Here is a 55,722-nt window from a genome sequence, read left to right as displayed (position 1 = left end):
TACGCGCCTCTATGGATACGGCAAAGACGGGCTTACGATCGAGGGCTACGCGGGGCACACGCGAAAATACATCGATTCGATCTTCTATGACCGGTATCGCCCGTTTGAGGCATCCAAAGAGTGGCCGGAGATCGAAGATCAGGGCAAGCTCTTGTCCACTATGGAGTCCTACCTATCACAGTATGAAGTCCCGCAGCTCACTTACGAAACGGAGACGGTCAATCTCGGACCGGTTGAGGTCGGCGACACGATTACCGTCCTCGACGCGGTGCTCGGCTACGACGTGTCGGCCCGGCTGCAGGAATATGAGCGGTACCCGTTTCAGCCGGAGCAACGTCCACGCCTTGTCATCGCGAACTTCCGCGAGCGAAATCGTGACGACTACCTGATCGAGATGCGGCGCCGGCAAAAAGAGACAGCAGACGCGCTCGCCCGCCGCGCCGCGCAGATCGAAAAGGAGCAAACGGAGTTGGAACAAGCCCAGGACGATTATCAGCAGTACGTCGAGGGGGCGTTCCAGGATGGCGTTATTTCGGCCGCAGAGGCGAAGGCGATCGCCGAGCACAAGCGGACGCTGGGGCAGGAAAAGAGCGATGTCGATTCTGAGTACACGAACGTCATGGGGAACGGGTACCTAACGGATGCCGCGGTCCGGGCTTCGCTCCAGAATGCAAAAACGGCATATGATAGTGCCTTTTCCGCGCTCAATACGGCAATCGACAACGCGATCGCAGATGGGAAGACAACGCCGGCCGAGAGCACGGCGGTCAAAACGGCGTTCGCGACTCTGGCAACGCGTCTTGCGACGCTTCGAGCGGCATTTCAGGCGGCAATGCAATCCATCACCCAGAAGGCTGAGGGTAATGCCAAGTCATACGCGGATGAACTGAATGCCCGGGTGCAGACGCAGCTCAGTGAACTGAGTCAGGCGCAAAACGATTTTGAAACGTATCTCGATGGTGCATTTAGTGACGGCCTGATCAGTACCGCCGAATCGAAGGCTATCGCCGAGCACAAGCTCTCCCTCGCGAAGGAAAAGGCCGACGTCGACATCGAGTACCAGACCATCTACAACAACCTGTACCTGACCAACACGACGCTTAAAGGAGCACTCGGGACAGCTAAGACCAACTATGACAAAGCCTACGCGGCGCTGATCGCCGCAATCGATACCGTCATCGCCGACAAGCGAGTCACGCCGGCCGAGCGGGCCAACGTTGATGCGAAGTTTGCGGACCTGACGAACAAACTCGCGACGCTGAGGCAGGCCATGCAGGATTGCGTCAAATCGATCGGGCAAGCAGGGCTTGATGCGGTCGCCGGCTTCGGGATCGCGCTCGGGTGTATCATCTCGATCGAGAATCGAAGCCAGGTCAAGATGTTGACGACGCTCACGTCCTCGGCAGCTTCCGGAGCGACGACGCTCAATGTGGGCAACGGCACGGTGGACGCATGGCCATCGAGCGGTACCGCCTATATTTGGTCGGCGTCCTTCGGCGAACCTCGGGCCATATCTTACTCCGGCAAGACGGCGACGTCTTTGACGGGCATTACTGGCATAACGAGCTCGTACTCCTCGGGGACGAGTGTCTACCTCTGGAACCTGCCGACAGGCGATATTGTCGTCTCCGCGGGTACCGCGATTATGCCGGATGGCCGTTACCTTCAGATTCCCGCCGCACGCTTCAACGGGCAGACTCTTGGGACCAATCCGGGCGACTACGATGGATGGGAGTTCCGACATCTCTGGATCGACGTGAACGGCAACGTGCAGCTGGCGGCGGCTGGAACGTCAGGCGGTTGGAACCTGTATCCGCCGAATCCACCGGCTGGTAGCCTCCGGATCGGCTATATGCTTGTTGGCTACGGTATGGAGGACCCGGACGGATCGCTCAACAGCACGAAGGATTATGCGACCGACAAGTATCCGAATTTTAAAGAGAGGATCTACCACGACTACCGCTATCGGGACCAGCGGGCTATCACGGCCGTCGATAACGATGTGGCATACGGCGGCGTTCCGAATGGCGCTCAGACGCTCTCCGTGAGCGTCTCGGGGAAGCAATATCAGACCTACTACATCCCGATCGGCATGGGCAAGCGGAGCGTCAAGCTGGCGATCTCCCTGGACGACGGATCCGGATATGACGCTTATACGTACGGCGCGGACTTGACGATCGGCCGCAAGGCAGCGAACAACGCGGACGGCAAGGGCCGGTCGGTGTGGGGGACTTACGTGGATTCGTCCGGCAGCAGCGGGATGGTCAATGGGCAACGAAACGCCTCGCCGTACGGCGTCCACATCCTCACGCCGAGGGTATGGGGTAAGACTTACACGATGCTGTATGACGCCGACCTCATGCCGGACCCGGCGGACGCGAGCCGGATCGCGCTGAAGCTGACGTTTTACAATTACAGCGCCTCGACCACTGAGAGCTTCGACCTCAGCCTCCGTTGGCATGCGCTTTGAGCATAGATGCCCTTCGGGGCTATTTTTTGTGGGGTGGTGGGCGTGTTGCCGGATGAAACGAACGAGATTTTGCAGAGATTGACGCGAGTGGAGACGAAGCTTGACATGATGAACAGCGCCCGCGATGTCGCGCTAGAGGGCCTCGACAAAGCTAAGTCGGCGCATCATCGAATCGATGAACTGCGCGAGGAATTGTCCGCATACAAACAAACGGTCAAGTGGTTGATCGCAACGACGATCAGCTTCGCAGGCGTGGCTATTTCAGCTCTCGGATTCTTAATCAAGGTGGTGTCTGGATAATATGGATGGACAACTCTTCACCTGGGATGCTCTTACTGCTATGGGCGGGGCGTCCCTTCTGACGTTCTTCGTCGTGCAATACACGAAGTCGTTGCTTGATCGTCTCGTGCCGCGGTTGCCGACCGATCTCTTCGCGGTGATCGTCGCGTTCGCGGTCCTGACGTTGGCGCAGCTGGCGCTGGGGGCGGACGGGGGCAATTGGCGGGTCTATGGCCTCGCCTTCGCAAATGCGTTCCTGGTGGCGGCGGCTGCTGGGCAGATCAACAACAAGGCCGCCAACCCGCCGGGCGGCAAGGGAGGAGGTAACGAAGGTGCCTAATTATACGAAGTACAGCAAAGACGCCTTTATCGCGCTAATTGCCCCGACCGTCATGCAGGTTCATCGCGAAGGCGGCCGGCTGCTGCCCTCTGTCCGGATCGCACAGAGTTGGCTGGAAACAGGCGGAAAAGTCCCTGAATGGTTTAATCTCGGTGGCTACAAGGTCGGTAGCGGAAAGCCTACGGCTTATTGGGATGGTTCCAGCGTATCGACAGAGACCAAAGAGGTCTACAACGGCGTCACGGTCAATACGACGGCCAATTGGCGGGCATACAAGTCGATTTATCATTACTTCAAAGATCAGGACTTATTGTTCGATCGATCCCGTTACGACCGCGTTCGGGCTGCGAAGACCCCGAAGGAGCAATGCACAGCACTTAAAGCGTGTGGGTATGCCACCGATCCTGGTTACGCGGGCAAGCTGATGTCCGTAATTACAGCCAACGGACTAACCAAATATGATGCGCCGGTTGCAACCGGCGGGGAGGACACACCGATGACGAATGAAGAGAAAAAAGCTTTTGACAAGCTGCGAGAAGACGTGGCGGCAATCAAGCTTTCGATGGAGGCCGTGACAAAGCTTGTCCCGGCCCCGGTGTGGTTCACGAAGGAATTCGGAAGCGGCGACCTCGGTGGTCTTGTCAGCAATCCGAATTTCACGGAGGAGGGATGGCGGACGTTGGCCGTCGCATTGAGAGCATTCAAGAAACATTGAAGCAACCCTTAATTTTACTGTCGAATAGTGTTGATTATCAGTCTTTTATTTCCTAAATTTCCCTTGTAAGATTGAGTCACTACTTTAGAGGAGGGGCTTTTTTGAAGAAAATCACAATGGTATTTATTGCTGCTATGGTCTTGCTGCTAGGGGTAAATGTAGTTCCTCAGAAGAGCTTTGCAGCGGTGGATTTCAGCGGTGGACTACTTGATAAATTAAAAGCTGCTCAAGGACTTAATACTGTTATTATTAGAACTCAATTAACAGATAATGATGAGACTACCTCCATATCCTTATCAGCAGATGGATCTTCTGATTTCAATCATCTAATAAGGGTGCCCTTAGTACGTGTAGACGTGGCTTCAATAACAGGTTACCGCCTAAAAGCAGCCACGGGTGTCCAACTGGAATTTTGTGATCACACCGGAAAGGTAATTTCAACCATATCTAATCCTGATGTTAATGGTAACTTATCCGCCGTAAGCAACCTGAATGGGGTTGCTTATGTCCAGATTCATAATGTGCAAAGTACGGCTAGAGATGTTTTTGAAATTAACCTTTATGGGACACTCGATCATAATACCCCGAGCGATCTCGTGGCTATAAAGGGAGAGAACAAGGTTACTCTTTCATGGAAAGAAGATGTCGCTAGCTATATGAAATTTAGAGTTAAACGAGCAACGGAATCGGGAGGGCCTTATATTACTTTAGCTGAAGATCTTACAAGTAAAAGTTATATTGACACACAAGTAACTGAAGGAAAGACTTACTACTACGTGATAACTTCTTATTACTTGGACAGAGAGAGTCTTCCTTCTAATGAAGTTAAAATCACTTTCGATACTTCACCTTCTGTATTGTTAACGTTGTATATTTCCGGTGGATTGATTAAGGAATATGATCTTTCTGCTGTTGAATTACGGGACTTTCTTGACTGGTACGATGCTAAGGATGCCGGAACAGGTCCTGCGAAGTACGCATTCACCAAGAGCTGGAACAAAGGCCCCTTTAAGGCGCGTACCGAATATGTAATTTTCGATAAGATCCTTACCTTTGATGTTGACGAATACGATCCGGTTCAATAGTTAATCAGCCCGGGAGCTTCGGCTCTCGGTTTTTTTGTCGTTCAAATGCCACCTATTCCTGAATAGTATTTATATGTTGCATCAAATTATGCAATAAAAAAATATCAATCTAACGACAAATTTCGACAACATATGACATTGCATTGGTGTATTATGGATTTGAAGAGGTAAAAAATAGGAACATGAGTTCCTGTTTGTTTCCATTTTCCTAAGTTGCACCAGAATATCCTTTCCAATTCGGGGTAATGATTTTTAATGTACCGATTGTAAAAGGAAGGTGAGACCGTGGGAGAAATTATTCACTTTAACAGAAGGGTGAGGCCTATGATCACCATTCACGATGTAGCAAGAGCGTTTCTTAATATGGAGTCAATGTCCCCTAAGAAGCTTCAGAAGCTTTGCTTCTATGCTTATTCTTGGTACCGTTATTATTTCAATAAACCGCTATTCGAGAACAAATTCCAGGCATGGGTTCATGGCCCGGTGGATCCCGGGTTGTATCATGCTTATAAGGAATACGGGTGGGCACTTATTCCTAGAGAGACCACTGTTCCTGATTCAATCACTGACGATACAGAGATATATGAGTTTTTAGAGTCTGTGTTTGAATCATACGGTCATCTGGATGCTGATGAATTAGAGGCATTGACTCACGATCAGATTCCTTGGAAACGAGCTAGAAATGGACTCCAGCCATACCAAGCGTCGAATGCCCCGATCAGCGATCAAGATATTATAGAACAGGCCCAGGTGGAATTGGAAGATGCCAACTCCTAAAGAGGAACGTCGTAGCTACATAATCCCGAAACCAGGGGCCCCTTCTTCTAAAGGAATGGGGTCCCTGATTTCAGAAACGGCAAAAAAAACGATAAAAAAATATGCTGAGGAGAATGTCATTTTTTCTTGGCAATTTTTCGATCGTGGCCATGAGTATTTTAATTGTGGGAATGCTGATCAGGGCTGGCTTTTAAATTGCCTAGATACTATGAAAAAAGTTTCTGGTATGAAGGTCGTTGAATTCAAGGTACATCATCAAAAACCGTTAAGAGTGCACCCTCATGATTGGAATGTTGTAAGCGCAAAGTTCCCTTTGAATGAGGAACTCTTCAAACAAATAGAGCATGATGCCTACCAATTTGCTATTTCTACTGCAAGGGGTAGAGTGCACGGATTTCTAATTGATAATGTTTTCTACATAGTATGGTTAGATCCAGATCATAATTTATATCCTTCGAAAAAGCATGGCGGTATAGTAAAGTGTGACCCGCCTGACGACTGTTATGATTGTTATAGTGCAGAATTACTAGCATTAGAAGAGGAGAGAGAAGAAATTTATTCAGAAATTGATAGATACGCATTGGAGTTAGAATTAAGGATGAATAAAAATGATTTTTATTAGAGCAGCAGCTACAAGCTAGCTGCTTTTTTGTTAGAACTTACCGGGGTATCCGGCTCTCCCCTAATGATACAATCAGTATATCAGGTTTGATATACGGATGGTGTATGACATGTTCCTTCCTCCAATGCTCCTCCAAAAACGTGAACAGCCCTTCGACGAAGAGCGGTTCATATTTGAACCCAAGATTGACGGCCATCGGCTCATCGTATCAGTCGTGGACGGCCACGTTCGGCTATACACGCGTCACCATAACGACGTGACTCGCCAGTACCCCGAGCTGCACGACGTGCCGGTTGCAGGCGGCGCAGACGTCGTTCTGGATGGTGAGGTCGCGGTCGTCCAGCCGAATACGGGCGCGGTGGACTTCGAAGCGGTCATGGAGCGGTTCCACATTCGGCGGCCGGGGAGGATCGCTCAGGCGGCAATCTCCCAGCCTGTCCAATTCTTCGTATTCGATATTCTGCACTATCGTGGCGCGGACCTCCGTGGGCTCCCTCTCAGTGAGCGAAAGGCAATCCTGAGAGAAGTCATCGGGAGCAACCAATATTTTTCGCATGTCCTGTCGATTCCCCGGGAAGGCCGAGCACTCTTCGAAGCGGTGAAGGAGAAACAGCTCGAGGGGATCGTAGCAAAGCGGGCTGATAGCCGTTATGTCGGCCGCCGGGATCCGGCATGGCAGAAGATCATAAACTACATGTACGCGGACGTGGCGATCTTCGGATACCGGCGAGGAGACTTCGGTTGGTTGGTCCAGCATGAGGGGCGTCCAGCTGGGATCATCGAGCTCGCGGTACCGGCTTCACACAAGCAGGCGTTTTACAGGGTAACGAGCGGCCTCATCGCTGGAGAGGACCGAAACTTTGTGTATCTTGAGCCGAGGATTAAAGCCCATGTGAGATTCAGGAATTGGACGAAGCGTGGGTTGCTGCGTTCCCCGGAGTTCGTTCGGTTTATCTTGTGATGGTACAACCTTCCATCGTAATGTAAAAATATGTCGAATATAAGACTGTTTCTTCTCCTAGATGTTGGATACAATCAAGGCATTAGGGAGAGGAGTTGTTATTATGAAAAAGGGTAATAAGAGATTTTGGACTACATTAATGTGCTTGGTTGCGCTAACTACACTCACTTCGGCAATTCCTGTTTCTGCTCAAATTTCTGAGGGACGGGCAGTTTACTTTTCCATTCCGATGAATTTACCCTGTCAAGATAATTTTGTTATTCAAATGGCATTAAACGTAACTAATTTAAGTGGGCAGTCTGTGCCGACGACTGTAAATTTGTATTCTGTCGATGGAACGCCCATGATAATTGAAGGCAATGACCAGGCAGGATATGCATCTGACATTACACCTGGAACTGCGTTCGACCTTGATGCAAATGCAACACGTCAATACCATATCACATTACAAAATAACAGCGACAACCCAGAGTTTCATTCCTGCTCAAATAAAGTGTTCTCTGGAAAAATTGAGCTTGCAAACAACAGTGGTCTAGTTGTTGCTAGTGGCTCCATCTGGACATATCATCACAATCGCACAACTAATGAGACATATAATACTTCATCGCTCCCTATTAACATCAATGACGGCAAACCGTTCTAATTCATCAACAAGCTGGGTCTTCGGGCTCGGCTATTTTTGCCTCTTGAATAAGAACGCATGTTCTGAGTATACTGAGAACAAATGTTCTTATTTTGGAGGCGAGGAGCATGATCGACAAATACGTTGGCCAGCTTATCAACATCATTTATGTTGATCGCCATGGGCGGATTACTCAACGAAGGATCACCGTTTATTCCGTTGGCGGTGGCCAGGTCCGAGCGTACGACCACACAAGGCAAGGGATGCGAACATTCCATGTGGAGGGCATTCTGGCGCAGGAGCCGGTGAACAGCTATGCCTCGTGAACGAGAACGGACCATTTTCCTCGTCGACGGCCAATCCTTTTACGCGTCAGTTGAGAAGGCTGCTCGCCCAGAGCTCAAGAGCAAGCCGATAGCGGTCGGCGATCCCGCACGAAAGTCAGGGATCATTCTTGCTGCCTGCCCGATCGCTAAGTCGCGCGGGGTGACGACCGCGGAGCGAGTCGGCGAGGCACTGGCTAAGTGCCCGGATCTGGTTGTTATACGGCCGAGGATGCAACGTTACATCACTATATCGTTATTGATCACGCAAATATTCGAGAGTTTTACCGACCTGGTCGAGCCATACTCGATTGATGAGCAGTTCCTCGACGTGACAGGTTCACTATCTCTGTTCGGAAGTCCTGACGAGATTGCCCGGCAGATCCAAGCTCAAGTCCTCGCCTCAACTGGTGTTTGGTCGCGCGTTGGTATCGGACCGACGAAAATACTTGCCAAAACGGCAACGGATAACTTTGCGAAAAAACGGCCTGACGGGATCTACAGACTAGGCCCCGAGAACATCGAAAAAGATTTATGGTCGCTGCCGATCCATCAGATGTTTATGGTGGCCTCGAGGATGACGCGGCATTTTATACGTATGGGACTACCGACAATCGGCGATGTGGCGCGCCTGGATCTAGGTGAATTCAAGCGTCGAATGCGTCGCGAGATGGGAAAACAATCGGATATCCAGGCAGAGTACTACTGGCAGACGGCCCGCGGGATCGATCCGAGCCCTGTTGTGCCTTCCATCCGGGGAGCGCTCAAATCCGTGAGCCACGGTAAGGCCTTGAGGGCAAGTCTTTACCGCAAACTTGAGGATATTGAGGTCGTGCTCCTTGAGCTTGTCGTGGAGGTCTGCCGGCGGGCCCGGCGTCTTGGGTATCAGGGGCGTGTGTTGACGGTGGGAGCTGTCGAAACGGATGGAGAAAGGGTATCCGGATTTAGCCGGCAAACGACACTCCCACAGCCCACATCCTTGACACATGAGGTAGCAGCTGCAGCGCAGCAACTATTCGAGAAATATTGGGGCGGATTGCCGGTTGCTCGATTGTATGTAGGGATCACGGAACTATCGAGTGACCAAACGTACCAATTAACGCTTTTCGATAACAGGCCGGCGGCGTACGCACTCGAACGTGCGACGGACATGATAAAAGACCGTTTCGGTGATGCTGCAATTATGAGAGCCTCATCCCTGCTCGAGGCTGGGGTGGCTCGTGAGAGGGCCGGGCAGATCGGAGGCCACTTTAAGTAATGAGTAAACTGAACGGGAACGAACGATGGAAGTCGAAGATGCTGCTCACGGAGCACCAGGAGCTTTATGAGCTACGGAATGGGGAGAGCGACATGACAGCAGTTCCAAAGCCGGGAAAAGGGAAAAGCGGGCCAAAGCGCCCTACGCGAGACGAGTTCGAACTTGAGGTGATCGGTGAGCGACTAGTGGAGGCAAAGCAGGAGGATTCCGAGGCCGTGCTGACCATATGGGGGCGGGATGAACCGGTGTACGGACTGATCGTGGAGATGGATTCGCGGACGAAACTGGTTCACGTGATGAAATACGGGGAAACGGTCAAGGTACCGTTCATGGATATTATGAAGGTAGGGAGCCCCGAGTGATCGGGGCGTTTTTCATTCTAACACTTCTAACGTTTTTTCTAACGCGAACCGGATCACAAGGGAAACTTAGGGAATACAAAACGTGAAAAACCTGATAATATAGGCCTTGCGGATACTAAGGGAAAGGTACGGAAAAGTACATCTACGCATTCGTAATGCGTAGGTCGGGGGTTCGAATCCCTTCATCAGCACCACTTAACTTCTCAAATGAAACGCGGATTCCGAGATGATCGGGACCGCGTTTTTTGCTTGATGGGGCCGATCTTCCAACAATGATCTAACCTTTAATCAGTTCAAACATTTTTTTATTTTTTTGGGGTCCAATTCGCTGCTCGGGGTCCTCTTTTTTTCTACGAAAGACCATTTCGCTGACAGACTACTTAGGATGTGGAGACATGGGAGTCTCACTGATGGTTGCAATCGGAATCGGAATTCGAGTCACATGGACCCTGGTTTATAGACCTCGCGCTGTAACGAACTCCAGCGATCTTATTTAGGGCCCTACGGGGGAAAAAGGGGCTTCCCGCACGAAATAGCGTCTATACGATTCGTTAGAACCGAAAATCCACGAGTTTGGGCGAAATAGCGTCTCCTCGATTCGTTAGCTGACTCCCCCCATCGAAAGGGTACAGACTATGCAAGCCAACTGCTTGTTATTGGCTTACTTCCTCGATTCCAACAAGGAAATGATCTTCCCCGCACCAAGTACCAGCAAGGCCGCAGCCAGGCTATAAGAGGCCGTCGTTAAGCCCGATACGAGAGCAAGCTCTTCGTTCACCTCGCTCGAGAGGGAATACTGATAACACCCCGCCACGACCCCGACTATGGCGATAACGCCCGATGCGACCGCGAACGCCGGGAACCATCGGCTCGGCTCTTGAGCGGAAGATACCCTCTCCGCTTGCTGCTGATGGCTCGCGCAATAGCCGTTCTCGAGCGCCTCCGAATCGCAGGAGTATATTTTGCACAGCTTTATCTCCGACATGTCTGCTCGCTCCGGATCGTCCCGATCGGCTCGGGGATTGGCTTCCATCCATCGTGTCTTCCTATTGTAGCATGGATATTCTTGGGCAGGACGACATCGACTCCAAGCAACATTTCCTTTAAATAGCGCGTCTTCTTGAGACAAAGGCGGTGGGAAGATGAGAAAAGTCGGATGGCTGATGGTGGCTGCGCTTCTTCTGTCGGCCTGTACGAATTCGGGCTCCGACCCGATGGCCCAAGCAGGACCGTCACAAGAGACGAAGGTCATGAGCCAAGCTTCGTTCGCTTATCCGTCCATTCATTGGAACGATACCCTGTACAGAGCGACGGAGGACAAAATCGATCAAGTCGGCGAACAACTCGGCGAAATCGCGTATCCATCGACCGATCATATCCAAGTTGCGGAACAGGATAAGGACCATCCGACTCCCGAGCCGGAGCGTACGGACGAGCCTTATTCGAACCTTTATGCAAAAGGGACCCAAATTTACTCCATCGCCGATACGGATCCATCCGATGCGGTAGCCGTCCGAATCGGCGATCGCGAATACGTAAAAGCCGTAGCCGCTTCGCGTCCCTAACCATCCGGCTGCCGCGGTTCATCCCGCCCGATTCAGGGTACAATAACCATGCGCCGGCCGTTCCGCTACGGAACGGCCCGATCCGACATGAGACGGGAGTGGATAGCGATGAAGCAGAGCGTGAAGAAGGTCGCCTTCCTGCTGGCCGACGGCTACGAAGACTCGGAGATGAAGAACCCCTACGACGCCATCGTCGAGAACGGCGACGATCCCGTTATCATTAGCCTCCGCAAGGAGGACGAGCTGAAGGGCAAGAAGGGGACGATTACGTATGTGTCCCACCTGGCCGCCTCGGAAGCGAACGCGTCCGATTACGAAGCGGTCATTATCCCGGGAGGCGGCTCTCCGGCCAAGCTGAGAGAGGACCCGGCGGTGCTCGAATTCGTCCGCAAGGCGCACGAGAGGGGCATTCCGATCGCCGCGATCTGCCACGGCCCGCAGGTGCTGGCCTCGGCCGGAGTGCTGCGCGGCAAGACGCTGACCGGCTATTCCGGCATCAAGGACGAGATCCAGGAGGCCGGAGGCGCGTTCGTCGACCGGGAGGTCGTCGTGGACGACAACCTCATTACGTCCCGGGGTCCGCAGGACGAGTCGGTCTTCATCAAGGAGACGATCGACAAGCTGGGCGTCTCCGCGTACTGACCGTGTGTCGCGGCGCTTCGGCCTCAAGCCGATCGTCGCCAGAGAAGGTTGATCTTCGGTTCGCGTTGGCGGACCGAAGATCAACCTTTTTTTTTGGAGACTGTTGCCGGCTGCCCCTGCGAACCTACCCCTTCGCGACGACCGCATCGCGTTTAACCCCGGCCTCAGCTGCCGCGAGGGGGCGCTCCCGCTGGAGCTTCTCGATCTCCTCCCACAGGATCGCTTCGAACGTGCGCCGCTGGATCTGCTCCAGTCTCCGGTAGGCCAGCGAATGGGTGACGCCGAAGTGGGCGGCGATCAGGTCGGCGGCCTCGCTCTGGCGGTCCGGAAGCCGGCAATGCTTCAGCATGGAATAGGGCATGGAAGCGTACAGGACGAACCGGTTCGCGTCGGCCTCCTGGCTCTCGAGGAACGCCCGCGGCATGAGCGTCTGGTTGCCGGCATGGCGCAGAATGTGGCACAGCTCGTGCAGGAAGTCCTCCCACTGCTCCGCCCGGCTCAGCCGCTTGTCGACGAGGATGGAGCGAAGACCCATCCACTCGAGCGCCTTGCTGCCCTGATTCAAGTAATGGACCCATACGTTGAGGCGCGAGGCGACCTCGTCGACCGTCAGCTGCTCCGGCGACCGGATCCCCGCTCTCCTCCACAGGTTCTCGATCCACTCCTCCATCGGAGTCGGTTTATAATATCGAAGCATGCGGACACCTCGCTTGTCGTGCGAATGTATGTTCGTATTTTATGCCAAAAAAACCGCCCTGACAAGGGCGTAAAGTCGGATGGACAAACGTAAAATTATTCCCCCTGGCGGTCTCCCGGCTTGCGGCCGCGTTCCTTCTCCCGGATAAACTCCCAGAATCTCCGCATTTCTTCTTTTCTCTCTTCGGGGGCGTTCAGATAATCCTTGAAGAATGTTCCGTGCGCGGGATCGCTGATAAAGCGTTCGAATTCGGCGTAATCCAGCGAAGGAGCGACCGGTCCCGGCTCGGGGGACGAATCCTCCGTCCGGCCCAGCAGATAGTCCGCCGTCGTCCGGTAATATTCCGCGAACCGCGCGAGCATCTCGGGGTCCGGCTTGCGGTCGTCCGATTCGTAGCGGGAGAGCTGAACGTTGCTGATGCCGAGCTCCCGGGCGGCGTCCATCTGCGTCTTGGCGAACCGTTCCCTCCGTTCCCGAAGGCGCATACCGAGTGTCATGGCCATCTTCCTTTTCATCCGAGACTAGTAGATCCATCATATCATAGTTTTCCGTTTTGGCAAAATAATATTCTGAACTCTCGCAAAAACGGGTTGACATTTACCGAAATGGTAATGTATGATCTTTCCACGGCAACCAATAGGGGGTCGAAAACGAGAGGAATGGACGGGTCGCTTCATCCTATCCGCCTCGTGTTTGCCAAATTGGCAAAACAACAAAACCAACCCATCACCTTGAGAAGGGGAGCGTGGAAAAAATGAAAAGAGAACTTAACGCCTATCGGCAAGTCGAGGACCTCGGCCCGGCGACGCTGGAAGTCTATATCGAGACGAGAAGAGGGCTGCTGCTCGCGGCGGACAAGCTGACCCGGCGCATGCGGGAGCTCGAGCCGATCCGGACGGTGGAGGAGATGGACCTGATTCTCCAGCTCGACCGGGACCGGAAGCTGATCGTCGAGATGATCTCGGATTGCTCGTACGTCATCGAGTGGCTGGAGACGGGCCGCAGGCCGGGCAACCGCAGAGGCATCGAGCGGCGAGCCGCTTACCAGAGGGAGATTCCGACCGATCCCGCCCGGCTGCCCGCCGTGGCTTACCGGGACGCGGACCCGGAGGAGCCGCCGGAGGCCGATTCCGAGATCAAGCATCTTCGCCTCATGGCCGCCCTTCGCGGGCTCACCGACCGGGAGAGGGAATGCTTCTCCCTGGCCCACGGGCAAGGCTGCTCCTACTCGGAGATCGCCGGGCTGCTGCATCTGAGCAAGTCGAGCGTCGGCACCTACGTCGTGCGGGCGCAGCGCAAGATCGCGGCGAACGTCGGCAGCGTCGTCGTATTGGTCGGGTGAAGCCGCGCGATGAGACGGCCGAAGGCACGGCATAGGCGAAGCGGGGAAAAACGGGAAGCAGCCTGCCGCGGATCCGGCAGGCTGCGAGACGGGGCCGGCGTTAAGCGTGAAGCTTCGCCAGCAGGTCCTGAAGCCGTTCGAGGTTCTGCTGGTTGCCTTCGATGCAGTACGATTTGACCTGATCGAAAACTTCCTTCGTCGCGAACTCCTGATGGAAGGTCAGCCGCGTACGGCCGCCTTCGTCCTCGAACGAGCCCGTCAGCTTGAACGGCGGGAAGTGCAAATGCTCGATGACGATCCGTTCGTTCGGCCGAACTTCTCGGAAGACATTGTGATTGTCGTAGTCCGTCCCGTCCGGGCCGTGCATGACGAACTTCCAATCTCCGTCCGGCTTCGGCTCGAACACCTCGAACGTGTTCCGGAAGCCGCGGGGGCCCCACCACTGAGCCAATTGATCGGGGTCGATCCAGGCCTCGAAAACTTGCTCCCGGCTCGCGTTCAGCAGAACGGCGGTCGATACATCCTTTTCTCCTACGGTCGTGTTCATTCTTCATTCCTCCTTCTAATTATTGAAGTTTTAAGCTTGCTTCTTAAGCGCTACGCCCAGCGTATCCAGCATCTCCTTCGTGCCCTGCTCGCGCTGCGCCGGGTTGTCGTGGCCGTCCAGATAGATTCCTTGCTCGGTGAAAATAAGGCGGGTGCCGCCCTCCTCCGGCTTCAGCTCGATCGTCGTGGTGGACACCGAGATTCTCGTCTCGCCCATGTCCAGCGTATACGTGTAGACGATCCGCTCGTTCGGGACGATGTCCTGGTAGACCGCGTCGAAGGTGAAGACCGGACCTTCCGGCGGACCGCCGCGGCTGTACTCCCTTCCTCCGACGCGGAATTCGAATTGCTCGGCCTTCTGGAACCAGCCGGCCTTGGCGGCCGGGTCGGACCAGGCGGCATACACTTTGTCGGCGGTCGCGTCGTATACTCGTTCGATGACGAAGGTGTCGTGCACGGAGCTGCGTTCGTTCATGGGAATTCCTCCTAATGGGGTTCGTTCGATTCGTTGTCGTTCGGTCGGTCCGGTCGGTTCGGTCGGTTCGGTTCGTTCGGAATCTCGCTCTGCAGAAGGAAGGACGCCAGCCGGTCCAGATGGCTCTCCCAGCTTGCCCGGCGTTCCAGGGCGAACTTCTCCCGGGTCTGCTTCATCGTCTCGAACAGCTGGGTGAACTCCTCGACGCCGAGCGGATCTCTCGTTCTCATGCGGGCCGCCACGTGCTCCAGCTCCCGCAGCAGCTTCTGCTGAAGCCGGATCGTCTCCCGCAAGCGCTCGATCTGAAGCTTCACTACCTCGAGCGGGGTGTTGCGCTCGCCGGCAAGGAACGACTTGATCTCCTCCAGCGAGAGCCCCATCTCCTTCAGGGCCTGAATCTGCTGCAGCCTCGCGATGTCCGGCTCGAGGTAGAGCCGGTGGCCGGACTCCGTCTGGTCGGACGGGGACAGGAGGCCGATCTGGTCGTAGAACCTCAGCGTTCGGATCGTCACGCCGGACAGCTTGGCGAGCTCTCCGACTTTCCAATGGCGCTTCATGACCAACTCCTTCCTGGATGCCAGCTGGCGATCAACCGGTAATTTCACTATAAAACATGACGTTACGTAAGGTTCAAGAGGTTTGTTCGGAAAAAATCAAAAAATCGAGCGAGGTACGGAGAGAGTCATCGGAGGGCCGAAGAGGGGAGACGGGCAGGCGCGGAACGAGGTCAGCCGGGGCGGGTCGCTTCCTCCAGCCGGCGCAGGTTCTCGAACGCTTCCTCGTTCGAGGTCCCGCACATCTCGAGGGAAGCCGGCAGGCTGCCGCAGACGGCGGGGCGTTCCGGCCGGCCGAACAAGCCGCAGCGGTTGTCGGCGGTTAGTTGAACGCAGCGGACGCCCGCCGGCTTGCCTTCGGGCATTCCGGGAATCGGCGAGGAGATCGAGACGACGATGCAGCATGCGGCGCAGCCGGGTCGGCATTCCATGGCGCGGGCCTCCTTTTCCTATTTATATAGAGAGTCTCTTACAAGAGTAGAAGATGGAGCGCGGCATTGCAAGCGGGGGCGGCATGGAAGAAATCTCTCGGATCTCGGCGAAAGTTGTCGTACGAACGCCACCTATAGATGAGAGGGCGAAGCGGTCCTCTCGCTAGACGGGTCAGGGAGGGGTAGAGCGAACATGGCACGGAAGGAAGGGACGAACCATGAGGAACGGAATCCGGCAGCGCCTGGCGGCGGAACTTCCCGAGATTAACGGGCGGGTGCTCGAATCGCACGAGGACGGCTCGTCGCTGGACAAACCCTACGTCGTGCTCGTGCAAGGGGCGGACGCGGGCATCAACGATTGGACGGGGTACGGCCGGATGTACGAAGTGTGGCCCTACCAGTCGCTCGCGGCGGGCTTCTCGTCGGTCGATTCGCTGAGCGCCGCGATCGTCCGTTCGCTGGACGGGCAGACGCTCTCCGACTCGGCGACGGGCGAAGTGTTCACGTGCAAGTACGAGGGGACGGTCGGCTCCGATCTGGAGGACGAAGCGCGCGACGCCCTGACGCGGGGCCTGCGCTTCTCGGTGGCGGCGGTCGAACCCGCCGAACGGGCCGAGACGGTGCCGGGCGACTCCTGGCTGGACGCTCTCGCGGCCTGGACGCGGACGCTGCTGGGCCCGGAGTGGCAGGCCTACGTCGGCAAGTGGCCGCCGGGCTATCTCGAGCCCGCCGTTCTGTGGCGCATCGTCGGCCTGGAGACGGCGGACGGCAACGCGGCTGCGGTGAAGATTCGCAAGCAGGTAACCGGGCACGTGCTCGGACGGACGCCGAACGAGCAGACGGACGCCACGGTCCGGATAGCGGAAGGGCTGAAGCGGGATGGGAAAATCGCGCTGAACGAGGCCCAGAAGCAGCATGTCACCGTTCAAGAGTGCGCGGCGATCACCGAGGCCGACGCGCTGCGGTCGGGGCAGCTGTCGGTGACGCTCATGCGCCGCTCCGCGAGGAAGCCGGCCGGTTCGTCGCCGGAGGACGCTCCGCTTATGCGGGAGGTCCGTTACGACTCTATCGGGTTATGAGGTGAAGTCGAATGGCCGAGAAGAGGAAGAAAGCACCGGCTGCGTCGGGAATGGCCGCCGGGAAGAAGGCGGCTGGCGCCGCGGCCGCGAAGTACGGCCGGGACGAGCTCGTCCGGCAGGCCCGGGCTCTGCTTAGGGTATCCGAGGATGCCGCGGCGGGCGCTCTGTCCGGCTTGGACCGGGAAGAGCTGACGGTGGCGGAAGCGAAGCAAGCGATTCAACAATTTCTGAGAAGAAGGGTGAGCTGAACTATGGCAGGAGGCAATTGGAGCACGACGGATATGCCGGTGTTGCCCGGCTTTTATATGGCGTTTCGCTCGGCGGCGGCGGCTGCCGTCCAACCGGGAACGAGGGGAGTCGTCGCCGTCCCGGTGCGGGCGCACTGGGGACCGGCGCGCGAATTCGTGGAGGTGACGGGCGAAGCCGCGATCGCGGAGGCGTTCTCGGACAGCGAGCTCGGCGGAGCGACCGCTTATTCGACGCTGAAGCTGGCTCTGCTGGGCGGCGCGAGCAAGGTGCTGGCGTACCGGCTGACGGACGGCACCGAGGCGGCCGCGGCGGCGACGCTTCAGGACGCGGCGGCGGATACGCCGGCCAGCGTGCTGAAGCTGACGGCGAAGCATCCCGGCGAACGCGGCAACGCGTTCAAGGTGACGGTCCAGCCGAACGCGTCGGACGCCGGCAAGAAGGACCTGAAGCTGTACGAAGGAACGGCGCTGCTGCGGACGTTCACGTTCGATAACGGCTCCGTGCAGGCGGCGGCGGACGCCGTGAACGGCGATTCCGCGAACAAGTGGATTGCGGCGGCGGTGCTGGCGGAAGGCAATGGCCAGCTGGCGGACGCGACCGGCATCGCCCTGGCCGGCGGCAAGTCCGGCATCGAAGGCGTCGACAACGCCGACTACGTCGCGGCGCTCGGGGCGCTCGAGACGCAGGAGTTCAACACGCTCGCGCTCGACGGCGTGACCGATCCGGCGCTTCTCGCCAGCGTGCTGAGCTGGGTGAAGCGGGTGCGCGGGGAAGGCAAAGGCGTCATCGCCGTGCTCGGCGGATCGTCCGCCGACGACAAGGCGTCCGACGCCGTCGCCAAGGCGACCGCGCGCAGCGCGGGCTTCAACAGCGAAGGCATCGTCAACGTCGGCGTCGGCGCGAAGCTGGCCGGCGTCGAATACAGCTCGGCGCAGCTGTCGGCTTACGCGGCCGGTCTCATCGCGGGCCAAGCGCTGAGCGAATCGACCACGTACGCTCCGGCTCCGTTCGAGGACGTCACCCGCCGCTGGACGCGCAGCGAGCAGGAGCAAGCGGTTCGCGGCGGCGTGTTTCTTTTCATCCATGACGGACGTCAGGTTAAAGCGCTGCGCGGCGTGAACAGCCTCGTGTCGCTCGGCCAGAACCAGAGCGCCCCGTGGAAGAAGATCCGCACGATCCGCGTCATGGACAGCATCAACTCCGATCTGCAGCGCACGGCGGAGGACAGCTACATCGGCAAGGTGAACAACACCGAGGAAGGCCGCCTGGCGCTGATCGGCGCATGCAACCAATACCTTCAGACGCTGGCCCAATCCGGCGTCATCGAGGCGACCGGCTTCGACGTCTACGAGGACAAGAGCATCCCGGCCGAGCCGGACCAGGTGTTCCTGAAGTGGGAAGCGAAGCTGACGGACGTCGTGGAACAAATTTTCGGCACGTTTATCGTGCGATAAGGGGGACAACGGAACATGATGGATCCGACTAGAGCCATTCTGGGTACGTATGGGCAGGTTTTTATCGACGGGGTATGGCAGACGAACATCAACCACCTGGAGGCTTCCGTCGAGGTGGAGAAGCGCGAGCTGAAGCTGGCGGGCTCCGAGTGGACTACGCACAAGCTGGGCGCGAAGAAGGGCACCGGCACGATGAGCGGCTACAAGGTGACGAGCGACATGATCGCCCGCGGCTTCGCCAAGTTCAACATCATCAACAAGCTGAGCGACCCGGAGGCGTACGGCTTCGAGCGCATCGAGCTGTACAACTGCGTGGCGGACAAGCTGCAGCTGGCGAACTGGACCGCCGGCGAAGAGGTCGCCGAAGAGACGACCTTCACCTTCGAGGGCTACAAGCTGCTCGATCCGATCAAATCGAACTAACCTGGGGGGCTTGACGACATGGCATTCGAAGAACTGACGGAAGAGCAGGTGCTGAAGCGTCTTCTGGACGCGGATACGGTACCGGAGAAAACGGTGCTGCTGGAGCGCCTAGGCGTCCCCGTCCGGGTGCGCGGGCTGACCGGCAAGCAGGTGTTCAGCATCCGCGAGCGCTGCACGGAACGCAAGGAGAAGCGCGGGCAGACGATCGAGCGGCTGGATGAGGAGCTGTTCAACGTGTCGTTGATCGCGGCCGCGACTGTCTCCCCGAACTGGGGCGACTCGCAGCTGCTGGCGAAGTTCTCGGCCAGCGGCGCGGAGGAAGTGATCAAGCGCATCCTGCTCGCCGGCGAGCTGTCGGCTCTTGGCGACGTCGTGCTCGATCTGTCCGGCTTCAACACGGAGCTCGAAGACGTAAAAAACTGATTCGAACCGGGGCGCTGGCCAGTATGCTCCACGCCATCTGGACGCGGCACCATCTGCGCCCCGGTCAGTTCTGGCGGCTGCCGCGGGGCGAGCAGCTGTTCCTGATGGCCAGCATGGAACTCGAGCTGGAGGCGGCGGCGGACTCGGCTGCCTCCTCCGGCTAGAAAGGAGGGATGCGATATGTCCGAGCAACCGATCGCGAGGATTGACCTCGTCATCGACGCCAACGGCTTGGCGAAGACGGGCCGGGCGCTGCAGACGATGGACCGCTATCTGGACAAGCTGCGCCGGCGGGCGGAGGCTCTCAGTCGCGTGAAGATCACGCCGATGATCCGGCTGAACGATTGCCTATGCGGGGCCATTAAGGCGATCCGCGCGAAGCTGACGATGCTTACGCGCGAGGTGTGGGAAGTGAAGGTGCGGGCGAAGTTCTCGCTCGACCGGAAGATGCTCGACAAGATCAAGGCCGCGGTGAAGGTCGGGGTCGAGGTCGACGTCAAGGTGAACGTCCTGGCGAGCGTGATGGCCAAGGTAGGCGTGGAGAAGTCCAAGGAAGCCGGCGGTAAGGACAAGGATAAGGATAAGTCTATTTGGGACTGGCTCGTCGATGAGCTGAAAGATTTCGGAAAAAGCGTCAAGGATACCTACAAGGACCGGCTTAAGGAAAAGACTGTTGGCGTTATCGATAAAGGCATCGAGAAGTTATCCGGCGTGAAGGGCCTTGGCTGGCTCAAAGTGTTGCTGCCCGAGAAAAAGGACGAAGCCGGTAAAAACAATGCGGCGGTCAAAGTCAAATGCGTCTGCCAGTGCAAGTGCGACGGTAAGGGATACGGTCGTTCGAATGATCGGGACAAAGGCAGGGGCAAACGGAGCAAAAGGAGCGGCAGAGGCAAATCCGGCGGGCGCGGAAGGTCTAGAGGCGGCTCGATAAAGTCTCTTTTTAGCGGTATGAGGAACTTTTTCAAGGGAGTCGGCTCGAAGTCGGTCAAAGGGCTCGTTAAGGTCGTCACGCTTGGCGGCGCCGTTATGGGAGCGAAGGATTGGCTGAAAAACAAGATGCCCGCGGGCGCGAGTAAAGTTATCGCCAAAGGCAAGGAAAAACTCGTAGCCGCCAAGGATTGGGCCAAAAACAAACTGAGCGCGGCTCGCGAAGGCGCGGGCAAGGTCATGGCCCGAGGCAAAGAGAAGCTCTCGGCAGCAAGGGACTGGGCGAAGGACAAGCTGGGCGCCGCACGTCAAGGCGCGGGCAAGCTGCTGGCCAGAGGCAAAGAGAAGTTGTTAGGCGCGAAGGACTGGGCGAAGGACAAGCTGGGCGCCGCACGTCAAGGCGCGGGCAAGCTGCTGGCCCGGGGCAAAGAGAAGCTGCTGGGCGCGAAGGACTGGGCGAAGGATAAGCTGGGCGCCGCACGTCAAGGCGCGGGCAAGATGTTAGCCCAAGGCAAAGAGAAGCTGCTGGGCGCGAAGGACTGGGCAAAGGATAAGTTGGATACGGCTCGTAAAGGAGCGGGAAGCTGGCTGAAGAAGCGGTGGTCTTCCGTCCAAGGTCTAGCGGGCAAAGCCGAGGAGTTCGGCGGGAAAGCCGTCTCCGCGGTCAAGAAGGTGCCGGTGAAGTCGATGGCCAAAGGGCTGCTGCGCGGCGCGGGCAAGCTTATCCGGCCATTATCTTTAGCCATGGGTGCCGCCGATATCGCCAAGGCCAAGCCTGGAGATGAGCGCAACAAAGCCATCGGCCGGGCCGTCGGCGGTGGAATCGGAGCGGCTGCGCTCGGTACGCTAGGAACTCTGATTATGCCCGGGGTCGGTACCGCTGCCGGAACGGCGCTGGGCGGCATGGCCGGAGAATGGATCGGAGAGAAAGTCGGCGGTGCGGTCAACGGCGTCAAGAAGAAGCTGAAGAAGTTCGTGCCTCCGTTCCTTAGAAAGAAACCGGCGCCGGAGCCTGTTCCGACGCCGACAGCCTCTATCGGACCGCAGCAAGCGGCCGGCAACCGACCGTCTCCTTTTCCAAACAAGCCTACACCTCCTCCCTCCATTAACATAAATATCCCGCCGGGAGCGGTGCAGCTCACCGTGCAGGAGCCGAACATCGACTACGACGCGATCGCGGTCGAGATCGGTTCGAGGCTCGCGGTCTCTATCAAGCAGACCGTCGAGAACCGGGCCTGACAGACCGGAGCGGGAAAGAGGTGATCGCAAATAGACATCTACCTGTTCGATTCGTCCGGGAGCAGATTTCATTTTCCGGTCAATCCGGAAGAGATCTCGATTAGTCGGGAGAAGCAGTACGAGACCGTCAACATTCTCTCGCTCGGCGAAGTGGACGCGGCCCAGAAGGAGAAGGTGAAGGAGATCTCGTTCTCCTCCTTCTTCCCGAAGACCGCTGACGCCCGCTATTGCCGTTATTTGAATGTCCCGGATCCGCAAGCGGCGATGAACCGGCTGACCGCGATGATGATGGATTCGCGGCCGTCGCGGCTGATCATCACCGATACGATAATCAATTCGCTCGTATACGTCTCGGCGAATCATTCGACGTTCCGAGGCGGCGAGCCCGGCGACGTCTACTTCGACGTCAGCTTCCGCACTTGGCGGGAGATGAAGGTGCGCAAGAGCGCTGCCGCAGCAGGGGCTTCCGCCGCGTCCGCAACGGTGCGGTCGGACACGAAGCCGGTGCCGAAGGTGTACACGGTTCAGGCCGGAGACACGCTGTCCTCGATCGCCAAGCGCGAGTTGGGCAGCAGCTCGGAGTGGAGCGCCATCTATGAGAAAAACAAATCGACGATCGGCCGGGACCCGAACAAAATCGTTCCCGGCCAGAAGCTGGTGATGCCATGAGCGACTACGAAGTGGTTCTGGCCGAAACCTATTATCTTCGCGACCTGGTCGAGGAGATTACGCTGGAAGATTCGCTCGATGAGATCGCCTACCGGGCCTCGATCCGTTTGACCGTCACGCCGGACTGTCCCGCCATCGCACCTGGCCAAACGCTTCGCATCTCCGGCGTCCCGTATGGGGGCAAGGGGATGAAGGAGCTGCTTAATCCGGGCGTCGTCTGGGAGTGCTCGAGCTCGAACAACGGGACGAAGCACCTTAGCGTGACGGCGTACGATCGGACGATCTATCTGGCGAAGTCGGAGGATGAGCGGCTCATGCAGGCAGGGCAGACGGCCTCGCAGCGGCTGAAGCTGTATGCCAAGGACTGGGAGATCAAGACCGGCACCGTCCCGGATACGCGAATCGCGCTGGCTAGGAGCATCAAGCGTTGCCAATCGATTTTCTCCATGATGCTCGAGGATTTGAAGGAGACGGCGGACAAAGGCGGGGACCTGTACCGGCCCCGGATGACGCCCGCCGGATTGGAACTGGCCAAGGTGGGAGGCAACTCCACGGTGTGGGAACTGGAGACGGTCGAGGAGGTCTCGCAGAACCGGACGCTGGAGGGCGCCGTGACGCAGGTCAAGGTGCTCGGCAACCAGAGCGACGACGAGAAGCTGTCGCCGGTGCTGGCGCTCGTGAAGGGCGAGACGGCCAAGTACGGGACCCTGCAGAAGGTGATCCAGGACTGCAAGATCGAGACGGTCGCCCAAGCCCAGAAAGCCGCCAAAAACGCGCTGCTGGGCATGCAGGAGACGTTCGCCGTAACGGCGCCGGACATCAACACGATCCGGGCGGGGGATAAGGTGCGGTTGAACGGTCTCGACCTGATCGTGACCCGCGCCACCCACCGGCTCGGTACGCCGGGCCACATGGAGTTGGAGCTCGCGGCGGAAGCCAAGGTGAGGAGGGATTTCTGTGCCTGATCCGTTCAAGACGCTGATGTCGACGCTGGAAAACCGCTTCAGCGGAATTGCCGCCCAAGCGGTCTCCGGGCTGCCGGCGGAGCTGGGGACGATTACGGCGGGGGGACTTAAGCTGGATTCGTTCAAGCACGACATTCCGGATTACGGCGTGGCCGAATGGCTCGTGAAGCTTCACGTGCCTTCGATGAAGCTCGTCGGGACGCTGACGTCTCCGGTGAAGGAAGACGGGACGGCGCTGCCTGGCGCGACAACTTCGCAGCGAACGAGATTCGACGTTGAAGAGGTCGAGATCGACGAGGTACGGATGAATTGGCAGGCCGGCGTGCGGCCGGGCGACCGCGTGCTGGCCATTCCGGTGAACGCCGGCAACCATGCCGTCGTCGTGTGCAAGGTGGTGGGCGCGGGTGGCTAATCTGTTCCCTACGGAAGAAGCGGCTGTTGAAGGGGCGGAGACGTTGGATACTTCCGTCTCGTTCGGACGGAGCTTCCGGTTCGACTGGGACGCCGGAGAGTTCGCGTTGACGCCCACCGGCCGAATCGCCGGAGCCGAAGGCGCGGGCGCTTGGCTCGAATGGTGCGCCAAGGCTCTGCAGACGGAGAGATACCGTTATCTGGTCTACTCCCGAGGATATGGGCAGGAGTTCGATTCGCTGATCGGATCCGGTCTGTCGCGGGCGGCTGTCGAGAGCGAGATCGCCCGCATCGCGACGGAGACTCTGATGGCCGATCCGAGAACGGCGTCGGTGGGCAGCTTCTCGTACGAGTGGGAGAGAGACCGGTGTTTATTTACATGCGAGGTAACCAGCGTCCGCGACGAGACGGGAACCTTGCAAGGAAGCGTGGTGAATGTGGGATGACGGCTTTGCCGGATTATTTGCAGGATCAGACGGAAGAAGCCATCATGGCGCGCATGCTTGGGCGAGTTCCGGCGGACGTGGATAAGTCCGAGGGTTCCTTCGTATGGGATGCGCTCGCGCCGTCGGCCTATGAGCTGTTCAACTCCGTGCTGTGGGCGCAGGAGGTATTGAGGCGGGGCTTCGCTTCGACGACGTTCGGCGCTTATCTGGATTTGCGGTGCGAAGAGCACGGGGTGACCAGGCGGCCAGCCGTCAAGGCGACGGGGACTCTGCAGGTAACGGGGAAACCGGGCGTCAAGGTGGTCAAAGGGACAAGGGTGGCGACGGCCGCCGACCCGATCACCAATACGCCTTCGATCGAGTTCGAGACGGTTGGCGACGTTACGGTGCCGGAAGGCGGCGTCGCGTCGGTGGCGATCGAGGCGGTGGAGGCTGGTACATCCGGCAACGTGGCGGCCGGGGCGGTGAATGTCGTGGTCTCGACGGTTCCGGGGATCTCGGCGATCCTGAATCCGGAAGCGCTCAGCGGCGGAGCAGCCGAGGAGGGAGACGCTTCGTTGCTGGAGCGGCTCATGCTGAAGATCCGAAGCCCAGGCACAAGCGGCAACAAGGCGGACTATTTGCAGTGGGCGCTGCAGGTTGACGGTATCGGCGGCGCGGTTGTCGAGCCTTTGTGGAATGGGCCGGGTACCGTAAAGGTTTACGTGATCGACTCGGACAAGCGGGCTCCGAATGCGGAACTGGTCCGCAAGGTGCAGAACTACATTTCGCCCGTCGACGCGATGGGCGAAGGGAAGGCCCCGATCGGAGCCGCCGTGACGGTGACAGCGGCGACCGAAGTGCCCATTGCGGTGTCTGCTCAGTTGACTCTGCGCAACGGGGCCGGCTTGGCGGACGTTCAGGCCAAGTTCGTCAGCGAGTTGACGGATTACTTGAAGCAACTGGCGTTCACGGACACGGACACGGTGGTTCGGTATACCCGGATCGCGTCTTTGCTGCTGGATATCCCCGAGATCGTCGACTTCGCGGATTTGACCGTGAACGGCGGAAGCGGGTACGTCGAACTGGCGCTGGGCGAAGTGGCCGTTATAGGGACGGTGAGCTTCCATGTCTGAGCCGGCGACGATGCAGAGCGAGCGGGGCAAGGAGATGCTGGGCTACTTGCCCCCGTATTACGCGACTTCCCGGGTCATGAAGTCTCTAATGGACGCGCAGGGAGGGGAGCTGGACCGGCTGCGATCCGCGTTGGACGAGATTCTGGACCAATTCTTCGTCAGCACGGCTTCTTGGGGGCTCGAGGCTTGGGAGCGGGAGTTCGATATCCCCACCGATTCCGGCAAACCGATCGAACAGCGAAGAAGCGCGGTGAAGTCCAAGATTCTGGGGACGGGCACGGTGACGTTCGATTTGATCCGCAGCGTCGCCGGGTCTTACCAGAATGGCACAGTGGAAATTGTGAATCAGCCAACGGAGTACCGGTTTACGGTCAAATTCGTCGATACTCTCGGGCTTCCGCCGAACTTGAACGATGTCCGGGCCGCCATCGAAGCGATCAAACCCGCTCACTTGGCGGTGGAATACGAGTTCCGGTATTTCACGATTGGCGAGGTTCAGAAGATGACGATTCAACAAATCCAAAGCCACCGGTTAACGGACTTCGCTCCATTCCTGGATGCGTAGAAAGGAGCAGCCATGTCCATCTTTACTTCGATTTGGAATTTGCTGAAGAAGAACCCGGCGACGGACGGCAACGAGATGTTTAATATCGAGACGATGCTGAACGACAACTGGGATAAAATCGACTCCGCCCTCGGCATGAAGGGTGTGAACGCGGACGTTCGAGCCGCTACGATCGCAAATATTGCTCTAAGCGGGTTGCAGACCGTAGACGGAGTCGCGCTTGCGGCGGGCGACCGTGTTCTGGTCAAGAACCAGGGCGTTGGGAGCGAGAACGGAATTTACGTGGTCGGTTCGGCAGGGTGGGGGCGTGCATCCGATGCAGACTCTGCCGGGAAGCTGGCCGCAGGGGTCTTCGTTCATGTGAAGGAAGGATCCGCGAACGCGGGAACGGGGTGGATTCTGACGACCTCCGGGCCGATTGAGCTCGGCGCGACGCCTCTGACCTTCGCGCAGAAGACGGGCAGCGGCTCGGCGACGGATACGGTTATTGGACCGCGGACAGCCGACCCGAATACGTCGGTTGCCTATGGTTTGAGCGGCTCGGTCACCCAGCTGTTCTCTTGGGTGTTTAAGTATTTCAAGGCGATCACCGGAAAAGCCAATCCGTTCGACGCTCCGGACATGTCGCTGGCCTCCGTAAAGGCCCATGTCGATGCCACCGCACCTCATAGCGGCCATGCCGTCATCGGGCGAAAGGTGAATACGTCCAGCGGCCTTCAAGGCGGCGGCGACCTTTCCGCAGACCGCACCATATCTATCGCGGAAGGGGGAGTCTCGGATACCCACGTTGGCACACGCACGATCGACGACACAGTTACGGCGACAGCCGGAGCCGACACCCCGACCCGCCTCTGGTCGAAGCTCGGGAATATGATCAAGGCGATCACTGGCAAGAGCAACTGGTACACACCTCCGGTGACTACGATCGAGGCGCTGAATGCAAATAAGTTGAATGCTTCAGCTGTATCTACTTCTGATTCATTTAATAGCGTAGCCGCTCGCGATGGAAATGGATATATAACGGCACGTGGGTTTACTTCAACGAATGCTACAGGGAACGCTCCTTTTACCGTTTCGTCGACAACGATTGTCCCAAATCTTAACGCGGACATGGTGGATGGTTATCATGGGTCTGATTTAGCACTGTCTTCACAATGGACAGCCATTGGCAGATGCGGTACATGGTCTCGAATTCTAGAAATAATGGAATCAGATATTACAGGGCATTCCTTTCTCCTAAACATTTCCGGTACTCGGTCTAACGTCGTTTTCGATACTACTTTGATGATCAATACGTCGCATTATTTCAGAGGCAATATAGTACAACTTAACAACAATAGCTACTCTGAATTCGATATTCGAGCTGTTATCAACAATAACGGTGGAGGGTACATTGAGATATTCGATGTAGCTAATAACGACGGATCGAGTGTGCTAATGAGGTATAGCGTATCGGTAACTCATCTAAAAAAAGGACCTACTATAACACCGATAACATCATTCACAGACGGTACAAACATACCGTCCGGATTGCAACTAGCCAACCAAATACACACTAAAATTGGGCCGACGATGGTCGCAAATGGTTTTATCGCTACTGCCAAACAAGGAGATTCTCCATTTGCTATAACATCTACGACGAAAGTCGATAACCTAAACGCCGATATGGTCGACGGGTTCCACGCAGACAAACATGTAACAGGAGATAGTGCGGCCGTCAGATTGCCCAACGGAGATCTGAATGCCCGAGTGTTCGGCTCAACAGCAAAGGAGGGTACTGCTCCGTTCGTAGTAAATTCCACAACAATGGTGCCCAAGCTTAACGTTGAGATGGTTGGTGGGAGACGTGCGAGTGATTTTGTCCTTCAGTCGATTATTCTAGGTGAGGGCGCTGATCTTAATAACGAAACGGCTGTAGGTGAATATTTCTGTCCAGCAAACGCATGGGCATCGACTCAGTCGAACCTACCTCCAGGCGTAGCTGAGGCGTATGCGCTAAAAGTTACTAAACATGCTGGAGTTAATCAGACGCTAACAACCTACTTTCATGCTCAGAGAGCGCTCCGTATGTTTACGAGAAACTTTTACAACGGGGTTTGGGGAGCATGGATTGAGATATTGACTACGGATAACGGAGTCAAGAAAGCGTCCGTTAGTAACCTAGGGATTTCTAGCACAGCGGAAACAACGATCGCTTCTTTTTTTCCACCAATTGACGGCAATTATGATATTAAAGTGTATTTACGAGTAAGTATTAATGCCAATGTGTCAATAAAAATTAGTTACAACGATAGCAACGGTCCGCAAATTACCTATCTGGTTAATAATCAAGCCATGACAGTGGGGAGTTATAGTTTATTACCCGTTTTCCTGTTCGCACAAAAGAGTTCGAACCAACCAGTTGTTATATCCGCTAAGTCATCAGTTGCAAACGCTGTATCCGTTTCTGCTTCCATTTTAGAAGTCTAAATATAACGGGTAAAAATGTTTCTAATGGGAAAAATATTAGTCGATCCATACGATGAAAGAGTGTGGGAGCATTTCACAAATCAATAAATCTAAGGCTACCAGTTACGGACTTCGTTCGCTCTGTTTCTGGATGCATAGAGAGGAGCAACTATGTCCATCTTCACTTCAGTCTGGAAATTGTTGAAGAAGAACCCGCAGACGGATGGCAACGAGATGTTCAACATCGAGACGATGTTGAACGACAATTGGGATAAAATCGACTCCGCTCTCGGCCAGAAGGCCTTAAATGCTGACGTCCGCGCCGCGACGATCGCGAGTATTACATTGAACGGATTGCAGACCATAGATGGAGTCGTGCTAGCGGCTGGTGACCGCGTTCTGGTTAAGAACCAGGCGGTTGGTAGCGAGAACGGGATATATCTGGCCGGTTCGGCGGGGTGGGCGCGTGCATCCGATGCGGATTCTGCCGGAAAATTGGCCGCGGGGGTCTTCGTTCATGTGAAGGAAGGGATAGTTAATGGAGGAACAGGGTGGATTCTTACCACCTCCGGGCCGATCGAGCTTGGTACGACATCCCTGGTTTTCGCCCAGAAGACTGGTAATGGTTCGGCGACGGACGCAGTTATAGGACCGCGTACTGCAGATCCGAATATCTCGGCTTCCTATAGTTTGAGTGGCTCGGTTACTCAACTATTCTCTTGGGTGCTCAAGTATTTTAAAGCCATTACCGGAAAAGCTAATCCGTTCGACGCTCCGGATATAACATTGTCCTCTGCCAAAGCTCATGTCGATGCGGCAGCCCCCCATAGCGGACATGCGGTTGTCGAGCGGAAAGTGAATACGTCTGGTGGCCTTCAGGGTGGAGGAGATCTCTCTGCAGACCGCACCTTGTCTATCGCAGAAGCGGGAGTCACCGATAACCACATCGGGACCCGACTAATCGACGATTCCATCGCTGCTGTAGCCGGAGCAGATACTCCAACCCGCCTCTGGAGCAAGCTAGCGAACATGATCAAGGCAATTACCGGAAAGGCAAACTGGTGGACTCCGCCAGTAACGACGATCGAAGCATTGAATACGAACAAACTTAACGCTTCGACGTACACAGCTTCCGATGTCTTAACGAAGCTCAAGACGGTGGACGGGAACGGGAGCGGACTTGATTCGGATACTGTGGACGGTTTTCACGCCGATAAAGCAACTAGTGCAGACACCGTTGTTGTTCGATCGCCGAGCGGAAATATTGAAGCAAATATAATTAACTCCAAGGTAGCGGATGGAACGGCCCCTCTTAGTGTCATTTCTAAAACTGTTGTCCCCAATCTTAATGCGGACATGGTGGATGGGTACCACCTTGATCAAGACGTAAGGACAACGGGAGAGCCGTCATTTAGGACAGTAACAATTACTCAGGGGGCACAAAGCCTTATAATCCGTCCGGGCAATCTTGACCATGCTTACATGGCGTTTAACCCACGCACCTCCTCACCGGGCACGAGAGGGGCATTCGTGGGGTTTGGATCTGCCGGAAGCTCCATTTTTACGATTCAAAATGAGGTTAGTAGTGGTGCAATTCAGTTAGCAGCACCTAATAATGGCTATGTTCAATCATTAGCGCCTTTCGTGATGAATAATATTATCCGGATGAATTCTATTAAAGATACCGCCAGTCAATGGTCCCAAGCGATCTACTTTTACACGACGGATGCTAACGCTACAAAGACTACCAATAACTACTTACAAGTCGACACAGCAAACGATCTGAAGTATGCGAAAGCAGGAGGAACGCCTCAGGTTGTCTGGCACGCTGGAAATGACGGCAGCGGAAGCGGATTAGATGCGGATACGATTGACGGAAGACATGCAAGCGAATTTTCACCAGCGCATTACCCCGAGAATTATAAAAATGGTTCCGAGCTTCCTTCTTCGTATCCGAATAAACAGACAACGACCTTTTTCGCGCGGATGGATACAGGTGGATCAGGATGGCCCTATCCGTACGGTACAGTACAGACAATAAAGGGTTTTACTAACATGTCTGCAGTACAGTTTATCTATCCCTATAATTCAGATTCGCCAATTTTATATCGCTATGGACTCTATAACAACGATGTTTGGTTACCATGGCGCGAGCTCGCCACATCAGAAACGGCCGCAATGAGGCGGGGATCTGTTAGCGAGTACAACATCGCCACTGCAAACACTGATACAGAGTGCCTTCGTGCAAATAGTGTTGCGGGCGGTAATTATGACGTGAGAGTTTATCTTCGAGTTACAGCGGCCGCAACCGTAAGTATCTGGCTCAACTATACGGACGCTGGTGGTACGGTGCAAACAACATACGTCGTCTCCAATTCATCCTTTTCAACAGGAAGTTACAGCATGTTGCCTTTGTTCGTAAATATGAAAAATGGACAAAATATGGCACTTCTAGTCAAATCATCAGTCGCTAATGCAGTAAAAGTATCAGCTTCATTCGTGGGGGTGTAACCGATGGGGCAAATTTTTATTCCCGGAACAGCTAATCCTGCTGATGTTCTCTCGGGCAGGTCGTTCAGTGCTGGAACAAATTATATCGCTTCTGGTACGATGCCCAACAACGGGGCTCTTGGTACTATTACACCAGGGACAACAGCAAAATCAATTGCGGCAGGTTATACGAGTGGTGGGAGTGTTGTTGGGGATTCCAATCTAGTTGCTTCTAATATTCGAAAAGGGATTTCTATATTCGGTGTGACTGGAAACGTTATTGCGGGAGCTCCATGGAGCGGTGGGACAGGCACTGCAACAACAACCACTTCAACGTTTTACTTGGAGAGCGGTTCGACTACTTCGCGTTATTCATTTACTGTAACAGGGCTCGCTTACACTCCAAAAGTGATTGTCGCTTATATTATTGATGACCTAATTGGGGTCCCTGCCTGTTGCTACAATGCAGACGCGTTCTCGGGTAACAGCGGTTATAAAGTTATGGGATTGGGCAACGGCCAAGTAATAAGGGTTGGGCAGGGGGCAGCAGATGTAACAAGTAATGGTTTTACGATACCAATTACGAAATCGGGAGCTTTGATATATTGGAACGCTTTCGCGGACGTTTAGGAGGAGATAATATGCGATTCGGAAGACGCATTTATTACGAAAAAGAAACTGGTAACGTGATTCATGATACCGGTGAGCGTTTTGGAGACGTCATTGAAACCACCCTGGAACAAGATTTCAGAGCGTATATCTCATTGGCAGAAAGAGTTCCGGAGACGGTAGGAATGCTTCAACTCGACTACGGTCAATACTCGCAGGATTTCATGGAGTGCAGCGGGTACCGGGTTGATGTAAGCGGCAATGAGCCGAAGCTTGTCTTCTCCTATCCCGATGGCACGGAAGAGTCCGAAGAACCCGTCTACCAACCGCCACTCTCGGAACAGGTTATGATTCTTAAGACGACGGTTGCCGAACAGCAGCAGACGATTGACGATTTGACGCTTGCGATCGCTGACATTCTCGGCACCTAAACAGTGGTTCCCATGTGGGGCCACTTTTCTTTTAACCTAGCGAGGAGGATGAGTCTTATGTCTATGGCGACTTACAAAGTACGTATTCTTGCTCGAGCGGCTATTATTCGTTATAACGGCGGGGAACGGGGCATCAATGAAATTCTCGACTCGTACAACCTCAACGTTGAAAATCGCGCTTTAGTCGAGGAGCAGATCAAGGCTTCTAATCCGGAGATTTTCTCGTAGCAGACTCTGTCGTACGAAAGCCACCTATAGTTGAGAGGGCGTTTTAGATCCTTTCAGCCGTAATATCGCGAGAACGAAGGAGAATGAAGAACGAGCTGTGCCATACCGGGCCCCGCCAGGGGCCCGATTCTACGGGGGTGATTCCCGTGTCCAATGATGAAGTGCTGTCCGAGATTCGGGAGAGGCTCGTGAGAGTCGAGACGAAGATCGATTCGATGAACGATGTGAAAATGACCGCCGATACCGCGAAAGCAATAGCGACCGAAGCGCTTCAAGACTCGAGATCCGCGCAGAGACGCATTGACGATATAGAAGACAATCAACGTTGGCTGTGGAGGACGACGGTCGGGGCGATCATGGCGGCAGTCGTCTCCGCGATCATAGCGGCCATGTCCAACATCGGCAAGGGGTGACGAGAACGATGGATTCCGCTCAACTATTCACGTGGGAAGCTCTCTCCGCGATGGGGGGAGCTTCTTTGTTGACTTTCTTCGTCGTGCAGTACACGAAGACGCTGGTTGATAGATTAGCGCCGAGGCTGCCGACCGATCTATTCGCGGTGCTGGTCGCGTTCGCGATTCTGACGCTGGCGCAGCTGGCGAACGGGGCGGACGGGCGCGATTGGCGCGTGTACGGACTGGCGTTCGCGAATGCGTTTCTGGTGGCGGCGGCAGCGGGGCAGATCAGCAACAAGGCGATGCATCCGCCAGGCTCGGGCCCTTAACAACAATGGTCCGAAGGCTCCGAAGACCAATAGATTTACCCCTTTCCCGCAAGTCACCTGGACTAGGTTGCCAAGCGTCACCCCGCCGTAACCATCCGCCAAAGAAACGCATAAACTAAGGACAACCCGGACCGCGCACGATTCGGCAAACCGGGGCGGCCGCGATCATATCAAGGCCGCAAAGCCGCATATTCTATTATGTAAGGGAGGCCGTCGCATGGCGGATTCGCAAGCCCAAGATGCGGCAGCCCCTTCCGCCTTCATCGCCCGCATTCTTCCCGCCGCTCAAGCGAGTCAGAAGCAATCGGGCGTGCCCGCGTCGCTCGCGATCGCGCAAGCGGCGCTGGAGTCGAACTGGGGGCGGAGCGGTCTGACGCAGAGAGCGAACAACCTGTTCGGCATGAAGGGAACCGGCCCGGCCGGAAGCGTCACGATGCAGACGACGGAGGTCGTGAACGGACGTCCGGTCAAGGTCGACGCCGCGTTCCGCGCGTACCGCGACTGGAACGAATCCGTCGCCGATTATACGGCATTGCTGTCGGGGAACAAGCGCTACGCGAAGGTTCCGCGCACCGACGGCAAGTCGGCCGCCAGGGCGGTAGCCGCCGCCGGGTACGCGACGGACCCGAAGTATGCCGACAAGCTGATTTTCATAATGGACACGTACAATCTGACCAAATACGATGCCGTGAAGGCACCGGACGGAGGAGGGAACGGAACGTTGGCGACCCCTGGCATCGACTGCTCCACGCCGCTGACCGCGCAGACGGCGAAGAACGTCGCGGCGGCGGGCTACAAGTTCGCGGCGAGGTACCTCGTGCCGCAGCAATACGCCTGGAAGCGGCTGACGCCGGCCGAGGCGAAAGCGATCACGGACGCGGGCATGCAGATCGTCTCGGTGTACGAGACAACGGCGAACCGCCCGGCCGGAGGCGCGTCCGCCGGGCAGAGCGACGGAGCCGCCGCCCTGAAGGAAGCGCGGATTGTCGGTCAGCCGCCCGGCAGCGCCATCTACTTCGCCGTCGACTACGACGCGCAGCCGAAGGATTACGACGAGATCGAGGCCTATCTGAAGGCGGCGGCGAGCGAGATCCCCGGCTATAGCGTCGGCGTGTACGGCTCCTATGCCGTCGTCGAAGAGATGCACCGGCGCAAGGCATGCAGCCATTTCTGGCAGACGTACGCCTGGAGCCGAGGCAAGACGAGCGATCATGCGAACATCTACCAGTACCAGAACGGCACGCAGGTAGCCGGCGTCGCCGTCGACCTGAACCGCTCCTACGGCGGCGAAGGCTGGTGGAACGCGAACACGAACGCGAACCCCAATCCCAATCCCGACCCCAATCCCAATCCGGATCCAGACCCGGATCCGAGCGAAGGAGAGAACGAGATGAGCCAACAAGACGCCGAGAAAATCATCCGCTTCCTGTCCGCGGCCTACTTCGCCGCGGCCGATCAAGCCTCGAAGGACGAGTTCAACCGGCTCGCGAACGAGGTGCGCAAGGCGGCCGGCATCCCGCCGGTTACCTCCTGAGGAACGGGTTCATTTTCACCGATCGAGTTTGCGGCTTGCCGAAGAAGGTTATAGGTAGAGTAGAAGCCTTCCGGAAAGCAAGGTGATCGTTATTCCTCAGGGGAAATATTTCCGAATCGGATACGGCATTATCGTCGTCCTGCTCATCGCGCTGCTGGCGTCCAAGGTGGACTTCCTCTTCCGTCCGTTCGGCACGGTGCTCAAGGCGCTCCTGCTGCCGCTTCTGCTGTCGGCCATCTTCTATTACCTGCTCCGGCCGCCCGTGAACTACCTGACGAAGCAGCTGAAGAGCCGCACGCTCGCGATCTCCGCCGTCTTCCTCGGACTGGCGGGGATCTTCGTCTTGATCGGAATCCTGGTCGGACCGATCATCCGCAATCAGGTCGACAGCCTCGTGAACAACCTGCCGCAGCTCGTCAAGCTCGGGGAAGACCAGGTCGCGAAGCTGCAGCGCAACGAATGGGCCGCCCGTTACCTGCTCGAGCATCAGATCGACCTGTCGGCGAAGATCCCGGACATGATTAACCGGATCGTCTCCAGGATCGGCGACGCGTTCAACGGCATCGTCGGGTTCGTGTCCAACGTCGTGCTGCTTCTGTCGACGGTTCCGTTCATCGTTTTCTACATGCTCAAGGGCGGGAACAAGTTCCCCGAGCTCATCCTCCGGTTCGTGCCCGACAAGCACGACGAGGAAGCCCGCCAGATCATGAAGGAGATGGACGCGACGCTCAGCGCCTACATACAAGGGAAGATTCTCGTCAGCCTCTGCTTCCTGCTTCTGACGCTGGTCGGCTACTGGATCATCGGGCTGCAATATTCGCTGCTGCTGGCGATCGCGCTCACGCTTATGAACTTCATCCCGTACGTCGGCATCCTTATCGGAATGGTGCCGAGCGTTATCGTCGCGTTCCTCGTCTCGCCGTGGAGGGTAGCGGAGACGATTATCGTCGTCGTCCTCGTTCAACAGCTCGAGGATAAGCTGCTGTCGCCCCTGATCATGGGCAAGAAGCTGGCGATTCACCCGCTCACCATCATTATCGTGCTGCTGGCGGTGGGCAGCCTGAGCGGTCTATTCGGGATGTTCGTCGCGGTTCCGACGTACGCGCTCGTCAAGGTGGTCGCCACCCATCTGTACCGGCTGTACCGGCTGCGCAAGATCGAGATCATCGAGGCCCCTTAGACGCGAAAAGCAAGCAAGGACATTCGCCCGCTCTTCTGCATAGGATAGCAGCAAGAAGAGAAGCCCGCCCAGGCGCCGCGCCCAGGGCGGGAGAACGGGAGGCTTCTTGCCGCATGCCGATCATTCCGGGTTTTCCGCAGCCGTTGCTGGAAGAGCACAAGAGGTGGCACCATGCCCGCCATTCCGTCGATCCGAACCGTCCTCCCACGGGCTACGGGCTCGACTTCCTGAGCTTCCACCGGGCCTTCATACGCAAAGTAAGGGATTGGTACGTTCAAGTCGGGCTCGATTCCCGTCTGATCGAGCCCTGGACGTCGGTGCCGCAGCCGATCCGGCAGGCCGCCTGCTACGATCTGGGCGCCGAGGACCGCATTCTGCGCCGTCCGGAGACGTTCGCTTCGACGGACGAACTGGGACGCTTCATCGAGGCGTCCGGCATTCACGGCTGCATCCATCAGGAAGCGGCCGCGCTCTACGGAGAGCCGCTGCTCAACGACTTCGATAACGCGCCGGCGAGCACGGTGTTCTACAACATTCACGGGCTTATCGACCGCTGGTGGCTCAATTGGGAAGGGCTTGGCCGGTTCGGGGAAGGGATGCCGTATTGGAGCGGGCGCTTCTATCGTTCGGAAGCGGAAGTGCTGCATTACCGGCGAGAGGATTCGAGCTGGTGGCTCGGCATGGCGGAGGAAAAGGAGGATCGGGCCGCGGCCGAAGAGGTGCGCCTCGATTGGGGAGCGATCGGCGAGAGCGGCCGCTTCGGGCCTCTCGACGACGGCCGCCCGTTCCGGGTCTGGGACTCGGACGGGGACGGCCGGCTGGAGGTGCTGTTCCAGTCGCCGGATACGGGCGAATGGTGGGAGGGCTCGCTCCGCGACGGGCGGCTGGAGTGGAAGGCGATCCGGCTCGAGAACGTCGGCCTGCCGTCTCAGGCGGGCGACTCGTTAAGAGCCAAGCCGCGCAGGAAGCGGAAGACGCCGACGTAATAGCTTCTGTCGCGCGGAACGAACTGCTCCGCGTCGATCGTCTCGGCGACATGGACGCGCTCGCCGCCCGCGGACAGCAGGACGCCGCGGGCTTCCGCGGTCGCGGCATCGCCGCTCATGAGGCGAATGAGCTCCTCGGCGTCCGCTTCGAAGATGCCGGACACTTCCTCCGGCTGAAGCCGGAAGAAGTCGAGCGGCTTATCCGTCAGGCAGCCGAACACGTGGCTGACCTCGCGGTCGATATAAGGCACGCTGCCCGCCACCCCGGATTCCTCCTCGCGGATCGTGGCGTAGGCAACGAGCCGCTCGAACGGCACGCTCCATCCGATCTCCTCGTCCATCTCGCGGGCGGCGTCGCGGACCGTCTCCCCGGCGCTCAGGTGGCCCGCCACCGTAATGTCGAGGCGTCCCGGATTCGTGTCCTTCCAGGGGCTGCGCCGCTGGAACAGCACGTAGGCTCGTCCGTCCTCTCCGCGTCTGGCGACCCAGCAATGGAACGTATGATGCCAGTATCCCTTCTCGTGCGTCTCTTGGCGGGTAGCCGTTCCGAGCGGCCGCCCTTCTTCGTCGTAAATGTCGAACCTCTCGCTCATCGCATGATCTCCGATCCCCGCTTAATGCCGGCCCGGCTCGGCATGGACGGCCGCCGTCTCGCCGGACAGGTCGGACGTGCAGTGGCCGCAGCGGACGGCCGCGAGCGGAATGACGGACAAGCAGTACGGGCATTCCTTCGTCGTCGGCTTGGCCGGCGCATCCTCGGCCTTGTTCTTGCGGGTAAGCCGGTTGATGACCTTGATCATGAAGAAGACGCAGATCGCGACAATAAGGAAGTTCAGCACGATATTGATGAACTGGCCGTAGGCGATGACGGGAGCTCCGTATTTTTTCGCGTCGGTTAAGGTCGTGACCGTCTCTCCGTTCGTCCCTTTGCCCAGCACGATAATCAAATCCGAGAAATCCACGCCCCCCAGAAGCCGCCCGATCGGCGGCATCACGATATCGTTCACCAGAGACGTGACGATCTGCCCGAAGGCGCCGCCGATGATGACGCCGACCGCCAGGTCGATGACGTTGCCCCGCATGGCGAAGGTCTTAAACTCTTTCATCCAAGATCCGAACATAATTTCAGAACCTCCAATTTTGGTGAAATATTGGGAAAGGAATTTCGCGCAAATCGTCGAAGACTATAGATCAGACCCGAAAATTTGCGCATATTGCGAGGGATCGCGATGAACGGTACCGAAGGCACCTGGCCCGCTTTCTTCCTGCTGCTGGCGCTGTCGATCAGCATACTCGCATCATATACCATGTTCAATTTCATTGGCAACCTGAGGCGGAGCAACAACGCGTTCCGGGTATTCTGGCTATCCGGCGGCGCCCTTGTCTTCGGAATCGGCCTGTGGGCCAAGCATTTCGTCGCGCTCATGGCATTCGGCAGCTCTCTCTTTTTCTCATGGAGCATGGCCGTCTCCGTGCTGTTCACCATCTTTTTCTCCCTGATGGCCTTCGTCATGCTCACGATCCAGAGCACTCTCCGCCACCGGGTGGCGATCGGGAGCATCATTCTCAGCTTCGGCGTCGGCTTCATGAACTACTTCACGATGCTCGGGCAGCCGATCCAGAGACTGTCGGTCAAGCCCGATCTGGTCGTCGCCTCTCTGCTCGTCCTGTTCGTCGGCACGTTCGCCGCCTTCAAGCTGTCCGAGCTGCCCGGAGAGCTGACCAAGTGGCTCGCCAGCGTCACGCTGGGGTTGGCCGTCCTGTTCGTCCAGATGATCGGCTCGAGGGCGCTCAGCATCGAATACTCCCAATACTATACGTGGGACAAGCTGATCCACGACATCAACCTGCTCGTCGCCATCGTCGGCTTCGGGGCGCTGCTCATTCTGACGTCGACCTGGGTGACCTGGTACGTCGACAAGCGGATGAACCAGATGGACGAGAGGTACCGGCTGCTGATCGAGAATTCCCTGGATACGATCGCGATCTTCAAGCAGGAGAAGTGGGCGTTCGTCAACGAGGCGGGGCTCCGCATGTTCGAAGCCGACAATCCCGAGGACTTGCTGGGCAAGCCGATCTACTCGTTCCTGAAGGAGGAAGATCACGACGCGGCGCGGGAGCGCCTGCACAATTTGATTTTCACGGGGAGCAACGGTCCTCTCGAGCAGGAATGGTACACGCTGGGCGGCAAAACCCTGCACACGGAGATCGTGGAGACGATGACGACCCTCGACAACGAGCCGGCGGTTCAAGTCATCATTCGGGACATCTCCGAGCGGAAGAAGAACGAGGAGCTGCTCATCAATTCCGAGAAGCTCTACGTCGCCGGCCAGCTCGCCGCGGGGATCGCCCACGAGATCCGCAATCCGCTCACCTCTCTCAAAGGCTTCCTGCAGCTGATCGCTTCGGGAAGGAAGGAGACGAGCTACTACGACATCATGAATTCCGAGCTGGACCGGATCGAAGACATCGTCAGCGAGCTGCTCATGCTCTCCAAGCCGCAAGTGTACGAGCTGTCCTACTACGACGTCCGCAACATGATGCGGGATACCGTCACGCTGCTGGAGACGCAGGCCATCCTGCACAACATCGCCATCGAGACGGATCTCGGGCGGGACGTGCTGTGGGTGTACGGGGTCGAGAACCAGATCAAGCAAGTGTTTATCAACGTCATCAAGAACGCCATCGAGGCGATGATCGATGGGGGGGCTATTCGCGTCAAGCTGAGCCGGGAGAACGATTCGGTGCGCATTCGCATCTCGGACGAGGGGCCCGGCATCGGGCAGGACCAGCTGGCCAAGATGGGCCAGCCCTTCTATACGACGAAGGAGAAGGGAACCGGGCTCGGCCTCATGGTCAGCTACAAGATCGTGGACAACCATCAGGGGAAAATCGAAGTGTACAGCCAGCTCGGACGCGGAACGACGTTCGAGATCCGGTTCCCGTTCCGCTATCCGGAGATGCCTGCCGCCATGAAAAGCAGCTGACCCGGCAAGGCGTAAGCGTCGAGCGGGGCCTCTCCCGCCGGTTCTCCGTCGCCGAACGCCGGAATGGGCCGGGCGGAGGAGACGGAGATCTCCGCGCCGCGCAGGATGGAGACGTAGCGCGTGCGGACGTGGGAGCCGTTCAGGATGGTGGGGAACACGCGCAGCAGCTGCCACGCGGTGCAGCCGTGCACGACGCAGACGTGCAGGAGCCCGTCGTCCGGCCGGGCGCCGGGGCTGATGCGCAGGCCTCCTCCGTAGTTGGCGACGTTCGAGACGGCGGACAGCCAGACGCGTTCGTACGCCTTCGTCGTTCCGTCGACGGTTACTTCGACCGTCCGCGGCTTGTAGCGGGACAAGGCGCGAACGAGCCCGATCAAGTAGGCGAGCGAGCCGAGCCCGAACCGGTTGCACCACCTCTTGTAGCGCGAGCCGTTGACGTCGCCGGCGACGGCCGCGTCCAGCCCGATCGCGAGCGCGGTCAACGTCAGCCGGCTCTCCCCGGTCGACAGCCTGGCGCTCAGCAGGTCCGCGGGGCGCGGCTTTCCCGTCAGCACGATGTCCAGCGCGGCGGTCGGGCTCTTCGGAAGGCCGAACGCTCTCGCCGTGTCGTTGCCCGAGCCGGCGGGGATAAGCCCGAGCGGGATGCCGCTTCCCGCGAGCAGCGGAAGGAGCCCGTGCAGCGTTCCGTCTCCGCCGATGATTGCAACCGCTTTCACCCCTCCGCGCTTCAGGATCTCCTTCGTCTTCTCGAAGGCTTCCGCTTCCTCCCGTTCGGCCACGACCTCGTACGCGGTTCCCCTCGCCCGCAGCTCCCGTTCCACGATCCGCCACGCGCGGCCGCCGCGGCCGTTGCCCGCTCTCTCGTTGACTATGAACAGAATCATCCTCGAGCCGTTCCTCCCCCGATGCGCTTCGCTGTTCTTCATTATATAGGGCGGGGCGATTCGGCGATAGACGAAAAAAAGGGGGGCTTGTCTCGCCTCGCTCCGTCCGCGGCGAGGCAAAGGGCTCCTTCGGATGATATAATAAGCTATTATGTCGAAGGCACAGTCGTAGCCGCAAGGATGGAGGAGCCGTCGTGGCGGAACCGCTCAAAGCAATGTACGATACCCGATTCATAGATGAATTCGCCCAACGGGTCCGCGGAAGATGGGAGAGGTTCGATTCGGAGCGATTTCGCGCGCTCGTGTTCTCGGACGGATGGGACGAGCTGGAGCTGAAGGGGCGCATCCGGCGCATCTCCGAGAGCCTGGGAGAGACGCTGCCCCGGGACTACGCGGAGGCGCTGGGAATCTTGGAGGCGATCTCGGGCGAGTGCCGGGGATTTCCTTATTTGTTTTTCCCCGACTTCGTCGAACGGTTCGGCCTGGACCATTGGGAGCCGTCGATTCGGGCTCTGGAGCGCTTCACGCCCCTGTCGAGCGCGGAGTTCGCGGTTCGGCCGTTCATCAAGCGCGATTCGGAGCGCATGATGGCGCAGATGCTTCGGTGGGCGGAGCATCCGGACGAGCACGTGCGGCGGCTGGCCAGCGAAGGCTGCCGGCCGCGCCTGCCCTGGGCGGACGCGCTGCCCGCGTTCAAGAAGGACCCGTCGCCGGTTCTGCCGATTCTCGAGAAGCTGAAGGCCGATCCTTCCGAATACGTCCGGCGCAGCGTGGCGAACAATCTGAACGATATCTCGAAGGACCATCCGGAGCTCGTTCTGGAGCTGGCCTCCCGGTGGCTCGGGGCCGATCCGCTGACGGACGGCGTGCTCCGCCACGGCTGCCGCAGCCTGATCCGCGCGTCGGCGCATCCGGTCGCCTTGAAGCTGTTCGGGCTGAACCCGCCCGAAGGCATCGCGGTCGAGCGCTGGGAAGCTTCGCCCCTGGACCCGGTGGTCGGCGGGGCGGTGGACGTGCGTTATGAAGTCCGGGTGCCGGAAGGCGACCCGGTCAAGCTGCGGCTGGAGCTGGCCGTCGAGTTCCCGCGGGCGGGCGGACGCTCGTACCGGAAGCTGTTCAAGCTGAGCGAGAGGACGGTGCCCGGCGGCACTTCGGTGAAGGGAGAGCGCCGCCATTCCTTCGCGGACCTGTCGACGCGCAAGCACTCCCCGGGCGAGCACCGGATGATCCTTGTCGCGAACGGCAGCGACCTCGCGGAGCTCGCGGTTACGTTGCGGGAAAGGAGCGGACGGGAATGACGATCGGAGCCCGCGTCTTCAAGACCGGCCTCGCGGTGGCCGTCGCGCTCTGGGCGGGGGAATGGCTCGGTCTCGACTCGCCGCTTCTGGCGGCGATCACGGCGATTTTCACCATTCAGCCTTCGATCTACCGCAGCTGGATGCAGGTACTCGACCAGCTTCAGAGCAACGTGCTCGGGGTCGCCATCGCCCTCGTCGCGTTCTGGGTGCTGGGCAGCACGCCGATCTCGGTCGGCCTTGTGTGCATTCTCGTCATCCTGCTCTGTCTGAAGCTGAAGATCGAGGATACGATCGGCCTGACGCTGGTGGCGGTCGTCGTCGTCATGGAGGCGCGCAGCCAAGGCTGGCCCGTGGCGCTCGACCGGCTGGCCGGGCTGCTGCTCGGCATCAGCTCGGCCTTCCTCGTGAACGTCGCGATCGTGCCTCCCCGGCATCGCGGCCGTTTCATGCGCCTCGTGCAGGAGGGACAGGAGCTGCTCTCCCGGCTGCTGCGGACGTCGGTGTCCAACGAGCTGAAGGAGAGCGTGTTCCGCGAGGAGCAGGAGAAGCTGGAGTCGATTCTGAAGAAGCTGGACGAGTATTACCGGATGTTCGCGGAAGAGAGAGTATGGCTGCGCCGCTCGCGCATCCGCCGGTCGAAGCTGCTCATCGTCTACAAGGAGATGCTGCTGACCTTGCGGCGGGGGGAGAGCCTCGTCGAGGCGGTGGAGGAGCAGTACTGGGCCGTGTCGAGCGAGGCTTCCTGGAACGAGGCGGCGGACCGGCACATCGAGGCGCTGTGCGGCTACCACGAGCAGCTGCTGTGGAAGTGGGAGGGCAAGATGAAGCCGGGAGCGGCGTCGGCCGCGCCCTCGCTGGAGGACGGCGTGCTGCTGACGGAGCGGATTACGGCTTCCGCCGCCGACGCCGTGACGCGGTCCCGCCTGCTCGTCATCACCTCGTCGATGTTCGCGTACGAGGATCGGCTGCGCCGGCTCGACCGCCTCATCGACCACTGGCAGCTTCGGGAGAGAGGCGACGACGACGAGACGCCGACCGTCCCGGCTCGGGAGAAGCGGGAGCGCGAGCGCGCCAAGGAAGGCGAGGGCGCGGCGAAGGGATAGCGGAGGTTTGCAGGCGGCTTCGGGTCGAAGGCCTCGCGAAATTCCCGCTTTGCCGGCTTCGCCGGGCACGCGTCTCCCGAAGCGGGGCCCCGCCCCGCGCGACCGGCTCTCGGGACGGGCGCAACAAGCGGAAAAAACCGTCTTGTTGGGGCCCCCGGCTTGCGGGATGGGGACAACAAGCGGAAAAAACCGTCTTGTTGAGGCCCCGCCCTGTGAGACTGATGCAACAAGGCGCAGCGCCAACATCCTAAAAGGACCGAAAGGGCATCGCGATGCGAAGTCGCGCCGAGCCCCTTCGGTCCTTTTTCTCGCCTTATTTCTTGCCGCGGTCCATCTGGCGGCGGGGATGCAGGATTTTGCCCCGTTTGTTGATATCGTCCTTCTTTGGAACGAGTCGAGGGTCGGTCGTCCCTTCGTGGTGATTGTCGAAGGTCATCTCCGCCCACTCCCACTCCGTCGTGCCTAGCTGAGGATCGGGGGGAAATACGTCTCCCCGCTGCAGCTCCAGCTCGCGGCCCCATTCGTTCTTGTAGACGCCGTCCGCTTCGACGTGTTCGCCCGAGATCGGCAGCATGTCGTTGTTGGAGTTCTCGCTCATATGCGGGTCACCTCGCTCATTGTGCCTTCGCAGGCATGCTCTTCCCGATTACAACCCGTGCTTGGGCACGGCGGCGCGGTCGGCCTCCGATTGGAGCCGGCTGGCCTTCTCCTTGCCGGTGCCGGTACGGTCGGCGCGAGATTGGGCCTGGCTCGCCTTCAACTGCTTCTCGGACGGATATTCGCCGGACATGGCCACTCCCCCTTCCCTGCACGGTGGTACGATCACCAACTAGAGTTCCACCGCCGCAAGGGGGTTATTCCGCCCAATCCGCTCCAGTCCGTCCCGTCCATCGCGGTCCACATCGATCTATCCCGGTCCACGTGGGTACAATTTGTTCCATCCTGATCCAGTCCTGATCTATCCGAGTCCAACCTAACCCATGCGCAGTCCATCTCGTTCATCCCGGCCATCTCAAGTCCATCCTATGTACACCGTTCCAAAACTTGTCCATGCCGAGTCGCCCGCTTACTCGTACGCCGCCTGCCGCCCTCGGTTAATCCTGAAGCCGCAGCTCGCACGAAGGACAGAACACGTGGGTCTGGTCGACCGGTTCGCGGCACGCCGGGCAGACCTCCTCGAACGGAACCGCGGCGCGGCCGGTCGAGGATGCTTCCGAAGACGCGGCCGCCTGGCGGGCGGCGTCGTTCTCCTCCGGAGGGCTCGGCCTCAGATGCGCCGGCGTGCCCATCAGCGTCTCGACCATCTCCTTCAAGTCCTTGAACCGCTCCGAATCGTCCGACATCAGCCGAACGACAAAAAGCATCCCGCCCACAAGCAGCAGGACGCCTCCGATCGAGAGCGTGTATCCGATGACGCTGACCCAGCTCATGCCATCCCCCCAGAAGGCAATCTCTCAACTCCGTTGTCTTCCGGCCCCCTATAGATAGCGGGATTCGAGCTTCTTGCCGGCCAGCCACAGTACGACGAGGACAAGCCCGGCGACGACGAGCCGCCACGGATGGTCGACGAGCGCGCGCAGGTCGTGCCCGATGAAGGATAACGTAATAATCATGACGGCCTTGCCCATGGCGATCGCGATCAGGAACGTATGCAGCGGAAGCTTGGACATCCCCGAAGCGATGTTGACGAGGGCGGAAGGCGAGAAAGGGAAGCAGGACAATACGAAGATCGGGGTGAACCCCTTCGTCTCGATCCAGGAGAAGAACCGGTCCATCTTCGGCATTCGCCCCCGGATCCGTTCGCTGTACCGGCCCCCGAAGCGCCGGGCGAGAAGGAAGACGATGAACGCGCCCGCGCAGGCGCCTATCCAAGATAGAAGGAAGCCGAGCCACATGCCGTAAGCGGAAGCGTTCGCGACCACGAAGACGACGAGCGGCAGGAACGGCAGAAGGGATTCCAGCAGCGGGAGCAGAATGCCCGGAAGCGGGCCGAGCGCCGAATAGCGGTCGAGGAACCCTTGAATGTCGTCCAGCGTGAGCCCTTTGAAAAAAGTAACGAAATCCTGCCAGCGTTCCGCGGCCGGCAAAGCTAAGGAATGAAGCAGCATACTCTACCTCGCAGTGTCTCCAGCGGCGCCCTCCCCGCGAAACATTCGGAATGGGAACAACAAATAAAACAAGCTGATCAGAATAAAAATGCCTCCCGCCAGCCGCACGACCGTCGATTCTCCGAACGACGTCGCCAGAACGCCGCCGAGGCTGGGGCCGATCAAGCCGCCGACTCCTTCGACGGTCGAGAACACCCCCCAGCCGAGCCCCTGCTGCCCCGGAGGCACGTAGGCCGCGAGCAGGGCGTTCCAGGCGGGCAGCACGGCCGCGTAAGCGGCTCCCAGCACGAACGCCCAAGCGAATGCCAAGCCGAGGGTCGTCATTCCCGTCAAGGCGCACAGGGCGAGGCCGAAGAGAACGAAGCCGACGACGAGGAACCACTTTTTGCCCAGATGATCCGACAGTCGCCCCATCGGAATGAGGCCGGCCGCCGTACAGCCGCCTCCGATCAGCAGCAGCAGCGAATACTGGGAATGGCTCAGGCCGAGATGCCCTTCGGCGAAGCTCGGAAGAATCGGGACGAGCATGCCGGCGGCGAGCGTCTGAAGCACCATGCCGGGCAGCAGCAGATTCATCTCCCGAAGCCTGTCCCCCAATAGGGCGAGCTGTCGCCGGAACGGCACGTAATCCACTTCCGCGTGGGAAGCGTGAGGGATGAACAGCGACAGCAGCCAGGCGGCGCCGGAGACGGCGACCATGATCCAGTACGTCAGGTCGTCGCTTCTCTCGAGCGTGAAGTTCGTCACCGCCGGGCCCGTGCCGAGCCCGACGAGCCAGATCGTATAGAGGACGCCCATCTGGGTTGCCCTCCGGTTCTCCCGCACCTTCGTCAAGCAGACGATCCAGATCGGGGAGATCCCGACTCCGTACAGGGCCGACGCCGTTATGAACATCCATGGCGAGTAAGCGTACCCGATGAACAGAATGCCCGCCAGCGAGAGGACGAGCCCTCCGCTGACGAGCAGGCGGACGGACAGATGATGCATCAAATAACCGATCGCCAGCTTGACCGCCGTATCCGTCAGATAGTGGGCGGTGATGGCGACGCCGATGACGTCGAGGTCGAGACCGAGGGCGTTCTTGCCGTAGATCGGCAGGAAGCTGATGAGGGCGGCGCCCCGGACGAACTCGACCAGATAAAGGACGATAGCCAGCAGAGACATCTCGGGAGCGAACAGCGCCTTCGCTTGAGCTGATTTCACCGGAACTGACTCCTTTACGTCTTTATTCTTCTACGCAGACGCCCGGCATGCGTTCCGGATTCGGGATCCATATCCTTAGATTACAGGCAAATCCTGTACGATGTCGAGAGCGATCCGGTCCGCGGCCCCTTCCTTGCGAAGAGCGCCGATGGCCGCCTGCATCTGATGCCGTTGCGAAGGATTACCCAACAACCCGGCGATAGAAGCCGCCAGCTCCCGGGGAGTCTTGCAGACGACGGCCGCGCCTTTGGCGGCCAAGTACCTGGCGTTGTTCCTCTCTTGCCCGGGCAGGGGACGGTAGAGGAACATGGGCAGTCCCGCGAGCATCGCCTCGGAGAGCGTCAGGCCTCCCGGCTTGGTCACGATGCAGGCGGACAGCCCCATTAATTCGTCGATCCGTTCGATATAACCGAACACCCGCACGCCGCAGCCCTCCGCCCCGAATTCGTGCCGCATCGCCGTCTCCAAGGCGCGGTTGCGGCCGCAGACGAGGGCGATCTGGGCCCCCTGGGAATCCGCCAGCCGGCGGCACAGCTCGCGAACGCCGGACAAGACGCCGTAGGCTCCCGCCATGACGAGCACCGTCGGCCGGGAGGGATCGAGTCCGAAGCGCTCCGCCGTGGCTGCCGCGGGACGGCTCGGGGCGCTGGCGAAGCGCAGGGGAATGCCGGTCGCGGCGATGCGGGCGATCGGGATTCCGGTTCTCGCCAGTTCGTCGCGCAGATCCTCCGTGGCGACGTAATATTTGTCCACCTTCGGGTGAACCCAGCGCATATGCAGGTCGAAGTCCGTAACGACGTTGTACATCGGAATGCGGGGAAGCCCTTTGCGGGAGATGGACGGGAGAACGAGCAGGGGGAACGTGTGAACGACGGCGTCGGGACGCTCCCTGTCGATCAGGCGCCGCAGCGTCACCGCTCCGATCGAATGAAGCCAATGGGAGAAGAGGGAATTCGGCTTCATGCTTCGGGTCGCGTCGTACATCCAACCGTAGACCTGGGGCCACAGGGAATAGCTTTTCATATAGAAAAAACGGCTGAACTCGTTCAGGCGCGGATGGGATTCGGCGAGCAGGTCGAGCAGCATGATTTGACCGACTCCGATCGCGGAGAAGCTTTGCTTAAGCGCGAGCGCGGCTTGCCGGTGTCCATCCCCGAAGCTGGCATAGACGATGAGAATTTTGAGCGTACCGATTCGGTTCGCGATCTCCAGCATCCATTTTCTCCCCTTTGCAAGTCGTTCATGCAGATTGTTCCCCCAACCGGCGGAATGTCATACCGCTAAGAGGACGGTCCTTGTTCTATCTTAATGTTACCGGAGCCGTGTAAATTCCCGATAAACGGCCGACAGGCGGATGGTGAAAATAAGAAAAAGGCCGCTCCTTCGGCGCGAGACCTTGGGAGCAGCCTTGTGGGCGGTACGACGAGGAGATGGGCGACCATCGTGCTGAGCGAACCGGCGAGGAGCCTATTCGATTCTCGGAGAGCGGGTTACGACTTCGGATCGGTCAGCTTCGAGAGCCGCGTGAGGATCGTCGCGGCTTCGGCCCGCGTGGCCGTGGCGTTCGGCTCGAACCGGCCGCCGCTTCGCCCTTCCAGCGCGCCGTGCTGAACCGCCGCTTGAACGGAAGGGAGCGCCCAAGCCGGGATGTCGGATGCGTCCGCGAAGGCTGGCGCGTTCGCGGTCTGCGGTTCCCAATGCAGGGAGCGAGCCAGGATCGCGGCAAACTCCGCGCGGGATACGGCCGCGAGCGGGCGGAAGGAACCGTCCGTATAGCCGTTCGCGATGCCGCTCGAGACGGCGGAGGCGATCTGGTCGCGCGCCCAAGCCGGGATTCGGCCGGCGTCGGAGAACGGCAGAGCGCTCTCGGGCGAGCTGCTCTGTAGCTTCAAAGCCCGGGACAACATAACGAGCCATTCGGAGCGGGTCACTTCGTCGTCCGGGCGGAAGTTCCCGCGATCGTCGCCCTTGATCAAGCCGAGCGACGCGGCTTCCCGGATGGACGCTTCCGCCCAGTGGCCGACCATGTCGCCGAATGGAGCCGGAAGTTCCGGTCCCGGATCGGGGACATGGCGAACGACGGTAACCCGGTACGTTCTCGATTCGCCGTTTTCCGCTTGAATATCGAATGTCAGCAGATTATCACCCGGCTGAAGCAAGGCTTCATAGACTCCGGATACGTCCTGGCCGTTTATTCGGACCTTGGCGGCTGCGTTCGCTTCGAATCGGAGGACGATCCGAGCTTCGGCGGTATCCGCCCTGTACTCGGAGATGTCCGGATCGAAGGCCGGGGCCAGTTCGAATGAGGTACCCCCAACCGTCAGGCTAAGGGTGTGCAGCTTCGAATCCGACGAGAGAACCGGAGCATACGTGCCCGAGGTCGTTCGAACCGATGCCGCCAGCTCTTCGCTTCGGTTGCCCGACGCATCCAAGGCCCGCACGGAGAAGACGTATTTCGTCCCCGCCTTCAATCCCGTTACTTTGAAGCTAGCGGTATTGCGATCGGTCGAGGTTAGGAAGATGCCGTCTTTGAAAATCTCATAGCCCGTCGTCCCGACATTGTCCGAGGCGGAAGGCCACGTCAAGGTAAGGCTCGACGTTAAGATGCGCGAGGCGGCGAGTTTACCGCCTTCGGGCCAAGTCGGCGCCGATGTGTCGGGCTCCGGCAGTTCGGGCGCATCGCCCTTGGTCAGCGTAATCGCGACGGCTGAATCAGCGTCGCGAGGCGACTCGTTGCCCGCGGCGTCGGTCGCGGTGACGACGAAGCGGTACGCGCCCGGCGGCAGATCGCCGATATCGGCTCCCGGAACGGAGCCGTCGGCGACGCTGACGCCCAGCGCGATGGGCGAGCTGAGCTCGCCCGAGTCCACGACGCCATCCGAATCGGCGTCGGTCCACGGGTAGGCGGCGACGTTCGCGTCCGCTTCGCCAACGGCTCCGGCAGCGCCCATCAAGCGGTCGGGCGTGCCGTTGTAGTTGTCTTCGGCGAAGAACTTCGCCGCGTCCACCACAGGCGCCGACGTATCCGGCGCGTGCGGCTCGTCGCCCTTGGCGAGCGTTACCGCGATGACCGCGGATGCGTCGCCGGGAGATTCATTGCCCGCGGCGTCGCGCGCGGAGACGACGAAGCGGTACGTGCCGGGCGGGAGGTCGCCGATATCGGCGGCCGCCACGGAGCCGTCGGCGGCGCTGACGCCCAGCGCGATGGGCGAGCCGAGCTCGCCGGCATCCACGACGCCGTCGGAATCGGCGTCGTTCCAGGCGTACGCGCGCACGTCCGCGTCCGCCTCGCCAACGGCTCCGGCAGCCCCCGCCAAGCGGTCAGGCGTGCCGTTGTAGTTGTCGACGGCGAAGAACTTCGCCGCGTCCACCACAGGCGCCGACGTATCCGGCGGAGGCGGTTCGTCGCCCTTGACGAGCGTCACCGCGACGACCGTGGAGGCGTCGCGAGGCGACTCGTTGCCTGCGGCGTCGCGCGCGGTGACGACGAACTTGTACGCGCCCGGCGGCAGATCGCCGATGTCGGCGGCCACGACGGAGCCGTCGGCGGCGCTGACGCCCAGCGCGATGGGCGAGCCGAGCTCGCCCGCGTCGACGACGCCGTCGGAATCGGCGTCGTTCCACGGGTAGGCGGCGACGTTCGCGTCCGCCTCGCCAACCGCCCCGGCAGCGCCCGCCAAGCGGTCGTGCGTGCCGCTGTAGTTGTCGACGGCGGAGAACTTCGCCGCATCGACTACAGGCGCCGACGTATCCGGCGGAAGCGGTTCGTCGCCCTTGACGAGCGTCACCGCGACGACCGAGCCCGGGTCACGAGCAGATTCGTTGCCCGCGGCGTCGGTTGCGGTAACGACGAAGCGGTACGCGCCCGGCGGCAGATCGCCGATATCGGCGGCCGCCACGGAGCCTTCGGCGGCGCTGACGCCCAGCGCGATCGGCGAGCCGAGCTCGCCGGCATCCACGACGCCGTCGGAATCGGCGTCGTTCCAGGCGTACGCGCGCACGTCCGCGTCCGCCTCGCCAACGGCTCCGGCAGCGCCCTCCAAGCGGTCGGGCGTGCCGCTGTAGTTGTCGACGGCGGAGAACTTCGCCGCATCGACTACAGGCGCCGACGTATCCGGCGGAAGCGGTTCGTCGCCCTTGACGAGCGTCACCGCGACGACCGAGCCCGGGTCACGAGCAGATTCGTTGCCCGCGGCGTCGGTTGCGGTAACGACGAAGCGGTACGCGCCCGGCGGCAGATCGCCGATATCGGCGGCCGCCACGGAGCCGTCGGCGGCGCTGACGCCCAGCGCGATCGGCGAGCCGAGCTCGCCGGCATCCACGACGCCGTCGGAATCGGCGTCGTTCCAGGCGTACGCGCGCACGTCCGCGTCCGCCTCGCCAACGGCTCCGGCAGCGCCCTCCAAGCGGTCGGGCGTGCCGCTGTAGTTGTCGACGGCGGAGAACTTCGCCGCGTCGACCACAGGCGCCGACGTATCCGGCGCGGGATCGTCCTCCAAGATCGACACCGTTGCCGTCGCCTGAGCTCCAAGCAGCGCGCCGTTGGACGGTTGGGAGAGCGTAATCCCGAAGCGGCGAGCCGTTGGGGAATTACTGTCATTGTTCACGAGCGAAATATCGATCGTCTTGCTCGTCTCGTCATCTTCGAACACGAGCGCGCCGCTGGCGGCAACGTAATCGTCGCCCGAGGTTGCCGTGCCGTCGGAGGTTGTATAGGCGATTGTCGTCCGGCCATGCGTTCCGTCAGTCCTTTTGACGGTCACCGAGACGGTCCCGGCATTTTCCGCAGCCTCGTAATCGCTCTTCTCAAACGCCAGCGTTCCTTCCGCCTTGCTCAGCAATAGACCGGCGTGGTTGATTAAGCCGGTGAACACGACATCCGAGATGCCGTCCTCGTTGAAATCCCCCGCGCTTAAGTAGATACTTCCATTTCCATTCACCGGGTAAGGATGAACGGTTGCGGTAAACGTTCCGTCTCCCTTGCCGAGCAGAATAAGGAAATTGGGATTCGTTTGGGGCGTCCCGACCAAATCGAGAATTCCGTCTCCGTTGAAATCGCCGGTTACGACATCTATGGGGTATTGCCACGCATCGTACCATTGGGGGGTCGTGAACGTTCCGCTCCCCGTCCCAAGCACGACGGAAATCTTGTTCTCCCCGTTGACGGCGAAGGCGAGATCCGGTTTGCCGTCCGAATTGAAGTCCCCCGACGTAAGATTCTCGATGGAATTACCGACGGATTGAGCGATTCTCGTGAAATGGAATCCATCCCCGGTGCTCAGCAAGATATTCACCCGGTCGGTCCCGTTGCTCGTGACGGCGATGTCGACGATTCCGTCTCCGTTGAAATCCTTCACCTCGAGATTCCGAGGCAACGAGTCCACCGCGATGTCGACAGCCGGATAAAAGGAGCCGTCGCCGTTCCCGAGAAGAATGGAGACGGTACCGGAAGTGTTGTTGGCAACGGCCAGGTCGGGGATGCCGTCTGCATTCAAATCGGCCGCCTTCATCCCAAGCGGCTCGGAGCCGACCGGAGACGTTGAGCCGCTTCGGAACGTCCCGTCCCCATTGCCGAGACGTACGACAACGGAATTGCCGCTCGCATTGGAATAAGCCACATCCGGATAGCCGTCTCCGTCGAAATCGGCTATAGCCGCCCCCTTCGAAACTTTGCCGTCGTCGACAGGCAACGGAGGTTGGAACGTTCCGTCCCCGTTGCCGATTAATGCGACGATCTTTTTTGCGGCTAGATCCATTAGAATCAGATCCTGGTGGCCGTCGTTGTTGAGATCCCCGACGCTTGATCTGCTAACGTTGCTTCCATAATAAACGTTGACCGCCTCCTGGAAGGTCAGCTTCGGCTCCGCCATGCCGTGCGGCGCGGGGCCGGCGAACGCCGCCGCGGCCAACGCGACCGGGAGCGACCGCTTCATCCATCGGCTTGCCCTGTCTCTCATCTCGCACTCTCCCATTTTCCCATGTAGTTCTTCCTATTATATCGGAAAGTTCGACAAAAAAAGCCCCCCTTCCGGGGGACGCTGACCTGCTCCCGATCAGATGAGCAGGTTGAACAGCAGAGGATCCTTGTTGAGCTCCATGTACACGAAGCCCTTGCGGTTCATCCGCTCGATGAGAGGCTCGTAGTCCTCGCGGCTCTTCAGCTCGATGCCGACGAGCGCGGGGCCGTTCTCTTTGTTATGCTTCTTCGTATATTCGAATTGGACGATATCGTCGTTCGGTCCGAGCACGTCGTCCAGGAATTCGCGAAGGGCACCGGCGCGCTGCGGGAAGTTGATCGTGAAGTAGTGCTTGAGGCCCTCGTAGATCATCGAGCGCTCCTTGATCTCCTGCATCCGGTCGATGTCGTTGTTGCCGCCGCTCACGATGCAGACGACGTTCTTGCCCGCCAGACGGTCGGCCAGGGAGGACAGAGCCGCCACGGTCAAGGCGCCCGCCGGCTCGGCGACGATCGCGTGCTCGTTGTACAGCTCCAGAATCGTCGTGCATACCTTTCCCTCGGGCACCGCGATGACGTCGTCCAGCAGCTCCTGGCTCATCGCGAACGTCAGGTCGCCGACCCGCTTGACCGCCGCCCCGTCGACGAACTTGTCGATCTCGCTCAAGGCGACGACCTCGCGCGCTTCCCGGGAGCGGAGCATCGAGGCCGCCCCTTCCGGCTCTACGCCGATGATGACGGTGGAAGGGCTGACCTTCTTCACGTAGGCCGCGACGCCGGCGGCGAGGCCTCCCCCGCCGACCGTGACGAGCAGGACGTCGATCGGCTCCTTGCTCGCCTCGACGATCTCCTTGCCGACGGTGCCGTTGCCCGCGACGATGCGCGGATCGTCGAACGGATGGACGAACGGCAGGCCTTCCCGCTCGCTGACGCGGACCGCCTCGGCGTAAGCGTCGTCGAACGTGTCCCCAAGGAGGCGCACCTCGACGAAGTCTCCGCCGAACAATTTCACTTGGTTGATTTTCTGGCGGGGGGTCGTGGTCGGCATGTAGACGATGCCTCGGATGCCGAGCGCCTTGCACGAATAGGCGACGCCTTGGGCGTGATTGCCGGCGCTGGCGCAGACGACGCCGTTCTTCCGTTCTTCCTCGGGGAGGGAAGAGATCAGATTGTAGGCTCCGCGAATCTTGAACGAGCGGACGATCTGCTGATCCTCGCGCTTCAGGTAGACGTTGCAGCCGTACTTGGCCGACAGGCCGCGGTTGTGCTGGAGCGGGGTCGGCACGACGACGTTCTGCAGGACGCGGTGGGCGTGCAGAATGTCTTCCAGTCGAACTTGGGCTTCCGGAGATGGGGTCGTCATGAGGGGTCATCCTCTCTTTTTATATCATGAATAGTTAATCCTGCTGATGGCATAGGCGAAGGGTCCGGCGAACGCAAAAAAACCGTCCCCGAAAGGGACGGATCGAATCCGTGGTACCACCCTCGTTCCTAACCCGGCGACTCCGAAGAGACGCGAAGGCCAGGCGCTTCAAGCGCGTCCGGTGTGGACGCATCCCGTAACGGGGGCCGCCGTCCGCGCTTAACCGGCAGGTCCGGCTTCGGCGCGGCTTCTCGGGGAGGATATTCCGCCGGGCTCGACCGTCGGCTCTCAGCGAATCGCCGACTCTCTGGGGATCGAGGGGTGCGGGGAACGTGTTCCCGTCATGGAATTTTATCTAATGTTATACTCTTACATGAGCCGGAAGTCAATCCGTCTTTATTCGAATCGGCGGAAGGAGGATCTATCCGTGAGAAAATTGTTCATTGCCTTCGTCGTCCTCGTCCTTCTCGTCGCCGGGGCCGCGGTTGGCGCATATTATTACGTCGCTCCGTCCGAACCGCTCGATCTCGCCTACGAGGAGGTTCCGCTCGAGAGCCGGGCGCTGGACATGGTCCGCAACCTGACGCCCGAGCTGACGCTGTCGGAGGTCGATGTCGACAATCTGAGCAAGAAGCAATTGGCCGCTAACCCCGAATACCAGCCTGGCGTGACCGTCACGGGAGCACGGTTCCGCCTCGAAGGCGGGCTGCTCGCGGCGGACGTGAACGTGAAGTGGAAGGAACGGGTGCCGCTCGGCCTGCATATTCTTTACCGCCTGAAGTGGGAGAGCCCGAACCTCGTCGCGGAAGTGCAGGAAGCGAAGCTGAAGGACGTCGCGCTGCCCGAAGGGACCGTCGGCGACGTCACGATCCCGCTGCAGGACGAGCTGCCGAAGCTGCTCAAGATCGAGGACGTACGGACCGAGGACGGGAAGATCGTCGTGCGGTTTCGGAGGCCGACCCTTCAGGAGCTGCGAAGCCTGTTGTCGTGACTTCTCCTTTTTTCCATAAGAATTCTCCCAGTTCGTTGACAAGAGCGAAGGCCCAAGTTCGCGACCTCGGAATCAATTAAGCGGCGACCCGTTGCAATGGCGGGCGTTCTGCCTTAAGCTGAAGAGTGGTTTCCATACCATGGGAGATAGGGAGTAGAGTTTATGAGAAAATTAGCGTTGTTCGGAGCAAGCGCGCTGCTGCTGTTCGGATTGGCCGGAACGGCGTCCGCGGCGGGCCAGGCCAAGCCGATCCAGGTTCTGCTTAATGGGGAGCCGCTTCAGTTCGCGAATCCTCCGGTCAGCCTTAGCGGCAGCACCTACGTGGAATTCCGCTCGTTGTTCACGCAGCTGGGCTACTCGATTCAGTACGAAGCGAAGACCAAGACGATCAAGGCGAAGTCCGCCGAGCACGAGCTCCAGATGTCGGTAGGCGGAGACGTCGCGTTCGTGGACGGGCAGACCGTGCCGGCCAACGGACAGCTGAAGTCGGTGAACGGGCGCACGCTCGTCGGGGTCCGCTTCATCGCCGCGCTGTCGGGCAAGAACGTGAACTGGGACGCGGCGACGAGCACCGTTCAGATCGCGGACAAGGGGCCCAGCGCGGAAGAGGCGGCAGCCGTTCTGAGCCTATTCGACAAGATTCCGGCCCTGGAAGCATCCCCCAAGAAGGCGGATTACTTGACTCTGTTCTCGCCAGATTCCCCGCTGAGGCCGTACTTCGAGGAAGACGTGGCGAAGAGTCCGGACAAAGAGACCCTCACTTCCACGACATTCCTCGGCAAGGAGGTCGTAGAGTACAGCAAGCAAGAGGCGACGGTCGCCACCAAGGAGCATACGGTACGGGTAAGCGGAGACTTCTACTTCGACAACGTCTCCGACATGCTGTATACGTTGCGGCCGAACGCTTCGGGCCAATGGCTGATCTACGACATGGAGCAGCTGGCCATCGAATACGACAAGCCGGAAGCTCTGCTCGACAAGGCGGTCGCCGTTCCGGAGGCCGAGAAGACGGCCATCGAAGCGCTGCTCAAGGCCCAGAACGACGCCTTCAACGCGGAGGATACGGAGGCGTTCCGGAAGACGGTCGTCCCGTTCGACGGCTTGGACGAGACGGTAGAGTCCCTCAAGCAATCGTTCGCGGAAGTCGATATTCAATATTCGATCGAGA

At 58.9% G+C, this 55,722-nt stretch carries 61 protein-coding genes, 1 pseudogene and 1 other annotated feature (2 of these 63 running past the window's edge); of the genes and pseudogenes, 44 read left to right on the top strand and 18 right to left on the bottom strand.

Going from position 1 to position 55,722, the window contains the following annotated elements; genetic code table 11:
• The 12 genes from H7B90_RS00650 to H7B90_RS00595 form a co-directional block, all read left to right on the top strand.
• Window positions 1-2,470: the 3' portion of a phage tail spike protein gene (locus tag H7B90_RS00650; protein ID WP_185133926.1), read on the top strand. Its footprint begins 608 nt before the window's first position; 2,470 of the gene's 3,078 nt are visible here — the last part of the coding sequence; its start codon lies beyond the left edge, outside the window; it ends in the stop codon at window positions 2,468-2,470.
• A gap of 105 nt (window positions 2,471-2,575) precedes the next feature.
• Window positions 2,576-2,770 carry a hypothetical protein gene (locus H7B90_RS00645; RefSeq protein WP_185133925.1) on the top strand — a complete coding sequence of 65 codons (195 nt, stop codon included), beginning with the start codon at window positions 2,576-2,578 and terminating at the stop codon, window positions 2,768-2,770.
• Between the two features lies 1 nt (window position 2,771).
• Window positions 2,772-3,089, top strand: coding sequence for a hypothetical protein (locus H7B90_RS00640; RefSeq protein ID WP_185133924.1), 318 nt, complete (start codon window positions 2,772-2,774; stop codon window positions 3,087-3,089).
• The gene (locus tag H7B90_RS00635) at window positions 3,082-3,804 is read left to right on the top strand and encodes a glycoside hydrolase family 73 protein (protein WP_185133923.1); all 723 of its coding nucleotides are present in this window, start codon (window positions 3,082-3,084) and stop codon (window positions 3,802-3,804) included. The genes H7B90_RS00640 and H7B90_RS00635 overlap by 8 nt, the downstream gene beginning before the upstream one ends.
• A gap of 101 nt (window positions 3,805-3,905) precedes the next feature.
• Window positions 3,906-4,889, top strand: a complete 984-nt coding sequence (locus tag H7B90_RS00630) for a fibronectin type III domain-containing protein (RefSeq protein WP_185133922.1) — start codon at window positions 3,906-3,908, stop codon at window positions 4,887-4,889.
• 324 nt (window positions 4,890-5,213) lie between these two features.
• A complete protein-coding gene (locus tag H7B90_RS00625; protein WP_185133921.1) occupies window positions 5,214-5,666 on the top strand; it encodes a Panacea domain-containing protein in 453 nt (150 codons plus the stop codon).
• Window positions 5,653-6,288 (top strand): hypothetical protein, encoded by a 636-nt coding sequence (locus H7B90_RS00620; RefSeq protein ID WP_185134006.1) that lies wholly within the window; start codon window positions 5,653-5,655, stop codon window positions 6,286-6,288. The genes H7B90_RS00625 and H7B90_RS00620 overlap by 14 nt, the downstream gene beginning before the upstream one ends.
• Window positions 6,289-6,385: 97 nt before the next feature.
• Entirely contained in the window at window positions 6,386-7,249 is an 864-nt protein-coding gene (locus H7B90_RS00615; protein WP_311772655.1) for an ATP-dependent DNA ligase, read from the top strand.
• A gap of 103 nt (window positions 7,250-7,352) precedes the next feature.
• Entirely contained in the window at window positions 7,353-7,892 is a 540-nt protein-coding gene (locus tag H7B90_RS00610) for a hypothetical protein (protein ID WP_185133920.1), read from the top strand.
• 107 nt (window positions 7,893-7,999) lie between these two features.
• Complete coding sequence (locus H7B90_RS00605; protein ID WP_185133919.1) at window positions 8,000-8,197, top strand: hypothetical protein; 198 nt, start codon at window positions 8,000-8,002, stop codon at window positions 8,195-8,197.
• The gene (locus H7B90_RS00600) at window positions 8,187-9,452 is read left to right on the top strand and encodes a DNA polymerase IV (RefSeq protein WP_185133918.1); all 1,266 of its coding nucleotides are present in this window, start codon (window positions 8,187-8,189) and stop codon (window positions 9,450-9,452) included. Before H7B90_RS00605 ends, H7B90_RS00600 begins: the two co-directional genes overlap by 11 nt.
• Window positions 9,453-9,544: 92 nt before the next feature.
• Window positions 9,545-9,814: a YolD-like family protein gene (locus H7B90_RS00595; protein ID WP_185134000.1), complete on the top strand. Its 270-nt coding sequence runs from the start codon at window positions 9,545-9,547 to the stop codon at window positions 9,812-9,814.
• A gap of 661 nt (window positions 9,815-10,475) precedes the next feature.
• On the opposite strand, the gene H7B90_RS00590 is transcribed toward H7B90_RS00595, so the two are convergent.
• A complete protein-coding gene (locus H7B90_RS00590; protein ID WP_185133917.1) occupies window positions 10,476-10,799 on the bottom strand; it encodes a DUF5763 domain-containing protein in 324 nt (107 codons plus the stop codon).
• Between the two features lie 157 nt (window positions 10,800-10,956).
• Here H7B90_RS00590 and H7B90_RS00585 point away from each other — a divergent pair, with 157 nt between their 5' ends.
• Both H7B90_RS00585 and H7B90_RS00580 read left to right on the top strand, forming a co-directional pair.
• Entirely contained in the window at window positions 10,957-11,379 is a 423-nt protein-coding gene (locus tag H7B90_RS00585; protein ID WP_185133916.1) for a hypothetical protein, read from the top strand.
• Window positions 11,380-11,487: 108 nt separating this feature from the next.
• Window positions 11,488-12,021: a type 1 glutamine amidotransferase domain-containing protein gene (locus H7B90_RS00580; protein WP_185133915.1), complete on the top strand. Its 534-nt coding sequence runs from the start codon at window positions 11,488-11,490 to the stop codon at window positions 12,019-12,021.
• Window positions 12,022-12,145: 124 nt separating this feature from the next.
• On the opposite strand, the gene H7B90_RS00575 is transcribed toward H7B90_RS00580, so the two are convergent.
• Together H7B90_RS00575 and H7B90_RS00570 are read right to left on the bottom strand one after the other, a co-directional pair.
• The gene (locus tag H7B90_RS00575; RefSeq protein ID WP_185133914.1) at window positions 12,146-12,718 is read right to left on the bottom strand and encodes an ImmA/IrrE family metallo-endopeptidase; all 573 of its coding nucleotides are present in this window, start codon (window positions 12,716-12,718) and stop codon (window positions 12,146-12,148) included.
• Window positions 12,719-12,813: 95 nt separating this feature from the next.
• Window positions 12,814-13,215, bottom strand: a complete 402-nt coding sequence (locus tag H7B90_RS00570; protein WP_185133913.1) for a helix-turn-helix domain-containing protein — start codon at window positions 13,213-13,215, stop codon at window positions 12,814-12,816.
• Window positions 13,216-13,472: 257 nt separating this feature from the next.
• Between H7B90_RS00570 and H7B90_RS00565 the strand changes: the two genes are divergently transcribed.
• Window positions 13,473-14,060: a sigma factor-like helix-turn-helix DNA-binding protein gene (locus tag H7B90_RS00565; RefSeq protein WP_185133912.1), complete on the top strand. Its 588-nt coding sequence runs from the start codon at window positions 13,473-13,475 to the stop codon at window positions 14,058-14,060.
• A 100-nt stretch (window positions 14,061-14,160) separates the two neighbouring features.
• Here the strand turns inward: H7B90_RS00565 and H7B90_RS00560 are convergent, their stop codons facing one another.
• The 4 genes from H7B90_RS00560 to H7B90_RS00545 form a co-directional block, all read right to left on the bottom strand.
• Window positions 14,161-14,607, bottom strand: a complete 447-nt coding sequence (locus tag H7B90_RS00560) for an SRPBCC family protein (protein WP_185133911.1) — start codon at window positions 14,605-14,607, stop codon at window positions 14,161-14,163.
• A 30-nt stretch (window positions 14,608-14,637) separates the two neighbouring features.
• Entirely contained in the window at window positions 14,638-15,081 is a 444-nt protein-coding gene (locus H7B90_RS00555; RefSeq protein WP_185133910.1) for an SRPBCC family protein, read from the bottom strand.
• 11 nt (window positions 15,082-15,092) lie between these two features.
• Window positions 15,093-15,638 carry a MerR family transcriptional regulator gene (locus H7B90_RS00550; protein WP_185133909.1) on the bottom strand — a complete coding sequence of 182 codons (546 nt, stop codon included), beginning with the start codon at window positions 15,636-15,638 and terminating at the stop codon, window positions 15,093-15,095.
• Window positions 15,639-15,808: 170 nt separating this feature from the next.
• Window positions 15,809-16,066, bottom strand: a complete 258-nt coding sequence (locus H7B90_RS00545; protein WP_185133908.1) for a YkgJ family cysteine cluster protein — start codon at window positions 16,064-16,066, stop codon at window positions 15,809-15,811.
• 218 nt (window positions 16,067-16,284) lie between these two features.
• Here H7B90_RS00545 and H7B90_RS00540 point away from each other — a divergent pair, with 218 nt between their 5' ends.
• From H7B90_RS00540 to H7B90_RS00430, 24 genes and pseudogenes are all read left to right on the top strand, one after another.
• On the top strand, window positions 16,285-17,145 hold the full coding sequence (locus tag H7B90_RS00540) for a hypothetical protein (protein ID WP_185133907.1): 861 nt from the start codon (window positions 16,285-16,287) through the stop codon (window positions 17,143-17,145).
• A gap of 11 nt (window positions 17,146-17,156) precedes the next feature.
• Window positions 17,157-17,393, top strand: a complete 237-nt coding sequence (locus H7B90_RS00535) for a YqzN/YkzM domain-containing protein (protein ID WP_260410627.1) — start codon at window positions 17,157-17,159, stop codon at window positions 17,391-17,393.
• Between the two features lie 3 nt (window positions 17,394-17,396).
• Window positions 17,397-18,848, top strand: a complete 1,452-nt coding sequence (locus H7B90_RS00530) for a phage tail sheath family protein (RefSeq protein WP_185133906.1) — start codon at window positions 17,397-17,399, stop codon at window positions 18,846-18,848.
• A gap of 15 nt (window positions 18,849-18,863) precedes the next feature.
• The gene (locus H7B90_RS00525) at window positions 18,864-19,271 is read left to right on the top strand and encodes a phage tail tube protein (protein WP_185133905.1); all 408 of its coding nucleotides are present in this window, start codon (window positions 18,864-18,866) and stop codon (window positions 19,269-19,271) included.
• Between the two features lie 18 nt (window positions 19,272-19,289).
• Window positions 19,290-19,694, top strand: coding sequence for a phage tail assembly chaperone (locus tag H7B90_RS00520; protein WP_185133904.1), 405 nt, complete (start codon window positions 19,290-19,292; stop codon window positions 19,692-19,694).
• A gap of 23 nt (window positions 19,695-19,717) precedes the next feature.
• Entirely contained in the window at window positions 19,718-19,858 is a 141-nt protein-coding gene (locus tag H7B90_RS00515; protein ID WP_185133903.1) for a hypothetical protein, read from the top strand.
• Window positions 19,859-19,874: 16 nt separating this feature from the next.
• A complete protein-coding gene (locus tag H7B90_RS00510; RefSeq protein WP_185133902.1) occupies window positions 19,875-21,860 on the top strand; it encodes a hypothetical protein in 1,986 nt (661 codons plus the stop codon).
• Between the two features lie 30 nt (window positions 21,861-21,890).
• Window positions 21,891-22,529, top strand: coding sequence for a LysM peptidoglycan-binding domain-containing protein (locus H7B90_RS00505; RefSeq protein WP_185133998.1), 639 nt, complete (start codon window positions 21,891-21,893; stop codon window positions 22,527-22,529).
• Window positions 22,526-23,494 carry an XkdQ/YqbQ family protein gene (locus H7B90_RS00500; RefSeq protein ID WP_185133901.1) on the top strand — a complete coding sequence of 323 codons (969 nt, stop codon included), beginning with the start codon at window positions 22,526-22,528 and terminating at the stop codon, window positions 23,492-23,494. Before H7B90_RS00505 ends, H7B90_RS00500 begins: the two co-directional genes overlap by 4 nt.
• Complete coding sequence (locus tag H7B90_RS00495; protein WP_185133900.1) at window positions 23,487-23,906, top strand: SIP domain-containing protein; 420 nt, start codon at window positions 23,487-23,489, stop codon at window positions 23,904-23,906. Before H7B90_RS00500 ends, H7B90_RS00495 begins: the two co-directional genes overlap by 8 nt.
• Window positions 23,899-24,351, top strand: coding sequence for a DUF2634 domain-containing protein (locus tag H7B90_RS00490; RefSeq protein ID WP_212960428.1), 453 nt, complete (start codon window positions 23,899-23,901; stop codon window positions 24,349-24,351). The genes H7B90_RS00495 and H7B90_RS00490 overlap by 8 nt, the downstream gene beginning before the upstream one ends.
• On the top strand, window positions 24,348-25,466 hold the full coding sequence (locus tag H7B90_RS00485) for a baseplate J/gp47 family protein (protein WP_185133898.1): 1,119 nt from the start codon (window positions 24,348-24,350) through the stop codon (window positions 25,464-25,466). Before H7B90_RS00490 ends, H7B90_RS00485 begins: the two co-directional genes overlap by 4 nt.
• A complete protein-coding gene (locus H7B90_RS00480; protein WP_260410626.1) occupies window positions 25,459-26,031 on the top strand; it encodes a YmfQ family protein in 573 nt (190 codons plus the stop codon). Before H7B90_RS00485 ends, H7B90_RS00480 begins: the two co-directional genes overlap by 8 nt.
• Before the next feature lie 12 nt (window positions 26,032-26,043).
• Window positions 26,044-28,500 (top strand): pyocin knob domain-containing protein, encoded by a 2,457-nt coding sequence (locus H7B90_RS00475; RefSeq protein ID WP_185133897.1) that lies wholly within the window; start codon window positions 26,044-26,046, stop codon window positions 28,498-28,500.
• Between the two features lie 150 nt (window positions 28,501-28,650).
• Window positions 28,651-30,990 (top strand): hypothetical protein, encoded by a 2,340-nt coding sequence (locus H7B90_RS00470; RefSeq protein ID WP_185133896.1) that lies wholly within the window; start codon window positions 28,651-28,653, stop codon window positions 30,988-30,990.
• 3 nt (window positions 30,991-30,993) lie between these two features.
• Window positions 30,994-31,599 (top strand): hypothetical protein, encoded by a 606-nt coding sequence (locus H7B90_RS00465; protein ID WP_185133895.1) that lies wholly within the window; start codon window positions 30,994-30,996, stop codon window positions 31,597-31,599.
• 11 nt (window positions 31,600-31,610) lie between these two features.
• On the top strand, window positions 31,611-32,009 hold the full coding sequence (locus H7B90_RS00460; protein ID WP_185133894.1) for a hypothetical protein: 399 nt from the start codon (window positions 31,611-31,613) through the stop codon (window positions 32,007-32,009).
• Window positions 32,010-32,066: 57 nt separating this feature from the next.
• Window positions 32,067-32,237, top strand: coding sequence for a hypothetical protein (locus H7B90_RS00455; RefSeq protein ID WP_185133893.1), 171 nt, complete (start codon window positions 32,067-32,069; stop codon window positions 32,235-32,237).
• Between the two features lie 146 nt (window positions 32,238-32,383).
• Window positions 32,384-32,650 (top strand): hemolysin XhlA family protein, encoded by a 267-nt coding sequence (locus H7B90_RS00450; RefSeq protein ID WP_311772654.1) that lies wholly within the window; start codon window positions 32,384-32,386, stop codon window positions 32,648-32,650.
• A gap of 8 nt (window positions 32,651-32,658) precedes the next feature.
• The gene (locus H7B90_RS00445; protein ID WP_185133891.1) at window positions 32,659-32,961 is read left to right on the top strand and encodes a hypothetical protein; all 303 of its coding nucleotides are present in this window, start codon (window positions 32,659-32,661) and stop codon (window positions 32,959-32,961) included.
• Window positions 32,962-33,178: 217 nt separating this feature from the next.
• A pseudogene (locus tag H7B90_RS33565) lies at window positions 33,179-33,622 on the top strand (glycoside hydrolase family 73 protein); the annotation flags it as partial.
• Between the two features lie 60 nt (window positions 33,623-33,682).
• Window positions 33,683-34,495, top strand: coding sequence for a DUF1906 domain-containing protein (locus H7B90_RS33560; protein WP_260410635.1), 813 nt, complete (start codon window positions 33,683-33,685; stop codon window positions 34,493-34,495).
• A gap of 82 nt (window positions 34,496-34,577) precedes the next feature.
• Window positions 34,578-35,675 carry an AI-2E family transporter gene (locus tag H7B90_RS00435; protein ID WP_185133890.1) on the top strand — a complete coding sequence of 366 codons (1,098 nt, stop codon included), beginning with the start codon at window positions 34,578-34,580 and terminating at the stop codon, window positions 35,673-35,675.
• Window positions 35,676-35,788: 113 nt separating this feature from the next.
• On the top strand, window positions 35,789-36,661 hold the full coding sequence (locus H7B90_RS00430) for a hypothetical protein (RefSeq protein WP_185133889.1): 873 nt from the start codon (window positions 35,789-35,791) through the stop codon (window positions 36,659-36,661).
• Here the strand turns inward: H7B90_RS00430 and H7B90_RS00425 are convergent.
• Window positions 36,604-37,254, bottom strand: a complete 651-nt coding sequence (locus tag H7B90_RS00425; RefSeq protein ID WP_185133888.1) for an NUDIX hydrolase — start codon at window positions 37,252-37,254, stop codon at window positions 36,604-36,606. The genes H7B90_RS00430 and H7B90_RS00425 overlap by 58 nt on opposite strands.
• A gap of 21 nt (window positions 37,255-37,275) precedes the next feature.
• Complete coding sequence (gene mscL / locus H7B90_RS00420) at window positions 37,276-37,782, bottom strand: large conductance mechanosensitive channel protein MscL (RefSeq protein ID WP_185133887.1); 507 nt, start codon at window positions 37,780-37,782, stop codon at window positions 37,276-37,278.
• Between the two features lie 108 nt (window positions 37,783-37,890).
• Here mscL and H7B90_RS00415 point away from each other — a divergent pair, with 108 nt between their 5' ends.
• Window positions 37,891-39,648, top strand: coding sequence for an ATP-binding protein (locus H7B90_RS00415; RefSeq protein ID WP_185133886.1), 1,758 nt, complete (start codon window positions 37,891-37,893; stop codon window positions 39,646-39,648).
• Here the strand turns inward: H7B90_RS00415 and H7B90_RS00410 are convergent.
• Complete coding sequence (locus tag H7B90_RS00410; RefSeq protein ID WP_221481863.1) at window positions 39,612-40,532, bottom strand: diacylglycerol/lipid kinase family protein; 921 nt, start codon at window positions 40,530-40,532, stop codon at window positions 39,612-39,614. The two genes, H7B90_RS00415 and H7B90_RS00410, sit on opposite strands and share 37 nt — an antisense overlap.
• 194 nt (window positions 40,533-40,726) lie before the next feature.
• Between H7B90_RS00410 and H7B90_RS00405 the strand changes: the two genes are divergently transcribed.
• Together H7B90_RS00405 and H7B90_RS00400 are read left to right on the top strand one after the other, a co-directional pair.
• Window positions 40,727-41,830: a DNA alkylation repair protein gene (locus tag H7B90_RS00405; RefSeq protein WP_185133885.1), complete on the top strand. Its 1,104-nt coding sequence runs from the start codon at window positions 40,727-40,729 to the stop codon at window positions 41,828-41,830.
• Window positions 41,827-42,933, top strand: a complete 1,107-nt coding sequence (locus tag H7B90_RS00400; RefSeq protein ID WP_185133884.1) for an aromatic acid exporter family protein — start codon at window positions 41,827-41,829, stop codon at window positions 42,931-42,933. The genes H7B90_RS00405 and H7B90_RS00400 overlap by 4 nt, the downstream gene beginning before the upstream one ends.
• 313 nt (window positions 42,934-43,246) lie before the next feature.
• Here H7B90_RS00400 and H7B90_RS00395 read toward each other — a convergent pair whose 3' ends face one another.
• From H7B90_RS00395 to ilvA, 8 genes are all read right to left on the bottom strand, one after another.
• Window positions 43,247-43,531, bottom strand: a complete 285-nt coding sequence (locus H7B90_RS00395; RefSeq protein ID WP_185133883.1) for a transposase — start codon at window positions 43,529-43,531, stop codon at window positions 43,247-43,249.
• 48 nt (window positions 43,532-43,579) lie between these two features.
• Entirely contained in the window at window positions 43,580-43,723 is a 144-nt protein-coding gene (locus tag H7B90_RS00390) for a hypothetical protein (RefSeq protein ID WP_185133882.1), read from the bottom strand.
• A 304-nt stretch (window positions 43,724-44,027) separates the two neighbouring features.
• Window positions 44,028-44,363 (bottom strand): zinc ribbon domain-containing protein, encoded by a 336-nt coding sequence (locus H7B90_RS00385; protein ID WP_185133881.1) that lies wholly within the window; start codon window positions 44,361-44,363, stop codon window positions 44,028-44,030.
• Between the two features lie 48 nt (window positions 44,364-44,411).
• On the bottom strand, window positions 44,412-45,041 hold the full coding sequence (locus H7B90_RS00380; protein ID WP_185133880.1) for a TVP38/TMEM64 family protein: 630 nt from the start codon (window positions 45,039-45,041) through the stop codon (window positions 44,412-44,414).
• 3 nt (window positions 45,042-45,044) lie between these two features.
• Window positions 45,045-46,244 carry an MFS transporter gene (locus H7B90_RS00375; protein WP_311772652.1) on the bottom strand — a complete coding sequence of 400 codons (1,200 nt, stop codon included), beginning with the start codon at window positions 46,242-46,244 and terminating at the stop codon, window positions 45,045-45,047.
• Between the two features lie 75 nt (window positions 46,245-46,319).
• Window positions 46,320-47,459 (bottom strand): MGDG synthase family glycosyltransferase, encoded by a 1,140-nt coding sequence (locus H7B90_RS00370; protein ID WP_185133879.1) that lies wholly within the window; start codon window positions 47,457-47,459, stop codon window positions 46,320-46,322.
• A 275-nt stretch (window positions 47,460-47,734) separates the two neighbouring features.
• A complete protein-coding gene (locus H7B90_RS00365; RefSeq protein WP_185133878.1) occupies window positions 47,735-52,201 on the bottom strand; it encodes an FG-GAP-like repeat-containing protein in 4,467 nt (1,488 codons plus the stop codon).
• 96 nt (window positions 52,202-52,297) lie between these two features.
• The gene (gene ilvA / locus H7B90_RS00360) at window positions 52,298-53,563 is read right to left on the bottom strand and encodes a threonine ammonia-lyase IlvA (RefSeq protein ID WP_185133877.1); all 1,266 of its coding nucleotides are present in this window, start codon (window positions 53,561-53,563) and stop codon (window positions 52,298-52,300) included.
• A 90-nt stretch (window positions 53,564-53,653) separates the two neighbouring features.
• Window positions 53,654-53,917, bottom strand: a binding site (T-box leader).
• A gap of 73 nt (window positions 53,918-53,990) precedes the next feature.
• Between ilvA and H7B90_RS00355 the strand changes: the two genes are divergently transcribed.
• Window positions 53,991-54,554 carry a hypothetical protein gene (locus H7B90_RS00355; protein WP_185133876.1) on the top strand — a complete coding sequence of 188 codons (564 nt, stop codon included), beginning with the start codon at window positions 53,991-53,993 and terminating at the stop codon, window positions 54,552-54,554.
• A 162-nt stretch (window positions 54,555-54,716) separates the two neighbouring features.
• Window positions 54,717-55,722, top strand: partial view of a copper amine oxidase N-terminal domain-containing protein gene (locus H7B90_RS00350; RefSeq protein ID WP_185133875.1) — the 5' portion only. The gene runs 176 nt beyond the window's last position; the window shows 1,006 of its 1,182 coding nt (coding positions 1-1,006); its start codon is at window positions 54,717-54,719; the stop codon falls past the right edge of the window.

The sequence above is a fragment of the Cohnella xylanilytica genome, assembly GCF_014212175.1.
GTDB classification, from domain to species: domain Bacteria; phylum Bacillota; class Bacilli; order Paenibacillales; family Paenibacillaceae; genus Cohnella; species Cohnella xylanilytica.
This window is presented reverse-complemented; position numbering and strand designations above follow the sequence as displayed.

Bases quoted from the DNA above. Each gene is read 5' to 3' on its own strand.
- H7B90_RS00645 (WP_185133925.1), top strand. From the start codon at position 2,576: ATGATGAACAGCGCCCGCGATGTCGCGCTAGAGGGCCTCGACAAAGCT.
- H7B90_RS00640 (WP_185133924.1), top strand. From the start codon at position 2,772: ATGGATGGACAACTCTTCACCTGGGATGCTCTTACTGCTATGGGCGGG.
- H7B90_RS00625 (WP_185133921.1), top strand. From the start codon at position 5,214: ATGATCACCATTCACGATGTAGCAAGAGCGTTTCTTAATATGGAGTCA.
- H7B90_RS00620 (WP_185134006.1), top strand. From the start codon at position 5,653: ATGCCAACTCCTAAAGAGGAACGTCGTAGCTACATAATCCCGAAACCA.
- H7B90_RS00615 (WP_311772655.1), top strand. From the start codon at position 6,386: ATGGTGTATGACATGTTCCTTCCTCCAATGCTCCTCCAAAAACGTGAA.
- H7B90_RS00610 (WP_185133920.1), top strand. From the start codon at position 7,353: ATGAAAAAGGGTAATAAGAGATTTTGGACTACATTAATGTGCTTGGTT.
- H7B90_RS00605 (WP_185133919.1), top strand. From the start codon at position 8,000: ATGATCGACAAATACGTTGGCCAGCTTATCAACATCATTTATGTTGAT.
- H7B90_RS00600 (WP_185133918.1), top strand. From the start codon at position 8,187: ATGCCTCGTGAACGAGAACGGACCATTTTCCTCGTCGACGGCCAATCC.
- H7B90_RS00595 (WP_185134000.1), top strand. From the start codon at position 9,545: ATGACAGCAGTTCCAAAGCCGGGAAAAGGGAAAAGCGGGCCAAAGCGC.
- H7B90_RS00590 (WP_185133917.1), bottom strand. From the start codon at position 10,799: ATGTCGGAGATAAAGCTGTGCAAAATATACTCCTGCGATTCGGAGGCG.
- H7B90_RS00585 (WP_185133916.1), top strand. From the start codon at position 10,957: ATGAGAAAAGTCGGATGGCTGATGGTGGCTGCGCTTCTTCTGTCGGCC.
- H7B90_RS00580 (WP_185133915.1), top strand. From the start codon at position 11,488: ATGAAGCAGAGCGTGAAGAAGGTCGCCTTCCTGCTGGCCGACGGCTAC.
- H7B90_RS00575 (WP_185133914.1), bottom strand. From the start codon at position 12,718: ATGCTTCGATATTATAAACCGACTCCGATGGAGGAGTGGATCGAGAAC.
- H7B90_RS00570 (WP_185133913.1), bottom strand. From the start codon at position 13,215: ATGACACTCGGTATGCGCCTTCGGGAACGGAGGGAACGGTTCGCCAAG.
- H7B90_RS00565 (WP_185133912.1), top strand. From the start codon at position 13,473: ATGAAAAGAGAACTTAACGCCTATCGGCAAGTCGAGGACCTCGGCCCG.
- H7B90_RS00560 (WP_185133911.1), bottom strand. From the start codon at position 14,607: ATGAACACGACCGTAGGAGAAAAGGATGTATCGACCGCCGTTCTGCTG.
- H7B90_RS00555 (WP_185133910.1), bottom strand. From the start codon at position 15,081: ATGAACGAACGCAGCTCCGTGCACGACACCTTCGTCATCGAACGAGTA.
- H7B90_RS00550 (WP_185133909.1), bottom strand. From the start codon at position 15,638: ATGAAGCGCCATTGGAAAGTCGGAGAGCTCGCCAAGCTGTCCGGCGTG.
- H7B90_RS00545 (WP_185133908.1), bottom strand. From the start codon at position 16,066: ATGGAATGCCGACCCGGCTGCGCCGCATGCTGCATCGTCGTCTCGATC.
- H7B90_RS00540 (WP_185133907.1), top strand. From the start codon at position 16,285: ATGAGGAACGGAATCCGGCAGCGCCTGGCGGCGGAACTTCCCGAGATT.
- H7B90_RS00535 (WP_260410627.1), top strand. From the start codon at position 17,157: ATGGCCGAGAAGAGGAAGAAAGCACCGGCTGCGTCGGGAATGGCCGCC.
- H7B90_RS00530 (WP_185133906.1), top strand. From the start codon at position 17,397: ATGGCAGGAGGCAATTGGAGCACGACGGATATGCCGGTGTTGCCCGGC.
- H7B90_RS00525 (WP_185133905.1), top strand. From the start codon at position 18,864: ATGATGGATCCGACTAGAGCCATTCTGGGTACGTATGGGCAGGTTTTT.
- H7B90_RS00520 (WP_185133904.1), top strand. From the start codon at position 19,290: ATGGCATTCGAAGAACTGACGGAAGAGCAGGTGCTGAAGCGTCTTCTG.
- H7B90_RS00515 (WP_185133903.1), top strand. From the start codon at position 19,718: ATGCTCCACGCCATCTGGACGCGGCACCATCTGCGCCCCGGTCAGTTC.
- H7B90_RS00510 (WP_185133902.1), top strand. From the start codon at position 19,875: ATGTCCGAGCAACCGATCGCGAGGATTGACCTCGTCATCGACGCCAAC.
- H7B90_RS00500 (WP_185133901.1), top strand. From the start codon at position 22,526: ATGAGCGACTACGAAGTGGTTCTGGCCGAAACCTATTATCTTCGCGAC.
- H7B90_RS00485 (WP_185133898.1), top strand. From the start codon at position 24,348: ATGACGGCTTTGCCGGATTATTTGCAGGATCAGACGGAAGAAGCCATC.
- H7B90_RS00480 (WP_260410626.1), top strand. From the start codon at position 25,459: ATGTCTGAGCCGGCGACGATGCAGAGCGAGCGGGGCAAGGAGATGCTG.
- H7B90_RS00475 (WP_185133897.1), top strand. From the start codon at position 26,044: ATGTCCATCTTTACTTCGATTTGGAATTTGCTGAAGAAGAACCCGGCG.
- H7B90_RS00470 (WP_185133896.1), top strand. From the start codon at position 28,651: ATGTCCATCTTCACTTCAGTCTGGAAATTGTTGAAGAAGAACCCGCAG.
- H7B90_RS00465 (WP_185133895.1), top strand. From the start codon at position 30,994: ATGGGGCAAATTTTTATTCCCGGAACAGCTAATCCTGCTGATGTTCTC.
- H7B90_RS00460 (WP_185133894.1), top strand. From the start codon at position 31,611: ATGCGATTCGGAAGACGCATTTATTACGAAAAAGAAACTGGTAACGTG.
- H7B90_RS00455 (WP_185133893.1), top strand. From the start codon at position 32,067: ATGTCTATGGCGACTTACAAAGTACGTATTCTTGCTCGAGCGGCTATT.
- H7B90_RS00445 (WP_185133891.1), top strand. From the start codon at position 32,659: ATGGATTCCGCTCAACTATTCACGTGGGAAGCTCTCTCCGCGATGGGG.
- H7B90_RS00430 (WP_185133889.1), top strand. From the start codon at position 35,789: ATGCCGATCATTCCGGGTTTTCCGCAGCCGTTGCTGGAAGAGCACAAG.
- H7B90_RS00425 (WP_185133888.1), bottom strand. From the start codon at position 37,254: ATGAGCGAGAGGTTCGACATTTACGACGAAGAAGGGCGGCCGCTCGGA.
- mscL (WP_185133887.1), bottom strand. From the start codon at position 37,782: ATGTTCGGATCTTGGATGAAAGAGTTTAAGACCTTCGCCATGCGGGGC.
- H7B90_RS00415 (WP_185133886.1), top strand. From the start codon at position 37,891: ATGAACGGTACCGAAGGCACCTGGCCCGCTTTCTTCCTGCTGCTGGCG.
- H7B90_RS00410 (WP_221481863.1), bottom strand. From the start codon at position 40,532: ATGATTCTGTTCATAGTCAACGAGAGAGCGGGCAACGGCCGCGGCGGC.
- H7B90_RS00400 (WP_185133884.1), top strand. From the start codon at position 41,827: ATGACGATCGGAGCCCGCGTCTTCAAGACCGGCCTCGCGGTGGCCGTC.
- H7B90_RS00395 (WP_185133883.1), bottom strand. From the start codon at position 43,531: ATGAGCGAGAACTCCAACAACGACATGCTGCCGATCTCGGGCGAACAC.
- H7B90_RS00390 (WP_185133882.1), bottom strand. From the start codon at position 43,723: ATGTCCGGCGAATATCCGTCCGAGAAGCAGTTGAAGGCGAGCCAGGCC.
- H7B90_RS00385 (WP_185133881.1), bottom strand. From the start codon at position 44,363: ATGAGCTGGGTCAGCGTCATCGGATACACGCTCTCGATCGGAGGCGTC.
- H7B90_RS00380 (WP_185133880.1), bottom strand. From the start codon at position 45,041: ATGCTGCTTCATTCCTTAGCTTTGCCGGCCGCGGAACGCTGGCAGGAT.
- H7B90_RS00370 (WP_185133879.1), bottom strand. From the start codon at position 47,459: ATGCTGGAGATCGCGAACCGAATCGGTACGCTCAAAATTCTCATCGTC.
- H7B90_RS00365 (WP_185133878.1), bottom strand. From the start codon at position 52,201: ATGAGAGACAGGGCAAGCCGATGGATGAAGCGGTCGCTCCCGGTCGCG.
- ilvA (WP_185133877.1), bottom strand. From the start codon at position 53,563: ATGACGACCCCATCTCCGGAAGCCCAAGTTCGACTGGAAGACATTCTG.